53 protein-coding genes and 3 tRNA genes (2 of these 56 cut by a window edge) are annotated in these 57,671 nt (G+C 55.7%); 22 read left to right on the plus strand and 34 right to left on the minus strand.

The features are described 5' to 3' along the window. The 3 genes from ppa to ACMWLG_RS16040 all read left to right on the plus strand — a co-directional run. Positions 1-12 carry the end of an inorganic diphosphatase gene (gene ppa, locus ACMWLG_RS16030; protein ID WP_008501423.1) on the plus strand. It extends 519 nt beyond the left edge of the window, so only the last 12 of its 531 coding nucleotides appear in the window; its start codon lies beyond the left edge, outside the window; its stop codon occupies positions 10-12. A gap of 222 nt (positions 13-234) precedes the next feature. After that, complete coding sequence (locus ACMWLG_RS16035; protein WP_045402311.1) at positions 235-819, plus strand: hypothetical protein; 585 nt, start codon at positions 235-237, stop codon at positions 817-819. Continuing rightward, entirely contained in the window at positions 816-1,286 is a 471-nt protein-coding gene (locus ACMWLG_RS16040) for a hypothetical protein (RefSeq protein WP_045402308.1), read from the plus strand. The genes ACMWLG_RS16035 and ACMWLG_RS16040 overlap by 4 nt, the downstream gene beginning before the upstream one ends. Positions 1,287-1,601: 315 nt before the next feature. On the opposite strand, the gene ACMWLG_RS16045 is transcribed toward ACMWLG_RS16040, so the two are convergent. From ACMWLG_RS16045 to tamA, 3 genes are read right to left on the minus strand one after another with little or no spacing between them, the layout of a single operon-like run. Continuing rightward, complete coding sequence (locus ACMWLG_RS16045; RefSeq protein ID WP_014830431.1) at positions 1,602-1,946, minus strand: gamma-glutamylcyclotransferase; 345 nt, start codon at positions 1,944-1,946, stop codon at positions 1,602-1,604. A 2-nt stretch (positions 1,947-1,948) separates the two neighbouring features. Further along, positions 1,949-5,725 carry an autotransporter assembly complex protein TamB gene (gene tamB, locus ACMWLG_RS16050; RefSeq protein ID WP_045402305.1) on the minus strand — a complete coding sequence of 1,259 codons (3,777 nt, stop codon included), beginning with the start codon at positions 5,723-5,725 and terminating at the stop codon, positions 1,949-1,951. Beyond that, on the minus strand, positions 5,722-7,455 hold the full coding sequence (gene tamA, locus ACMWLG_RS16055; protein ID WP_045402302.1) for an autotransporter assembly complex protein TamA: 1,734 nt from the start codon (positions 7,453-7,455) through the stop codon (positions 5,722-5,724). Before tamA ends, tamB begins: the two co-directional genes overlap by 4 nt. A gap of 223 nt (positions 7,456-7,678) precedes the next feature. On the opposite strand from tamA, the gene msrA reads away from it, so the two are divergent. Together msrA and ACMWLG_RS16065 are read left to right on the plus strand one after the other, a co-directional pair. Next, positions 7,679-8,320, plus strand: coding sequence for a peptide-methionine (S)-S-oxide reductase MsrA (gene msrA, locus ACMWLG_RS16060; protein WP_023310171.1), 642 nt, complete (start codon positions 7,679-7,681; stop codon positions 8,318-8,320). A gap of 253 nt (positions 8,321-8,573) precedes the next feature. Next, positions 8,574-9,911: a hemolysin family protein gene (locus ACMWLG_RS16065; protein ID WP_023310162.1), complete on the plus strand. Its 1,338-nt coding sequence runs from the start codon at positions 8,574-8,576 to the stop codon at positions 9,909-9,911. A 70-nt stretch (positions 9,912-9,981) separates the two neighbouring features. Here ACMWLG_RS16065 and ACMWLG_RS16070 read toward each other — a convergent pair whose 3' ends face one another. Beyond that, positions 9,982-10,188: a DUF1107 domain-containing protein gene (locus ACMWLG_RS16070; protein WP_008501430.1), complete on the minus strand. Its 207-nt coding sequence runs from the start codon at positions 10,186-10,188 to the stop codon at positions 9,982-9,984. A 324-nt stretch (positions 10,189-10,512) separates the two neighbouring features. Between ACMWLG_RS16070 and ACMWLG_RS16075 the strand changes: the two genes are divergently transcribed. Beyond that, entirely contained in the window at positions 10,513-11,070 is a 558-nt protein-coding gene (locus tag ACMWLG_RS16075) for a YtfJ family protein (protein WP_023310161.1), read from the plus strand. Here ACMWLG_RS16075 and cysQ read toward each other — a convergent pair. Beyond that, positions 11,064-11,804: a 3'(2'),5'-bisphosphate nucleotidase CysQ gene (cysQ, locus tag ACMWLG_RS16080; protein WP_045402298.1), complete on the minus strand. Its 741-nt coding sequence runs from the start codon at positions 11,802-11,804 to the stop codon at positions 11,064-11,066. The genes ACMWLG_RS16075 and cysQ overlap by 7 nt on opposite strands. 190 nt (positions 11,805-11,994) lie before the next feature. Here cysQ and ACMWLG_RS16085 point away from each other — a divergent pair, with 190 nt between their 5' ends. Beyond that, on the plus strand, positions 11,995-13,938 hold the full coding sequence (locus ACMWLG_RS16085) for a bifunctional 2',3'-cyclic-nucleotide 2'-phosphodiesterase/3'-nucleotidase (protein WP_045402295.1): 1,944 nt from the start codon (positions 11,995-11,997) through the stop codon (positions 13,936-13,938). A 98-nt stretch (positions 13,939-14,036) separates the two neighbouring features. Here the strand turns inward: ACMWLG_RS16085 and ACMWLG_RS16090 are convergent, their stop codons facing one another. Then, entirely contained in the window at positions 14,037-14,423 is a 387-nt protein-coding gene (locus ACMWLG_RS16090; protein ID WP_045402291.1) for a winged helix-turn-helix transcriptional regulator, read from the minus strand. Between the two features lie 84 nt (positions 14,424-14,507). On the opposite strand from ACMWLG_RS16090, the gene ACMWLG_RS16095 reads away from it, so the two are divergent. Further along, complete coding sequence (locus ACMWLG_RS16095) at positions 14,508-15,356, plus strand: SDR family oxidoreductase (protein WP_045402288.1); 849 nt, start codon at positions 14,508-14,510, stop codon at positions 15,354-15,356. Positions 15,357-15,449: 93 nt separating this feature from the next. Here the strand turns inward: ACMWLG_RS16095 and ACMWLG_RS16100 are convergent, their stop codons facing one another. Then, the gene (locus ACMWLG_RS16100; protein ID WP_414763004.1) at positions 15,450-17,300 is read right to left on the minus strand and encodes a beta-ketoacyl synthase; all 1,851 of its coding nucleotides are present in this window, start codon (positions 17,298-17,300) and stop codon (positions 15,450-15,452) included. Positions 17,301-17,554: 254 nt separating this feature from the next. Here ACMWLG_RS16100 and ACMWLG_RS16105 point away from each other — a divergent pair, with 254 nt between their 5' ends. From ACMWLG_RS16105 to ACMWLG_RS16115, 3 genes are all read left to right on the plus strand, one after another. Continuing rightward, a complete protein-coding gene (locus ACMWLG_RS16105) occupies positions 17,555-18,598 on the plus strand; it encodes a GlxA family transcriptional regulator (RefSeq protein ID WP_047634512.1) in 1,044 nt (347 codons plus the stop codon). 48 nt (positions 18,599-18,646) lie between these two features. Continuing rightward, positions 18,647-19,471 (plus strand): AraC family transcriptional regulator, encoded by an 825-nt coding sequence (locus tag ACMWLG_RS16110; protein ID WP_045402280.1) that lies wholly within the window; start codon positions 18,647-18,649, stop codon positions 19,469-19,471. A gap of 75 nt (positions 19,472-19,546) precedes the next feature. Further along, positions 19,547-20,512 carry a DMT family transporter gene (locus tag ACMWLG_RS16115; protein ID WP_045402278.1) on the plus strand — a complete coding sequence of 322 codons (966 nt, stop codon included), beginning with the start codon at positions 19,547-19,549 and terminating at the stop codon, positions 20,510-20,512. Positions 20,513-20,591: 79 nt separating this feature from the next. On the opposite strand, the gene ACMWLG_RS16120 is transcribed toward ACMWLG_RS16115, so the two are convergent. After that, positions 20,592-22,241, minus strand: coding sequence for a methyl-accepting chemotaxis protein (locus ACMWLG_RS16120; RefSeq protein WP_045402276.1), 1,650 nt, complete (start codon positions 22,239-22,241; stop codon positions 20,592-20,594). 243 nt (positions 22,242-22,484) lie between these two features. Here ACMWLG_RS16120 and ytfE point away from each other — a divergent pair, with 243 nt between their 5' ends. Next, positions 22,485-23,147, plus strand: a complete 663-nt coding sequence (gene ytfE / locus ACMWLG_RS16125) for an iron-sulfur cluster repair protein YtfE (RefSeq protein ID WP_045402273.1) — start codon at positions 22,485-22,487, stop codon at positions 23,145-23,147. A 96-nt stretch (positions 23,148-23,243) separates the two neighbouring features. Here the strand turns inward: ytfE and cycA are convergent, their stop codons facing one another. After that, the gene (gene cycA, locus ACMWLG_RS16130; protein ID WP_045402271.1) at positions 23,244-24,653 is read right to left on the minus strand and encodes a D-serine/D-alanine/glycine transporter; all 1,410 of its coding nucleotides are present in this window, start codon (positions 24,651-24,653) and stop codon (positions 23,244-23,246) included. Positions 24,654-24,964: 311 nt separating this feature from the next. Continuing rightward, on the minus strand, positions 24,965-25,585 hold the full coding sequence (fklB, locus tag ACMWLG_RS16135; protein WP_008502892.1) for an FKBP-type peptidyl-prolyl cis-trans isomerase: 621 nt from the start codon (positions 25,583-25,585) through the stop codon (positions 24,965-24,967). A gap of 233 nt (positions 25,586-25,818) precedes the next feature. On the opposite strand from fklB, the gene ACMWLG_RS16140 reads away from it, so the two are divergent. Continuing rightward, positions 25,819-26,463, plus strand: coding sequence for an OapA family protein (locus tag ACMWLG_RS16140; RefSeq protein WP_045402269.1), 645 nt, complete (start codon positions 25,819-25,821; stop codon positions 26,461-26,463). Between the two features lie 67 nt (positions 26,464-26,530). Here the strand turns inward: ACMWLG_RS16140 and rplI are convergent, their stop codons facing one another. Genes rplI through rpsF form a run of 4 tightly spaced genes read right to left on the minus strand, consistent with a single transcriptional unit; the run spans position 26,531 to position 27,970 of the window. Next, on the minus strand, positions 26,531-26,980 hold the full coding sequence (gene rplI / locus ACMWLG_RS16145; protein ID WP_023310148.1) for a 50S ribosomal protein L9: 450 nt from the start codon (positions 26,978-26,980) through the stop codon (positions 26,531-26,533). 41 nt (positions 26,981-27,021) lie between these two features. After that, positions 27,022-27,249 carry a 30S ribosomal protein S18 gene (gene rpsR, locus ACMWLG_RS16150; protein WP_000135199.1) on the minus strand — a complete coding sequence of 76 codons (228 nt, stop codon included), beginning with the start codon at positions 27,247-27,249 and terminating at the stop codon, positions 27,022-27,024. Positions 27,250-27,253: 4 nt separating this feature from the next. Next, complete coding sequence (gene priB, locus ACMWLG_RS16155) at positions 27,254-27,568, minus strand: primosomal replication protein N (protein ID WP_008502895.1); 315 nt, start codon at positions 27,566-27,568, stop codon at positions 27,254-27,256. Between the two features lie 6 nt (positions 27,569-27,574). Next, positions 27,575-27,970: a 30S ribosomal protein S6 gene (gene rpsF / locus ACMWLG_RS16160; RefSeq protein ID WP_014068637.1), complete on the minus strand. Its 396-nt coding sequence runs from the start codon at positions 27,968-27,970 to the stop codon at positions 27,575-27,577. Between the two features lie 341 nt (positions 27,971-28,311). On the opposite strand from rpsF, the gene yjfY reads away from it, so the two are divergent. Then, positions 28,312-28,587, plus strand: a complete 276-nt coding sequence (gene yjfY, locus ACMWLG_RS16165) for a DUF1471 family protein YjfY (protein WP_029740378.1) — start codon at positions 28,312-28,314, stop codon at positions 28,585-28,587. A 169-nt stretch (positions 28,588-28,756) separates the two neighbouring features. Here the strand turns inward: yjfY and yjfP are convergent, their stop codons facing one another. After that, positions 28,757-29,479, minus strand: a complete 723-nt coding sequence (yjfP, locus tag ACMWLG_RS16170; RefSeq protein WP_045402266.1) for an esterase — start codon at positions 29,477-29,479, stop codon at positions 28,757-28,759. 137 nt (positions 29,480-29,616) lie between these two features. On the opposite strand from yjfP, the gene bsmA reads away from it, so the two are divergent. From bsmA to ACMWLG_RS16185, 3 genes are all read left to right on the plus strand, one after another. Next, positions 29,617-29,946 (plus strand): biofilm peroxide resistance protein BsmA, encoded by a 330-nt coding sequence (gene bsmA / locus ACMWLG_RS16175; RefSeq protein ID WP_029740376.1) that lies wholly within the window; start codon positions 29,617-29,619, stop codon positions 29,944-29,946. 136 nt (positions 29,947-30,082) lie between these two features. Continuing rightward, on the plus strand, positions 30,083-30,370 hold the full coding sequence (yjfN, locus tag ACMWLG_RS16180) for a DUF1471 family protease activator YjfN (RefSeq protein ID WP_032645202.1): 288 nt from the start codon (positions 30,083-30,085) through the stop codon (positions 30,368-30,370). Positions 30,371-30,542: 172 nt separating this feature from the next. Beyond that, positions 30,543-32,474 (plus strand): methyl-accepting chemotaxis protein, encoded by a 1,932-nt coding sequence (locus ACMWLG_RS16185; protein ID WP_414763005.1) that lies wholly within the window; start codon positions 30,543-30,545, stop codon positions 32,472-32,474. Here ACMWLG_RS16185 and ACMWLG_RS16190 read toward each other — a convergent pair. Next, on the minus strand, positions 32,471-34,093 hold the full coding sequence (locus ACMWLG_RS16190; RefSeq protein ID WP_045619971.1) for an isovaleryl-CoA dehydrogenase: 1,623 nt from the start codon (positions 34,091-34,093) through the stop codon (positions 32,471-32,473). The two genes, ACMWLG_RS16185 and ACMWLG_RS16190, sit on opposite strands and share 4 nt — an antisense overlap. Before the next feature lie 192 nt (positions 34,094-34,285). Here ACMWLG_RS16190 and ACMWLG_RS16195 point away from each other — a divergent pair, with 192 nt between their 5' ends. Then, complete coding sequence (locus ACMWLG_RS16195) at positions 34,286-35,560, plus strand: MFS transporter (RefSeq protein ID WP_045402258.1); 1,275 nt, start codon at positions 34,286-34,288, stop codon at positions 35,558-35,560. Positions 35,561-35,638: 78 nt separating this feature from the next. Here ACMWLG_RS16195 and rlmB read toward each other — a convergent pair whose 3' ends face one another. From rlmB to nnr, 14 genes are all read right to left on the minus strand, one after another. After that, on the minus strand, positions 35,639-36,373 hold the full coding sequence (gene rlmB / locus ACMWLG_RS16200) for a 23S rRNA (guanosine(2251)-2'-O)-methyltransferase RlmB (protein ID WP_028015258.1): 735 nt from the start codon (positions 36,371-36,373) through the stop codon (positions 35,639-35,641). 66 nt (positions 36,374-36,439) lie between these two features. Next, positions 36,440-38,884 carry a ribonuclease R gene (rnr, locus tag ACMWLG_RS16205; protein ID WP_023310140.1) on the minus strand — a complete coding sequence of 815 codons (2,445 nt, stop codon included), beginning with the start codon at positions 38,882-38,884 and terminating at the stop codon, positions 36,440-36,442. A gap of 38 nt (positions 38,885-38,922) precedes the next feature. Continuing rightward, positions 38,923-39,348, minus strand: a complete 426-nt coding sequence (gene nsrR, locus ACMWLG_RS16210) for a nitric oxide-sensing transcriptional repressor NsrR (RefSeq protein WP_023310139.1) — start codon at positions 39,346-39,348, stop codon at positions 38,923-38,925. A 192-nt stretch (positions 39,349-39,540) separates the two neighbouring features. Next, positions 39,541-40,839, minus strand: a complete 1,299-nt coding sequence (locus ACMWLG_RS16215) for an adenylosuccinate synthase (protein WP_006178975.1) — start codon at positions 40,837-40,839, stop codon at positions 39,541-39,543. A gap of 104 nt (positions 40,840-40,943) precedes the next feature. After that, the gene (locus ACMWLG_RS16220; RefSeq protein WP_003855996.1) at positions 40,944-41,141 is read right to left on the minus strand and encodes a DUF2065 domain-containing protein; all 198 of its coding nucleotides are present in this window, start codon (positions 41,139-41,141) and stop codon (positions 40,944-40,946) included. A 71-nt stretch (positions 41,142-41,212) separates the two neighbouring features. Beyond that, positions 41,213-42,217, minus strand: a complete 1,005-nt coding sequence (gene hflC / locus ACMWLG_RS16225; protein ID WP_023334250.1) for a protease modulator HflC — start codon at positions 42,215-42,217, stop codon at positions 41,213-41,215. A gap of 2 nt (positions 42,218-42,219) precedes the next feature. Continuing rightward, complete coding sequence (gene hflK / locus ACMWLG_RS16230) at positions 42,220-43,479, minus strand: FtsH protease activity modulator HflK (RefSeq protein WP_045402256.1); 1,260 nt, start codon at positions 43,477-43,479, stop codon at positions 42,220-42,222. A 56-nt stretch (positions 43,480-43,535) separates the two neighbouring features. Further along, a complete protein-coding gene (hflX, locus tag ACMWLG_RS16235) occupies positions 43,536-44,816 on the minus strand; it encodes a ribosome rescue GTPase HflX (RefSeq protein ID WP_023310136.1) in 1,281 nt (426 codons plus the stop codon). 74 nt (positions 44,817-44,890) lie between these two features. Beyond that, entirely contained in the window at positions 44,891-45,202 is a 312-nt protein-coding gene (hfq, locus tag ACMWLG_RS16240) for an RNA chaperone Hfq (RefSeq protein ID WP_008502919.1), read from the minus strand. Positions 45,203-45,287: 85 nt separating this feature from the next. Further along, positions 45,288-46,238: a tRNA (adenosine(37)-N6)-dimethylallyltransferase MiaA gene (gene miaA, locus ACMWLG_RS16245; protein ID WP_045402253.1), complete on the minus strand. Its 951-nt coding sequence runs from the start codon at positions 46,236-46,238 to the stop codon at positions 45,288-45,290. After that, a complete protein-coding gene (gene mutL / locus ACMWLG_RS16250; RefSeq protein ID WP_045402248.1) occupies positions 46,231-48,075 on the minus strand; it encodes a DNA mismatch repair endonuclease MutL in 1,845 nt (614 codons plus the stop codon). The genes miaA and mutL overlap by 8 nt, the downstream gene beginning before the upstream one ends. A gap of 9 nt (positions 48,076-48,084) precedes the next feature. Beyond that, positions 48,085-49,425, minus strand: a complete 1,341-nt coding sequence (amiB, locus tag ACMWLG_RS16255) for an N-acetylmuramoyl-L-alanine amidase AmiB (RefSeq protein ID WP_414763006.1) — start codon at positions 49,423-49,425, stop codon at positions 48,085-48,087. A gap of 16 nt (positions 49,426-49,441) precedes the next feature. Continuing rightward, positions 49,442-49,903 (minus strand): tRNA (adenosine(37)-N6)-threonylcarbamoyltransferase complex ATPase subunit type 1 TsaE, encoded by a 462-nt coding sequence (gene tsaE, locus ACMWLG_RS16260; RefSeq protein ID WP_013095283.1) that lies wholly within the window; start codon positions 49,901-49,903, stop codon positions 49,442-49,444. After that, entirely contained in the window at positions 49,896-51,419 is a 1,524-nt protein-coding gene (gene nnr / locus ACMWLG_RS16265) for a bifunctional ADP-dependent NAD(P)H-hydrate dehydratase/NAD(P)H-hydrate epimerase (protein ID WP_045402242.1), read from the minus strand. The genes tsaE and nnr overlap by 8 nt, the downstream gene beginning before the upstream one ends. On the opposite strand from nnr, the gene queG reads away from it, so the two are divergent. Further along, a complete protein-coding gene (gene queG / locus ACMWLG_RS16270; RefSeq protein WP_032662410.1) occupies positions 51,418-52,557 on the plus strand; it encodes a tRNA epoxyqueuosine(34) reductase QueG in 1,140 nt (379 codons plus the stop codon). The two genes, nnr and queG, sit on opposite strands and share 2 nt — an antisense overlap. A gap of 270 nt (positions 52,558-52,827) precedes the next feature. Here the strand turns inward: queG and ACMWLG_RS16275 are convergent. From ACMWLG_RS16275 to orn, 4 genes are all read right to left on the minus strand, one after another. Next, positions 52,828-52,903 (minus strand) — tRNA-Gly (locus ACMWLG_RS16275). Positions 52,904-52,939: 36 nt separating this feature from the next. Next, positions 52,940-53,015: transfer RNA gene (locus tag ACMWLG_RS16280), tRNA-Gly, on the minus strand. A 36-nt stretch (positions 53,016-53,051) separates the two neighbouring features. Further along, positions 53,052-53,127, minus strand: a tRNA-Gly gene (locus ACMWLG_RS16285). 196 nt (positions 53,128-53,323) lie between these two features. Then, positions 53,324-53,869, minus strand: coding sequence for an oligoribonuclease (gene orn, locus ACMWLG_RS16290; RefSeq protein ID WP_023310130.1), 546 nt, complete (start codon positions 53,867-53,869; stop codon positions 53,324-53,326). Positions 53,870-53,976: 107 nt separating this feature from the next. On the opposite strand from orn, the gene rsgA reads away from it, so the two are divergent. The 3 genes from rsgA to mscM form a co-directional block, all read left to right on the plus strand. Next, positions 53,977-55,017, plus strand: coding sequence for a small ribosomal subunit biogenesis GTPase RsgA (rsgA, locus tag ACMWLG_RS16295; protein WP_045619978.1), 1,041 nt, complete (start codon positions 53,977-53,979; stop codon positions 55,015-55,017). Positions 55,018-55,114: 97 nt separating this feature from the next. After that, complete coding sequence (gene asd / locus ACMWLG_RS16300) at positions 55,115-56,083, plus strand: archaetidylserine decarboxylase (RefSeq protein WP_045404817.1); 969 nt, start codon at positions 55,115-55,117, stop codon at positions 56,081-56,083. 19 nt (positions 56,084-56,102) lie between these two features. Continuing rightward, positions 56,103-57,671 carry the start of a miniconductance mechanosensitive channel MscM gene (mscM, locus tag ACMWLG_RS16305; RefSeq protein WP_039261016.1) on the plus strand. Its footprint extends 1,755 nt past the window's final position, so only the first 1,569 of its 3,324 coding nucleotides appear in the window; its start codon is at positions 56,103-56,105; its stop codon lies off the right edge, out of view.

The following is a 57,671-nucleotide window of genomic DNA, read 5'->3' on the forward strand; positions in this document are numbered from 1 at the left end:
GCTAAGAAGTAATTCTTACTGCTGTTAATGAAGGCCCCGCGAGTCGGGGCTTTTTTATTTCCCTGGTTAAAAGCAGTATAAACGGATTTTTTAAGAAGAATCCCATTCCTTTTGGTCAGGGTATTAAAAACAAAAAAGACACCCTATCATTTATGGTGGGAGTGGTTGAATAGCCTGGCTGTTAATAACATACTGTCATGATGAACATTAATCCCCATTCATTTTAGGATTCATATGTCATCCATTAACATTGATGTTGCCCGCCCAACTGGAATTTATTTTATCATTGAACGACTGTATTCCCGCGATGGCCTTATGCCTTCTGTTGGGGAAATCAGCCCCTCTTTGACACAGGTGCACCGTACCGTCATTCAGCTAAAACGCAAGCAAGATATGTTTATGGATGGTGTTAAGGTTATCCCTAAAGATATTACCCTTTGGCAACAGATAAAATATATTACAGGTTCAAAAGTAACGACCAAAGATACAGATGCGTTAGTGTATACGACCGATTTTATCGGCTCCCTTGTTGCCACAACGCCTTTGGGTAATATTGAGCATGAAAATATTCCTCGCTTCCTCACGACAGAGTCTATCCACTCTCTTCCGCAGGCGGTGAGTTATGGGCGTGATCCCATCCCACAAGTTCTTCTTTATGGTCGTAAGGATATTGTCTTCTTTATGGACAATGGTGGTAAAGGTACGCCAACTGCTATTGCAAAATATAATCACAACACTCGTGATCTTGCCATAATCAAAGATCAGCTAGAAGCCAGTAAAACGATGAAGGAACTGCTATCTAAGGGAGCAAAATTATGAGTAAGAAAAGACATATCGTGAGTCTATTCGTCCTTATTATTGCCGCCTTTATCTTTGGCAGAAGCACGTATAATGAATACCTCGCATGGTACTATGGAAGCGATAATTTAATATTCAGCGAAATAAATAGCTCCTTACTATCCAGTTTATTTAACGGACTTTACTTCGCTCTATCATCAAGCATTATTTATGCGTTACTCACTCTATTAAAAAGAATTCCCAGAAATATCGTCGTTTCTTGTCTGCTGCAGTTCTGTATTAACATCGGGCTATATACGCTTTTTGTTGCAGTAGATAGAGGATATAGTAAGTTGCATACGTTAGGCTCGGGTGCTACTGATATCACCCACGGCTATTTTTTAGGGGCGTTGCTGACGAGCACACTCCTGACCGTCGCGATCGTGAGCGTTATACATGCTAAGTTTCTTTCTTCAAAGCATAAAGATGGGCTACATAAAGGCGTTTGACTGTTACGGCAAAGACAGCAAATGGCAGTATCTCTGCATCATGACATTCCAGCTTGCCTGGTTTTTGTTTTACTTATGGATCCCTTATCGAAGCGATTATGTGATTCTGCTGTTTTTACTGTTTTTTCTGCCCGTCATTTCAAGCAATACACGGTGCATAAACTACTATGGCCGTTCACGAGCCTTGTGTTTTTTATGGCTTATTGCCCCGTACATCATGCTGTTCGTTCCTCTGTTTTTAACCCGACGCCGGGATACAGAAGAGAATTGAAAGAATAAAAAAACAACGCCACCTCACGGTGGCGTTGTTTTTTTTCAGTACTGGTCTCTGTCTAACCAGTTACCGCTTACAATCCGCGTTAACCCTTCGACCGGACGCTGGTAGACGTACATCCACGCACTTCCGTACGGCGTCTGGATCAACTGGCGTGCGTATTCACCGCCCCTGGTGCGCAAGGCATCAAGTTCGGCAAGCGTCGCGTTATCAATACGATAGACTTCACCCTGTACTGTTCCTTCGCCCGGAACCGCGCCTGGATAGTGGCCCAGGCTGTACAACTGGTAGTTCTCGATATTGTAATTCCCCAGCAGCAGGGCATTGGTCATCCAGTGACTGTTGCCTTGCTTGGTTCGTAAACTGCCGTAGACAAATATTCGCATTGCTAAAACTCAAACTGATAGAGCAGATCAAGTGCCTGGTCTACGCCGGACACTGCTTCCAGATATAGCTTGGGCATCAGGCGATAGCGTAACGTGAGAGTTGCCAGTGAGTCAAAGATCCCCACACCATATTTTACCTGCAGACCCGGCAGTACATAGCCGCTGACCACCACCTGCGAGGAGTCACCCACGCCCTGGGTGTCCAGCGCCAGATTGCTTACGCCGAACGTCTCGCCGATTTTACCCACAACCTGCCCACTTTGTGCAACCCCCAGACCCACTAACATCGAGGTCATCGCCGCACTGTCGCTTTGTCCGCTGTCCAGACCTTGTCCACGCAGCAGATAAGAGAGAGCTTCCTGCTGCGACATCGCCGGGTCAGAGAAGATCTCCGCCTTCGGCTCGTCGGCAGAACCGGTGACGCGAACGCCAGCAATGACGTCGTTTTCCGTCGCTTCCGGGTTACGAATCGCTTCGATGTTCAACAGGGGCTGATCCGGTGGACCGGAGAACAGCAGCTCGCCTTTGCGCACAATCAGATCCTGACCATAGGCGTGGAAACGCCCTTCAGGAATATTGATCTGCCCGTTCAGGCCAAGCCCCTGTTTATCCTGCGCCACTTTCAGATCGCCCGTGAGCCTCGCCTTCAGCCCAAACGCATCCAACCGCACGTTATTCCCCACGTGCACGATAAGGTTGCTATTAATCGGTATGCCCGCGCTCTTCTGTTCTATAGGTCTCAGATTTTCATTGAGCATAACTTCATCACTTGAGACGCCGACCGCGCTTTCCGGCACGTCGTGAACCACGATGCGCGCCCACGGCACGTCGACGCGTCCGTCAAGCGTGAAGAGGCTTGGCGTGGCTTCAAAGACCACATCAGGCGAGACGTCCAGGCGCACCATCGGCGGTACGGTGATGCGCACCTTGCTGCCCTTCGCGGCAATACGGGCGCGCCAGTTGTCTAGCTGGCTCCAGTCCGCGTCGCCGCTCAGGTTGATTTGCCCTTGCTGCGTCAATACCGAGCCGCTCAGCGTCGAGCTCATGCCGTTGAAGTTCATCGCTATCTGGCTGGGCTGCATGTCAAACGGCATGAAGTTGCCGTCGATATCCACGCCGCTGAGCCGCATCTGACCGAACAGCTGCGGGTTTTGCACGTTACCGGCCAGCCGCAGGTTAGCGTTCAGCATACCCTCCGCTTTTTCCCCGCGCGCGAAAATCGGGTTCACCATCGCCAGGTTGAAGTTACGGACGTTGACGTTGCCGCCCAGATTACGTCGTCCCTGCGGATCGGTAATCTGGACCTGCCCGTCCAGCTGACCGTTGTTGGTCAGGCGGATCGTCCACCCCAGCTGTGCGCGATTGTTATGCAGATCGGCACTCAGGTTCAGGGTGTCGAAAGCCACCGGCAGCGGCGCGTCGTTGACCTCCTGCGTCACCTTCACGTTACGCCCTGACAGCGTGACGCTGCCCTGCGGCAGCCCCTCTTTGGTAGTGTCCCAGGCCACATCGGCTTTCCCGCTGAAGACGCCGCTGGCCTGGGTTGTGTCCGGCATAAACGGCTTCAGCATCGCCAGATCGAAGCGATTGAGGTTGATCTGCGCACGCCCTTCCGCACCCGCATCGATGGTCTGCGGCACGCACAGCTCCGCATTCGGGTTGGTCCAGCAGTGTGGCCCAATGCTGATCTTCTGCTCGGCATTGCGGTAGTCGAGGGCAATGGATCGCGAGAGCGCCAGCGGCCCGACCGGCGTATTGAAGCGGGTGTTGTCCAGCGTCCCTTTCCAGCGTTCTTCCTTGCGGTCGAAGCTGCCGGTGAGGTGAAGCTGGCCGGAGACCGGCTCGCCCTGCACGCGCAGCTGGAGGTCGTGCTGCTTCTCGTTCCCTTTGGCGTCCAGGGTGACCAGGCTAATGTTCACGTCCGGCTGAGAAATGCGCTCCACGCGCAGGTTCAGGCTACCGCCGATCTGATCGGTGGATTTCACATCCCCTTCCACGCGGACGCGGGCAACGCTCAGCTCCTGCCAGCGCAGGTTATTGGCGGTAATGTCCGCCAGCAGCTGCGGTGCCTCCACCGTACCGCGCACTTTCACGAGACCTTTCGCCGTGCCGCCCAGACCCGGCAGGGCGTTGTCGAGATTCGGCGCGTCGATGGTGGCGTCCAGGTTGAGATCCTTCACCCCCAGCTCGCCTTTGATATCCGCCGTGTTGCGGCCCAGCGCCACGTGCAGCCCCGGGATAACCCACTGCAGATAGCTGTTGCCTTTTACCGAGCCTTCAACGTTAACCTTGTTCTGCTTCACGTTCCCGGTGAGCTTGATTTCCGGCACGTCCATCTGCCACGTACCGCCGTACAGGCTGCCGCGGGTTTTAATCAGGCCATCCAGCTTCGACGGCCAGTCCGGCACCTCTTTGGCGGTGTTAATGCCCGTCAGCTTCAGCTCGCCGCGCCAGCTGATCGCCTGCTGCCAGTCAAGCAGCGCGGTCAGCTCGGTTTTACCTTCCAGCGCCGCGACGGTCAGCTTGTCGAGGTTGACCTGCTGTTCGTTGCCCTTCGCATCCAGCGCGATGTTCGCGGGCGGCACGCCCTGCCCCTTCACGGCGGTGCGGAACGAGAGCGTGTAGTCGGTCATCTTGCCGCTCAGCTTCAGCTTCAGGTCATCGGCCTGGAACTGCTTTTCGCCGGTGAAGGGCCAGTAAAGCTGCTTGCTGACAACCTCAAGATTGAGCGGCAGCCCGGCTTCCGCCAGCTGCGTTTGTGCGCGCAGGACCATGTCCACCGGGCCGGAGAGATTCACCCCGACGTCCAGCTTATCGCGCAGCGCCCCGCCCACTTTGACCTTCACCTTTTCGCCTTTCAGCGGATCGATGTTGAGGGCACTGTTAAGCGTAATGTCCACCGGCCAGTTGTCGCGCAGCAGGGCATTCCCCGACGCATTCACCGAGCCCTGATTGGTGTCGATATCCAGCGCGTCGAGCTTCATGTTGCCGTCAATGCTGCTGACTTTCAGCAGCATGTTATAGACCGTCAGATCGGTATCGCCGGTCAGGCGCAGCTGCTCGCCTTTGAACTCCTCGATGTTGAGATTTAGTGGCAGATGAACGTCGGTCATTTCCGGCAGCACAGGCTTCGAGAAGAGATCTTTCAGCGTTTCGCCCAGCGGCTTTTCTTCCGGCTGCGGATTCTGGATCTTCGGCTCGACGATCTCTTCCTGCGCCACGTCGGCCACCTTCGGCAGCGCGATCAGCAATCCCTGCAGGGACGTCGGCGTCAGGGTGAGGTTTTTCTCCTGCCAGCGCAGGCCGGAGGTGAAATCCATCACGGACACGGTAGTGTCGTCGATTTTGATATTGACGTTATCGAGCGCGACCCGATAGAGCGCGATCGGGTACGGCGTGGAGAGATTCAGCGGGCCGCTGTCCTCCTCCTCGACCGGCGCAGACTTCGGCATTTTTTTCGAATCTATCGCCACGTTGACGTCTTTTAGCGCCAGATCGTTGACGCAGAGCTTGCTGTCACGCAGGCAGCCCAGCTTCACCGCCAGGTGGAACTCCCCGGCGTTCACCGCCACGCCCGGCTGCTCGTAGCGGATGTTCTTCAGACGCAGATCGCGCCAGCCGCCCGTAACCTGGCCAATCTCCAGCCCCGGCACCCAGCGGTTCGCAGCGTTAAACAGCAGATGCAGCCCGGTCGTCGTTCCCACCAGAAACGCCACCGTACCGAGCAGCAGCACGATAAAAATCAGCACCCCGAGGCTTATTTTCTTCCATAAACTCATAATTCAGGCCCCAGACCGATGTAAAACTGTAATCCGTGTTCATCTTTGTCGCCGACAGGCACGGCGAAGTCGAGCTTGATGGGTCCGACTGGAGACTGCCAGCGTACGCCCACGCCCGCGCCGGTTTTAAAGTCGCTGCGGCGGATATCGTTCACCGCTTCACCGCCGTCAACAAACATGGCGCCCCACCACTTTCCGCTGACGTTGTACTGATACTCCAGCGATCCCGTCGCCAGTTTTGACGCACCGGTCAGCTGGCCCTTTTCGTTCTCAGGTGAGATCGATTTGTACTTATACCCACGAATGCTGCGGTCGCCCCCGGCGAAGAAGCGCAGATCCGGCGGAACGCGCTCGAAGTCTCCCGTTTCAATCCAGCCGAGATTGCCGCGCATCACAAAGCGGTGTTTGTCATACAGCGTGCGGATCCAGACGTTTTGCGCCTGCAGGACGGAGAAGTCCACGTCGGAGCCCCAGGCGGAGTTGGAATAATCGATCGAGTAGCGCTGTGAGTCGCCCCAGGTCGGCATCAGGCCCCCGCGCGAGCGGGTACGGCTGATCATCACGCCCGGATAAAGCAGCATGGTGGTATTGGTGACGTTGGCCTGGGTAAAGTGGTCCAGGCTCCAGCGCAGGTTAATGGCGCGCTGCCAGCCGCTGGAGAGATCCCAGAAGCGTGAGACCGCAAGCGTCGTAGAGTCCTGCTTGGTGTCGTTCAAGTCGGTGCGCTTAAAACCGCCCTGCAGAAGGTAATATTGCTCAAGCGGATTTTTCAGCAGCGGCATTTTGTAGCTGAAATCCAGCTGCTGCTCGGGCGCAGAGAGGCTCAGGCTGGTGGTCAGGCTGTGACCGTACGAGTTCATCCACGGTTTTTTCCACGAGGTTCTCACGCGTGGTCCAACATCCGTCGAGTAGCCAACACCGGTCTCAATGGTGTTCTCGGTGCGCGGCGAGACAACGCCATGCAGCGGCAACACCTTGGTTTTGCGAGACTTCTCAAATTCCGGTGCGACAACTACGGAGTTAAACCAGCCGGTAGCGGAGAGGCGTCGGTTCAGCTCTCCGAGATCGCTCGACTGGTAGTAATCCCCTTTTTTGAAAGGCACGAGGTTTTGCAGGTACTCTTCGCGAATTTGCGAACCTTCAAACGTCACGTCGCCAAAGCGGTAGCGCTCTCCACTGTCGTAGTCGATATCCCAGAAGGCCTGACGTCTCTCCAGCGCAATGCCCAGCTGGCTTTTATTGAACTGGCTGTCAAAGTAGCCCTTACGCAGGGAAACGTTCGTCAGCTCTTTTTTGAAATGGTCGTAGTCACCGTGGTTAAGCACGGTACCGATTTTCGGCCGCGTGCTGAGCAGGTCCAGATAATCCCGGTCGGTACGCGCCCCGCCGCGCAGGATGACGTTCGTACCGCCAATCAGTACCGGCTCACCCGGCGAAACGCGGGCAATAAGGACCTGGCGCCCCTTCTTTGGCGGCGGGCGGAGATCGAAATCAATGGTGGGTTCGTAATACCCCAGCGCTTTCAGCCCTTCACGGATGGCGTCATCCACGCGCGCGCGAAAACGCCGGTCCGGCGTCACCTCATCACTCTGGATGGTCGACAACTGCGCACGCACGTTTTTTTGTAGCGCCCCGGATAACCCCTCAACCTGCAAACGGACATTCGCCGCGCTGGCAATCCCGCTTGTCAGCAACACACTGACTAAACATAACTGGCGGATTTTTGTCACGTTTTCTCCTGAATATCCCTGTTTCCACCCTGGAAGCAAATGAAGTGCCGCTCCGCGGCAAAATACGGCCTGTGGCCAAAAACCCGAATCGCGGGTTGAAAATGGGTGTAACACCCAAATATTTCTTATGATTAAATCTAGACTGATTCAGCGCATTTATTGTGTTCAATTAAACGCTTCGTGACAACCTTAACTGAAACATCGCACCCCGGGAGGCCCCATCGTGAGTTTATTCGACAAAAAGCATCTGGTTTCACAAGCTGATGCATTACCGGGACGCAACACCCCTATGCCTGTGGCGACCTTACACGCCGTCAATAACCACTCCATGACCAACGTGCCGGAGGGAATGGAAATCGCCCTGTTCGCCATGGGCTGTTTCTGGGGCGTTGAGCGCCTCTTCTGGCAACTCCCCGGCGTTTACAGCACGGCGGCTGGCTACACGGGCGGTTACACGCCGAATCCTACCTATCGCGAAGTCTGCTCCGGCGAAACCGGGCATGCGGAAGCGGTGCGCGTGGTCTATGACCCTGCGGTAATCAGCTACGAACAGCTGCTGCAGGTCTTCTGGGAGAACCACGACCCGGCGCAGGGCATGCGTCAGGGCAACGACCACGGCACACAGTATCGCTCGGCCATTTATCCGCTCACGCCGGAGCAAGATGCCGCCGCGCGCGCCAGCCTTGAGCGTTTCCAGCAGGCCATGCGTGAAGCGGGCGACACGCGCGAGGTGACGACCGAAATCACCACCGCGAAACCGTTCTACTATGCCGAGGACGATCACCAGCAGTATCTGCATAAAAACCCGTACGGCTACTGCGGCATCGGAGGCATCGGCGTCTGCCTGCCGCCACAGCTGGCCTGATACCTACCCAGCGCCACGCGAGCCGCGTGGCGCTCAAAGAAGCGACAGCGTTGTCTCATAGCTTAACATCCATCCACCAGCCGCCCCCGCCAGCCATCTTCGCCAAATTGTGACCTCTGGCAGATTTACATCTCTTTACGCTATACTACCCGCTGAAATAATCGGCTCAACGCTACGAGCTGATTTTCAATGTGTTTTCACACAAATGGTATCAACTCCCCTTCTGAGGATCTGGCGATAAGCCGGATAAACTATGTTAAACAGTATTTTAGTAATACTTTGTCTGATTGCCGTCAGCGCGTTTTTCTCGATATCTGAGATCTCGCTGGCCGCGTCCCGTAAAATCAAACTGAAGCTGCTTGCCGATGAAGGCAACATCAATGCCACCCGCATCCTGAAAATGCAGGAAAACCCCGGGATGTTCTTCACCGTGGTGCAGATTGGCCTCAACGCGGTCGCCATTCTCGGCGGTATCGTGGGTGATGCGGCGTTTTCCCCGGCGTTTTATAGTCTGTTTGTTAAGTACATGTCCGTTGAACTGGCCGAACAGCTCAGCTTTATCCTCTCCTTCTCGCTGGTAACCGGCCTGTTCATCCTCTTTGCAGACCTGACTCCGAAACGCATCGGTATGATTGCGCCAGAAGCTGTGGCTTTGCGTATCATCAACCCGATGCGCTTCTGTCTGTACGTGTTTCGTCCGCTGGTGTGGTTCTTCAACGGCCTGGCGAACGTGATTTTCCGCATCTTTAAGCTGCCTATGGTGCGTAAAGACGACATCACCTCTGACGACATCTATGCGGTAGTAGAAGCCGGCGCGCTGGCCGGGGTGCTGCGCAAGCAGGAGCACGAGCTGATTGAGAACGTATTCGAACTGGAATCCCGTACCGTGCCGTCTTCCATGACGGGCCGTGAAAGCATTATCTGGTTCGATTTACATGAAGATGAGCAGAGCCTGAAGAACAAAGTGGCGCAGCATCCGCACTCTAAGTTCCTGGTCTGTAATGAGGATATTGACCACATCATCGGTTACGTCGACTCCAAAGACCTGCTGAACCGCGTGCTGGCAAACCAGAGCCTGGCGCTTAACAGCGGCGTGCAGATCCGTAACACCCTGATTGTGCCGGACACCCTGACGCTCTCAGAAGCGCTGGAAAGTTTCAAAACCGCTGGGGAAGACTTCGCGGTTATCATGAACGAATACGCGCTGGTGGTGGGTATTATCACCCTGAACGACGTGATGACCACGCTGATGGGCGACCTGGTTGGCCAGGGGCTGGAAGAGCAGATTGTTCAGCGTGACGATAATTCATGGCTGATTGATGGCGGCACGCCGATTGAAGACGTGATGCGCGTGCTGGATATCGACGAGTTCCCGCAGTCCGGTAACTACGAGACCATCGGCGGCTTTATGATGTTTATGCTGCGTAAGATCCCGAAACGTACCGACTCGGTGAAGTTCTCCGGCTACAAGTTTGAGGTGGTGGATATTGATAACTACCGCATCGACCAGCTGCTGGTGACGCGCATCGACAACAAACCGACCGTACTGGTGCCAAAGCTGCCGGACGCGGAAGAGAAGGTGTCGGCGTAAGATTCTGGCCCCACAAACATCAACGGCTCCCATTGGGAGCCGTTTTTTTAACTACTGCATAGCACGTTGGTTAAGCCATCTCAGTCTGCAGACGCATAACCTGACGGTTGACTTCGGACATCACAGACAGGTGCTGTTTGTCCTTCACTTTTGGGACAAGGATCTTGCCCTTATCAAACTCAAAAGCGCCAACATCCTTGATATACAACCGTCCACGGAACAGGATCTTCACGTACTTCGCCACCTGAAGCGGGTTGTAGCGTTGGAAAATTTTCATTCTTGTATCTCCTGCGAATCATACGCTCTTGCGGTGCCACAATCGGCCCGACTGTCCTGAGCGCAAATTTTAATGCCCAATGACTATAGACCAGAACTACGGTGTTACCCAGTGTGCATAAGTTTATTTACCGTTTGATTACAATTATTCAGAATAATCTTTGCAAAGCGTGACCGGGCGCAGTATAAGCCGTCGTTTTTTCATGGATATGTGCGTTCGCCCGCAAACTGGCATCCGGATTGCGGGAAAACCACATTGATCGCACTTATGATTAAAAGCGCAAGACCAAGTGGTCGGATCACCTGCAAACAATAAGGAAACGCCATGACCCTACGTAATATCCTTGCAGCAGCCTGTCTGCTGCTGCCCCTGTGGGCTTCCGCTCACAACATTGAAAAAGGACAACGTGTACCGCCAGTCGGCATTGCTGACCGGGGAGAATTGATTCTCGACAATGATAAGTTTAGCTACAAACCCTGGAATAGCGCGCAGCTCGCGGGCAAAGTGAGAGTTGTACAACATATTGCCGGTCGTACATCCGCAAAAGAGAAAAATGCCAACCTGGTGGAAGCGATCAAGGCCGCAAAATTCCCTCACGACCGCTACCAGACGACCACCATTGTTAACACCGACGACGCCATTCCGGGCTCCGGAATGTTTGTGCGCTCCAGTCTTGAGAGCAATAAAAAGCTCTACCCGTGGTCGCAGTTTATCGTCGACAGCAACGGCGTAACCCGTAAGGCCTGGCAGCTGGAGGAAGAGAGCTCCGCGATTATCGTGCTGGATAAAGAGGGCCGCGTACAGTGGGCGAAAGACGGCGCGTTAACCCAGGAAGAGGTGCAGCAGGTTGTCGACCTGCTGCATAAGCTGCTGGCTCAGTAGATAGAGACGCGGAAGCCGGGGTTGAGGAAGGATTCACGCGGGGTATAGTCAAGCGGCTTGCCCTGCCAGTCATGAACATGCGCCCCGGCGGCCGCGGCAACGGCATGACCTGCCGCGGTATCCCAGACGTTGGTTGGCCCAAAGCGAGGGTAGAGCTGCGCATGGCCTTCCGCCACCAGGCAGAATTTCAGCGATGAGCCAATCGAGGTGGTCTGGTGTTCACCCAGCTGCTGCAGGTACTCCTGCAGTTCGTTGTCGCTGTGCGAGCGGCTAATCACCACCAGCGGCGGACGCGCATCGCGCACCTGGATCTGCTTGCGCACGCCGCACTCTTCCTTCCACGCCTTCCCTTCTGCAGCGCTGTACATCACCTTCATTACCGGCGCGTAGACCACGCCCAGCACCGCTTTGCCCTTCTCAATCAGGGCGATATTGACGGTGAATTCACCGTTGCGCTTGATGAACTCTTTTGTCCCGTCCAGCGGATCGACCAGCCAGTAGCGCTGCCAGTGCTGGCGCTCGTCCCAGCTTTGCGGCGCTTCTTCTGACAGAACGGGGATGTCCGGCGTTAAGGCCTGTAACCCTTTCAGGATCACCTTATGCGCCGCGATATCCGCCGCCGTGACCGGAGAGTCGTCGGCTTTGCTGACCACCTCCATAGGTTTACTGCCGTCATACACCTGCATGATGGCATCTCCCGCATCCCGTGCGAGCTGACAAATTTTATCTAGCATTTTCCACCTCTTTGTTAACGCAGTGAGGTTAACTCTTTGTTTTAGTTATATCGTAATGTGAACAATTCCGCTATCTGTGAAGCAATTCCGGTTTCAGGCTACTTTTTTCTGTCAGGATTCACATTTCTGTAAGCAACAAGCTATAGATACATACTCTTTTGTGCTCTGCATCGAAAAAAGGACTCCTCTGATGATTAAGTTTAGTGCAACGCTTCTGGCGACGCTGATTGCAGCGAGCGCGCAGGCGGCGACGGTAGATCTGCGTATTCTGGAAACGACCGATCTGCACAGCAACATGATGGACTTCGACTACTACAAAGATACCCCGACGGAAAAATTCGGCCTGGTACGCACGGCAAGCCTGATCGATGCGGCGCGTGGCGAAGTGAAAAACAGCGTGCTGGTCGACAATGGCGATCTGATTCAGGGCAGTCCGCTCGGGGATTACATGGCGACCAGGGGGCTGAAAAAAGGCGAGATCCATCCTGTTTATAAAGCGATGAACACCCTGGACTATACCGTCGGCAACCTCGGTAACCACGAATTCAACTACGGTCTGACATACCTGCACGATGCGCTCGCTGGTGCGAAATTCCCGTACGTTAACGCCAATATCATCGACGTTAAGACCCAAAATCCGCTCTTTACCCCTTATCTGATTAAAGAGACAAACGTCGTCGACCAGGACGGTAAAAAACAGACGCTGAAAATCGGCTATATCGGCTTTGTGCCGCCGCAGATCATGACGTGGGATAAAGCCAACCTCGACGGCAAAGTGACCGTTAACGACATCACCGAAACCGCGCGAAAATACGTGCCGGAAATGCGCGAAAAAGGCGCCGATCTGGTAGTCGTTGTCGCCCACTCGGGTCTCTCCGCCGATCCGTATCAGGCCATGGCAGAAAATTCCGTTTACTATCTGAGTGAAGTTCCGGGCGTCGACGCGATCCTGTTCGGCCACGCCCACGCGGTCTTCCCGGGCAAAGATTTCGCCAGCATCAAAGGGGCGGACATTGAGAAAGGGACGCTCAACGGCGTGCCGTCGGTGATGCCGGGCATGTGGGGCGACCATCTTGGCGTGGTGGATCTGGTGCTGAATAACGACGGCGGCAGCTGGAAGGTGACGCAGTCAAAAGCCGAAGCGCGCCCGATTTACGACGCTTCGGCTAAAAAATCTCTGGCGGCGGAAGATAAAAAACTGGTCGACGTGCTAAAGCACGATCACGACGCCACGCGCGAATTCGTCAGCAAGCCGATCGGCAAATCCGCCGACAACATGTACAGCTTCCTGGCGCTGGTGCAGGATGACCCGACCGTTCAGGTCGTCAACATGGCGCAGAAAGCCTATGCCGAACACTTTGTGCAGGGCGATCCGGATCTGGCAAAACTGCCGGTTCTGTCAGCCGCTGCGCCATTCAAGGTGGGCGGACGTAAGAACGACCCGGCAAGCTATGTTGAAGTCGAAAAGGGCCAGCTGACCTTCCGTAACGCCGCCGATCTCTACCTCTACCCGAACACGCTGGTGGTGGTAAAAGCGACGGGCCAGGAGGTGAAAGAGTGGCTGGAGTGCTCTGCCGGACAGTTTAACCAGATTGACCCGCACAGCAGTAAGCCGCAGTCGCTGATTAACTGGGACGGCTTCCGTACCTATAACTTCGACGTGATCGACGGCGTGAACTACCAGATTGACGTCACCCAGCCGGCGAAATATGACGGCGAGTGTCAGGCGATCAACTCGCAGGCGGAGCGCATCAAAAACCTGACCTTCAACGGCAAGGCGATTGACCCGAATGCCACCTTCCTGGTCGTGACCAATAACTACCGCGCCTACGGCGGTAAGTTTGCTGGTACGGGAGATAGCCACATCGCCTTTGCCTCGCCGGACGAGAACCGCTCGGTGCTGGCGGCGTGGATCAGCGCGGAGTCGAAGAAGGCGGGCGAAATTCATCCGGCAGTGGACAACAACTGGCGTCTCGCGCCGATCCACAGCGATACGAAACTGGATATCCGCTTCGAAACGTCGCCATCCGATAAGGCAGCCGCGTTTATCAAGGATAAAGCCCAGTATCCGATGAAGAAGGTCGCAACGGATGATATTGGGTTCGCGATTTATCAGGTGGATTTGAGCAAGTAAAAACAAAACGGCGGCATGCGTTGCCGTTTTTCGTGTTTGTTCCCTCTCCCTGTGGGAGAGGGTCAGGGTGAGGGCATCAGGCCGCATATATCCGGCGTTTAAGCCGCACGATCGTCCCTGTTCGCCATCACCTTCGGCGTATTCACCTCAATCCAGTCCGCCAGCGCGGCGACTTTCTCGCTGACCTCAATCCCCAGCGGGGTCAGGCTATACTCTACGTGCGGCGGCACCACCGGATACGACATGCGATCGACAAACCCGTCCAGCTCCAGCGCCTGGAGTGACTGGGACAGCATCTTTTCGCTCACCCCGCCCATTTTACGGCGCAGATCGCTAAAGCGATGCGTACCCTGGCGCAGGGCCAGCAGAATCAGGACACCCCAGCGGCTGGTGACGTGTTTGAGCACTTCGCGTGAAGGGCACTGTTCCGCGAAAAGATTGCCATCGCGCACGAGTTCGCTGAGCGTCGGTATCGTTGTTTTCATACTTACCTTTTTGTACGTACTTACTAAAAGTTAGCTATGGTGCTAGTGTGCCACAACACCAGACAAACACGAAGGAGATTCATCATGATCGCGATTACCGGCGCTACCGGCCAGCTTGGCCATCTCGTTATCGAACAGCTGCTGAAAACCGTACCGGCCAGCCAGATTGTGGCCATCGTACGTAACCCGGCGAAAGCGCAGGCCTTAAGCCAGCAGGGAATTGTGGTTCGTCAGGCGGACTACACGGATGAAGCCGCATTCACCGCCGCGCTGAGCGGCGTGGATAAGCTGCTGCTGATCTCTTCCAGCGAAGTCGGCCAGCGCGCGACCCAGCACCAGAACGTCATTAACGCCGCCAAAACGGCTGGCGTGAAATTTATCGCCTACACCAGCCTGCTGCATGCGGACAACTCCCCACTGGGCCTGCACGTTGAACACGTTGCCACTGAAAAAGCGCTGGCGGCGTCCGGCATTCCTTATGCCCTGCTGCGCAACGGCTGGTATACCGAAAACTACCTGGCGAGCGCGCCGCCTGCGCTGGAACACGGCGTGTTTATTGGTGCGGCAGGCGAAGGCAAAATTGCCTCTGCCACCCGTGCAGACTATGCCGCGGCGGCAGCGAAAGTGATCGCAGAAGAGGGCCACGCGGGCAAGATCTATGAACTAGCGGGCGACCAAGGCTGGACGCTGAGCGAACTGGCGGCAGAACTCAGCAAACAGAGCGGGAAGCCGGTAGCCTATCAGAATCTCAGTGAAGCGGATTTTGCCGCCGCGCTGAAAAGCGTCGGCCTGCCTGCCGGGCTGGCAGATATGCTGGCGGACTCCGATGTGGGTGCGTCCAAAGGGGGACTCTTTGACGATAGCCATACGCTGAGCAAACTGATCGGGCGCGCAACGACGCCGCTGGCGCAGAGCATTAAAGCTATTCTGTAACTGCCTGAGCGTTTTTTCCTGCGGCCGGGTCATTCATCTTACCCGGCACGCTATGCTGCGCAAAAATAAGGTGCCTGAGAAAATACAGGCACCTTATTTTATTAATATTAAAAACAGAGATAACGAATAAAAGTCCGGGTATTGTTTATCCGTCGCGTACGTTATCGGCTTTTCAAATCCGGGAATGGTGATGCCATTCATATCAATCTTAATATCTTCCTCATTTATTCCCTGCTGTCCGAACAGATAAATGACATTGAGTTCACCCTGCGACGCCGCCTCGTCGTACGCGTTAGCCTGACGTCGCACCTGGCGGTTACTCTGCTGATATTCCGCAAACACAGCGTCCCCATAGCGTTTGCGCAACCATTGATGGGTAAGCTTTGGCGAGTAAACCACCCCCGTGGCATTATTACCGCCAAAGCCTTTTGAATTAATAAAGGCGATTTGTCCCTGGTCTTCCTCTAATTTGCAGTCCTGAAGAGGAATGGCTAAGCGCGCGTTGTTCACCTGCGGCGCGATGTGGGACACGCTTTTAATTCCCGGTAAAATGCCATAGCGGAAGACGCCGAGGCAGCTGATGAGCTGGTCGCCGCTGGCGGGTCCCAGGGAGTGACCGAGATACGATTTCACCGCCGTCACCGGCCAGTCGCGGATCGCAAAGGCTTGCGCAACGCGGTCAAAAATATCGGCCTCGGAGACGCAATTCTTCGGCGTGCTTGAACCGTGCGCCTGAATAAACGATCCCTTTTGCACCGCTTCCATTCCGACCATCGACACTGCCGAAGCCACGGCTTTCGCCATGGTGATGTAGTTCCCCGGTCCCGGTGAGGCAATAGAACGCTTAAAGCCGTCAGCGTTGATAAAGACATTCCCCACCGAACCATGGATCTCTGCCCCAAGCTGCAGCGCCAGCTCGTCGTCCATTAACACGACATACTGGCTGGATTCTGCGATCACAAAACCACAGCTGTCGCCAAAAGGACGGCTGCTGCTGCGCCAGCCGGGCGTTTCCGTTTCATCAATATGCTTAAGCTTGCTCTCCGTTGCCGGGGCGCCCATGGCGTCGAATCCTTCAATCACTTCGGAGGTGACCGGCGCTTCGGCACTGCCCACAACGGCCACGCGAATGCGCCCCGCTTTGATATCTTCGACTGCCGCATTGAGGTTATACAGAAACGTGGCGCACGCCCCCAGCGTGGCGCTGGTATGGCCAACGCTACCCAGCACATACGCATTGAGGAAATCAGCGCACATGCTGTTCAGGCCCAGCGGACACTGTTTGGCGCTGACGCGCTGGCCTTTCAGGCGCGACTGGAGCATACCGCCAAAGCCATAATCGTCGAGCTGTCCCATGATATTGCCCGAATAGACCCCGAGCTGATCCGGCGCGATCGCTGCCTGTATCTCGCGCCACGGGATCCCCAGAGCGTTGATGGCGTCCGATGCCCCGACAATCGCCATTTGTAACGCCCGCGGATGGAACTGCGAATTGTAATGGTCACCCGGCCGGAATCCCTGCGGCAGCAAACCTGCAGCCTGAACCTCCGTGCGCAACAACGCCTCAATTTTACAGTCCATCTCTCCCTGAACGGTAATACGCACGCGCCGATCCGCTAATTCCTCAACCTGCCATCCCGCCGGTAAGGGATGCGGTAACTGTCTGGCAGAGATATTAAAGCTGAATCCTTCTTCGCCAGAAACCATATTCAATTTTGCATGGCTGGTGATAGCATCGACATCAAAATAGTCGCGCGTAATTATTCTGATAAGGGTTCCTTCCAGCGTCTCGTCTTTTATCTTCGCGGCAGCCTGAGCGGGCGTAAATCTTTTACCTGAAATGTCGCAATACCCACCTTCATAATATTTAAGCACGCCCATCAGAATAGCTAACGATAATAACGTCTCCTGCCTTTCCTCTTCCGATAATGAATTAATAATCATTCGGCGAAATGCATGATGAAAAGAACTACGACCAGCTGGACTATAGCCGCCAAAATCCGTTATTACGGGTAATTTCACCATAATTCATCCTTTAGTGGTCGTGGATTTATATTGTGCAAATGCGATAATTTCAGATATTAGTTTACAAATTACCGACAAAAGCTAATATGAAAATCCAGCCAAAATGCTGACTTTTTTGGCCAGGGCAACGATGAGTCACCAAAAATAATAGTCAAAACAGGTATTAATCGAAAATGACAAATACACAAATTGGATTTGTGTTATGTGAACGCATGCTAAGTTCCGGTCTCAGTCTGCCGATTGAAATGTGGAAAGCCGCAGCCAGCAGCTATTTAGCCGAGCAAAAAACAACATCCCACGCAGACACGCACAAAACGGAGACATCTGCGTTCAGGCTCTGTCGTCCGGAGAATATACTGAAAGTTCATACTATTGGCATAAATAACGAGCCCATCCTGACGCAAAGTGGCTTTAGCATTACCGCCGATACTACGCTTGCCGCAGACAGGCACTATGACGTTATCTATCTTCCTGCCCTGTGGCGCAACCCTCGAGCAGTGGTCAGACAAAAGCCTGAACTTCTGAAATGGTTGACCGAGCAGGCTGTGCGAGGAACTCGTATCGCCGCTGTCGGAACGGGCTGCTGTTTTCTGGCGGAGTCGGGATTGCTCAACGGAAAGCCCGCCACCACCCACTGGCACTACTTCAAACAATTCTCGCGCGACTACCCCAGCGTAAAATTACAAACCAAACATTTTCTCACGCAGGCCGAAAATATTTACTGTGCCGCCAGCGTTAAGGCCCTGTCAGATCTGACGATTCATTTTATCGAAACGATATACGGGAAACGTGTGGCCACACATACACAACGGACATTTTTCCATGAAATTCGTAGTCAGTTTGATCGCCAGTGTTACAGTGAAGAAAACAAACCGCATCCGGATGAAGATATTGTTCAAATTCAAACCTGGATAAAAGCCAACTGCGCCTCGGATATATCCATGCAGAATCTTGCCGATATGGCTGGCATGAGTTTGCGCAACTTCAACCGTCGCTTTAAAAATGCCACCGACATATCCCCCCTGCAGTATTTATTAACCGCCAGAATTGAATCCGCCATGACAATGCTGCAATCCACCAATCTGTGCATTCAGGAGATCGCCAATGCGGTGGGATATCAGGATATTGCGCACTTTAATCGCCAGTTTAAGCATAAAACAACGGTTTCACCGGGGGATTACCGTAAGACCGTCCGGGCAAAGATGTTTAGTGCATAAACGCCGGTCATCTCTGATAATGAAAAGATGACCACGAGGAGGTTCAACGTGCAAGGCGTACCGGAACAGTTTAATGATGAAAGAGACAGCGCGCGCTTTCGCCATCTGGCGCAGCTGCCGGGCCTGGAGCTGTACCACGCGCACATTTCTGACTACGCCTTTGAGCCTCACACCCATGAAGCCTTCGGGATCGGCACGATTGAAACCGGTGCCGAACGCTTTCGCTATCGCGGTACCCAGCATCTCGCGGCGGAAAAATCCGTCGTTACCATGAACCCGGACGAGATCCACACCGGTGAATCCGCCACCGAGGGCGGCTGGCGCTACCGGATGGTCTATATCGAACCCGATCTGCTTGAAGAGGTGACCGGCCTCAGCCACTGGTGGTTTAGCGACGTGACCCGCCATGACCCGTTGCGCTCACACCAAATCGGCAGGCTGATTTACGGCCTGTGGCACACGGACGATCCGCTTGTGCAAAAAGGATTACTGCTGGATCTGATTGAGACCTTCCAGCCGCTGGCCCATCACGCGCCGGTGATTCAGGAGGGCGCGCACCGCTTCGAACGCGTACGCGAGTACCTGCACGACAACTACATGCACCCCCTGACGCTTGACGAGCTGGCCAGCGTCGTTTCGCTCAGCCCGTATCATTTTCAGCGCCAGTTCAAAGCCCATTTTCACGTGACGCCGCATCAGATGCTGATGGCCATTCGCCTCTGGCGCGCCAAAGCATTCCTCACGCACGGCATGCCCGCCGCAGAGGTCGCCGCCGCAACCGGGCTGACCGATCAGTCGCATCTCACCCGCGCGTTTACCCGCCGCTACGGCATTACGCCCGTGCGCTACCAGAAGCAAGTCATCCGGCGCTAATGCGCAATCTCATACAATACGCGCGTATTTTCCCCTCCTACACTGCATACAGCGTAAATACCTGTGGATGGAAAAATGATTAGTGGAGTGTTGTATGCCCTGCTGGCCGGGATGATGTGGGGTCTGATTTTCGTCGGCCCGCTGATCGTGCCCGAGTATCCGGCAATATTGCAGTCGACCGGACGTTATCTGGCGCTGGGGCTGATTGCCCTGCCTCTGGCGTGGCTGGGACGCGCGCGCTTGCGTCAGCTCAGCCGTCAGGACTGGGCCACCGCGCTGGCGCTGACCATGATGGGCAATCTTATCTATTACGTTTGCCTCGCGAGCGCCATTCAGCGTACCGGTGCGCCGGTATCGACCATGATTATCGGCACGCTGCCGGTCGTCATCCCCGTCTTTGCTAACCTGCTCTACAGCCAGCGCGATGGCAAACTGGCGTGGTCTAAAATGGCGCCGGCGCTGGTATGCACCGCCGTGGGGCTGGTATGCGTCAATATTGCCGAGCTGCGTCACGGGCAGGCGGATGTTGACCTGTGGCGTTACGGCTCTGGCATTGTGCTGGCGTTCATTTCCGTGGCGTGCTGGGCATGGTATGCCCTGCGCAACGCGCGCTGGCTGCGGGAGAACCCGGACAAGCATCCGATGATGTGGGCGACGGCGCAGGCGCTGGTCACGCTGCCCGTCTCGCTGGTGGGCTATGCCGGGGCGTGCATCTGGTTAGGCCATCAACTGCCAGACTTCGCCCAGCCCTTCGGGCCAAGACCCTGGGTGTTTATCGGTCTGATGGTTGCGATTGCGGTGCTGTGCTCATGGGTGGGCGCGCTGTGCTGGAACATTGCCAGCCAGAAGCTGCCAACGGTGATTTTAGGGCCGCTGATTGTCTTCGAAACCCTGGCCGGACTGCTTTATACCTTCCTGATGCGTCAGAGCGTGCCGCCGCTATTTACGGCCTGCGGGATCGCGCTGCTGGTGGTGGGAGTGGTGATGGCGGTAAGAGCGAAGCCGGAAAAACCGAGGGTCGTTCCGGCGTCGGAGGTGTAAGCATTGCCCAGCGGCGCTGCGCTTGCAGGGCCTACAAAATCGTAGGCCCGGTAAGGCGTAACCGCCACCGGGCAAGTCCTTAAAACGTTTCCCAGTTCCCTTCAGACGCCGCCGCTACGGGCTGCGCTTTGGGCACATAGGTTTTCACCGGCGCCGCTTTGACCGCCTGGTTGCGGGTGATTTTGAACACCGCCACCGCTTCGTTCAGGCGTGCAGCCTGATCTTCCAGCGCCGCCGCCGCGGCCGCAGACTCCTCCACCAGCGAGGCGTTCTGCTGGGTCACGCGGTCCATTTCGGCTACCGCCTGGCCCACCTGATCGATACCACGGCTCTGCTCGTCAGAGGCCGAGGCAATTTCACCCATGATGTCGGTGACGCGGGTGACCGCATTGACGATCTCCGCCATCGTCTCCCCGGCTTCGTTAACCAGCTGGGAGCCCGCGTTCACGCGCTCGCCGGAATCATCGATCAGCGCTTTGATCTCTTTCGCCGCCTGGGCGCTGCGCTGGGCGAGAGTGCGCACTTCCCCAGCCACAACCGCAAAACCACGGCCCTGCTCGCCCGCGCGCGCCGCTTCCACCGCCGCGTTCAGCGCCAGAATGTTAGTCTGGAAGGCAATACCGTCGATCACGTTAGTAATTTGCGCGATTTTACTGGAGCTGGTGGCGATTTCGTCCATTGTACGCACCACGCCTTCCACCACGTTACCGCCCTTCTTCGCCGTTGAGGAGGCGTCCAGCGCCAGACGGGACGCCTGACGCGCGTTATCGGCGTTCTGCTTCACGGTTGCCGTCAGCTGTTCCATGCTGGCTGCCGTCTCTTCCAGAGACGCGGCCTGCTGCTCGGTACGGGAAGAGAGATCGTTGCTGCCGGCAGAAATTTCACCGGCACCAGTGTAAATCGTATCTGCGCCTTCACGCACCACGCCCACGGTGTTCGCCAGCGAGGTCTGCATCTCCTGAACGTTGCGCGCCAGGATAGCCATTTCGTTCTTACCTTCAGCCTGAATCGGCTGGGTTAAATCCCCTGCCGCAATGGCGCGAATATGGTTAATCACCTCTTCCAGAGGCAGCAGCAGCACGCGGCGCATGGCTACCCAGCTGGAGATAATCACCACAATCACCAGTAGCATAACCGCAGAGAGGATCCACAGGATGCGCTTGTAGTCGCTTTCATTGTCCTGGATGCCTTTATCGGTAAGCGTTGCCTGCGCTTCACGCCATTCACGGTAAACCGCCTGCATCGCAGTCTGCTTTTGCTCCGCGTTCTGTTTGAACATGTCTTCCAGATTGCCCTGGCTCAGCAGGACGTTCATTTGCGTCAGCGTTGAGGAGTAAATGCGGTACTGCTCCTCCAGACGCTTGGCCAGGTTCTCGTCCAGGCCCGGCGTATTTGGCAGGGCATAGTATTTATCGTAATGGACCTGCGCATCGGCGAGCAGATTTTTCGCCGTGTTGACCAGCTCATTGAGCTGCCCACCGTTAATCTGAGAGGCCATGCTGCTTTGCAGACGCAGCATCCCGCGGTTCAGCGTCACGCGCGCCTGGTTCAGGCTGATCCACGCATCGGTAAACTCCGCCACGTTCTTGCTGGAGAGCTGCGACACGGTGAAATTGTCTTTATCGTTATTCAGCGCGTTGATAAAGATACCCGCGGAAATCACTTGCATGATGCCGAGCACAAGCAGCACCGAAATCAGAAGGGTAATGACTTTTATACGTTTAAACATGCGTTGCCTTTGTTATATGCAGGTTTGTCTGACGTGGATATATCGGCAGGCGCGGCGGGTTGTTTACTGTTTCTACACCTTTAAAAAGTTTCTAAACCACTTTCCTGAGCCCATTCAGAGAGTTAAACGGGGTATTTTTTTGTGATCTACATCTCACTTCCCCCTTCCCTCTAAAGGGTTATAGCGCTGGCTTAAAGATGCATTTAATATGCACCTTATATTATTGATGACGAGGTAACTGCTATGGCCTTTCGCGAACAACCCCTTGGTGAGCTGGCGCTCTCCATTCCTCGCGCTTCTGCGCTGTTTCGTAAATACGATATGGATTACTGCTGCGGCGGTAAGCAAACCCTGGCGCGTGCGGCCTCACGAAAAGAGCTGGACGTTGAGGTGATTGAATCAGAGCTGGCGCTGCTGGCCCAGCAGCCCGTCGACAAAGACTGGCGAGCCGCCCCACTCGCTGAAATCATCGACCATATCATCGTGCGTTACCATGACCGTCACCGTGAGCAGCTGCCGGAACTGATCCTGCAGGCAACCAAAGTTGAGCGCGTCCATGCCGACAAACCGTCCGTACCGCGCGGTCTGGCGAAATACCTGACCCTGCTGCACGAAGAGCTTTCCAGCCACATGATGAAAGAAGAGCAGATCCTCTTCCCGATGATTAAGCAGGGAATGGGAAGCCAGGCGATGGGGCCTATCAGCGTGATGGAAAGCGAGCATGATGATGCAGGCGAACTGCTGGAAGTGATCAAACACACCACCCACAACGTCACGCCGCCGCCAGAAGCGTGCACAACGTGGAAAGCGATGTACAACGGCATTAACGAGTTGATTGACGACCTGATGGAACACATCAGTCTTGAGAACAACGTTCTGTTCCCGCGGGCATTAGCTGGGGAATAAAAAAGGCCGCTGCGGCCTGATGCCCTCACCCCGCCCCTCTCCCACGGGGAGAAGGTGCAAAAACTAAAAACGGCAACCGAAGTTGCCGTTTTGCTTTTACCTTACGCCTGCCATACGTTTCTTACCGATAAACACCCAGCCCAGCCCCAGCGCGATAAACCATAGCGGCGTGACGATGAGTGCCTGACGGGTATCATCTTCCAGCGTCAGCAGAACCAGCACGAAGACGAAGAACGCCATGCACACCCAGCACATCAGCTTGCCCAGCGGCATCTTGTAGATCGACTTCTCATGCAGGTGCGGACGCTGTTTGCGATACACCAGATAGGAACAGAGGATAATGGTCCAGACGAACATAAACAGGATCGCCGAGACCGTGGTAATCATGGTGAACGCGCCAATCACGCTTGGGTTTACGTAGAGCATCACCACGCCGCCCAGCAGGCACATGCAGGAGAAGGTCAACCCTTTTGCCGGTACCGCGCGCTTCGACAGCTTGGCGAACGCGCTCGGCGCCACGCCTTCCTGTGCCAGGCCAAACAGCATACGGCTGGTGGAGAAAACGCCGCTGTTCGCGGAAGACGCCGCAGAGGTCAGCACCACGAAGTTAATCAGGCTCGCGGCGGCAGGCAGGCCTACCAGCACGAACAGCTCAACGAACGGGCTCTTGGTTGGCACCACGGAGCTCCACGGCGTCACGGACATAATGACGATCAGCGCGAAGACGTAGAACATGATGATACGCAGCGGAATAGAGTTAATCGCGCGCGGGAGAGACTTCTCGGGATCTTTGGTCTCCGCTGCCGTCGTGCCCACTAGCTCAATGCCCACGAACGCAAATACCGCGATCTGGAAGCCGGCAAAGAAGCCGCTAATGCCTTTCGGGAACCAGCCGCCGTCATTCCACAGATGGGTAAACGACGCCTGAACGCCCGTTGGTGACTGGAAGTGGGTGAGCACCATCACCAGACCCACGACGATAAGCCCGACAATCGCCACGATTTTGATCATCGCGAACCAGAACTCCATCTCACCGAACATTTTAACGGTGGCGAGGTTCAGACTCAGCAGCAGAACAATGACCACCAGCGAGGCGACCCAGTCCGACAGCCCCGGGAACCAGAACTGCGCGTAGGCGGTAATCGCCACGACGTCCGCCATACCGGTGACGACCCAGCAGAACCAGTAGGTCCAGCCGGTGAAATAGCCCGCCCACGGCCCGAGCAGGTCAGAAGCGAAGTCGCTAAAGGATTTGTATTCGAGGTTCGAGAGCAGCAGTTCACCCATTGCACGCATCACGAAGAAGAGCATAAAACCGATGATCATATAAACGAAGATGATCGACGGCCCGGCGAGACTGATGGTTTTGCCTGACCCCATAAACAACCCGGTACCGATGGCACCCCCAATCGCAATGAGCTGAATATGACGGTTTGTAAGATTGCGCCGTAGCGACTGTTCAGACGTCGCCTCTTCTGTAGCGGCGACTTTGACCTGATCTACCATGTAATTTTCCTGTTTATGCCTGTCTGTGTTGTTAAGGCTCTTCTGGCCTTTAAAAACGTCAAAAAAATGACGGTCCCTTTGTAAGGGTTTATCGATATTAGGTAAGAATCGGCGGGATGAATACTATGATTTAGATATTATGTTAATAATATGTTGAAAGTGAGTGTCATATCACTCATACAGCGCGAAACAGCTCACAAAAATACACGCAACAGTTTCGTTTGCAAGATAAAATGTTGATAACACCGTAACTATAGGTTTATGCACTATTTTCCTCTCCCCAAACGGGGAGAGGAAATAAGAAAATTCGATTACAGAATTTCCAGCAGCTCGACTTCAAAGACCAGGGTGCTGAATGGCGGAATGGACGCGCCAGCGCCGCGCTCGCCGTAGGCCAGGTTATGCGGGATAGTCAGTTCCCATTTGGAACCCACTGGCATCAGGGTCAGAGCTTCAATCCAGCCAGCGATCACGCCGTTAACCGGGAACTCAGCCGGTTCGCCGCGCGCCACGGAGCTGTCGAACACGGTACCGTCGATCAGTTTACCGGTGTAATGCACGCGAACGTGATCGGTACGCGCCGGGATTGCGCCGTCGCCCTGATTGATCACGCGGAACTGCAGACCGGATTCGGTGCTGTTCACGCCTTCACGCTCACGGTTCTCTTCCAGATATTTCACACCTTCGGCCGCCATCTCTTCGAAGCGCGCGCGACGCACGGCGTCAGCACGTTCGTGGATTTCACGCAGCGCACGGTGCACAACGTCTACCGGAACGGCAGGCTGTTTGCCTTCCAGCGCGTCAGCGATACCCGCCACCAGCGCTTCTGGTAACAGACCTTCCAGGCCGGATTCGCTCAGCTGCTGTCCTACCTGCAAGCCGATACCGTAACTTGCCTGCGCTTCGATAGTGTCAAAAGTCGGGGTGGTCATGGGTTTTCCTTCCATCACATTTAAAGTAGCGGGCAGCATATCAGCCATGCCCTTATGGGTAAAACTTTGTCTGAAGTTAAGGTGACAAACCGCGACGAAACAGAAACAATAGAGATAACCAGGATTAATCCCGAACTGATGTCACGGATGTCGGGTTTACTACGCCGTTCAGGCAGTTAGCAAACTATACTTCGGGGCACAGGATAAAAAATACGCGGAGCAGGAGGAGTGCCATGCCCGGGCGATTTGAACTGAAACCTACCCTGGCGAAAATCTGGCAGGCGCCGGACAATTTTCGCATCATGGACCCGCTGCCTCCTCTGCATCGCAGAGGGATCATCATTGGCGCGCTGATGGTGATCGTGGGCTTCCTGCTTCCTTCCGGGGGCGATGATGTCGATACCGCCCCCGTCACCCGCAATGCCCAACTGGACATTCAATCGCAGACGCGGCCGCAGCCTGACGCACAGCCGATGCAAACGCAGCTTGTGACCCCGTCTAACGATCCGGGTCAGGTCGCGCCGGTTGAGCCAGAACCCATTCAGGATGAACAGCCGCAGGATCAAGCTGCCGCCCCGTCTCAGCCTCAGACGCAACAGCCTACCGGCATTGAGCAACAGTGGCGTTCCTATCGCGTAGAGCCGGGCAAAACGCTGGCACAGCTGTTCCGCGACCACAACCTGCCGCCAACCGACGTGTATGCTATGGCGAAGGTGGAAGGTGCGGGTAAACCGCTCAGTAACCTGCAGAATGGACAGATGGTACAGGTTCGCCAGAATGCCAGCGGTGTGGTGACAGGATTAACAATTGATACGGGAAATGGACAACAGGTGCTGTTTACCCGCCAGCCAGACGGCAGTTTCATCAGGGCGCGTTAAGACCTGGATCTGTAAAAAGCAAAACGCCGGCACAAGGCCGGCGTTTCAACGTGAGCAGAGTAAAAAATTACTCAGCTACAACGTTAACAACCAGTTTAGCGAACACTTCGCTGTGAACCTGGAAGTCAACTTCGTGCTCACCAGTGGTACGCAGAACGCCGTTCGGCAGACGAACTTCGCTCTTAGCCACTTTCACGCCTGCTGCAGAAACTGCATCAGCGATATCGCGGGTACCGATGGAACCGAACAGTTTACCTTCGTCGCCTGATTTAGACGCGATGGTAACGGTGCCCAGTGCGTTGATTGCTTCAGCGCGAGCGTTAGCAGCAGCCAGAACGTCAGCCAGTTTGGCTTCCAGTTCAGCGCGACGTGCTTCGAAAAACTCTACGTTTTTCTTGGTAGCTGGAACAGCTTTACCCTGTGGAACCAGGAAGTTACGTGCGTAACCCGCTTTAACGTTAACCTGATCACCCAGGCTGCCCAGGTTTGCTACTTTATCAAGCAGAATAACTTGCATTACCTTATCCTCTTAAAGTCGTATTAATGGACCGTGCCCGATTACTGATGACGATCAGTGTACGGCAGCAGGGACAGGTAGCGAGCGCGTTTGATAGCGCGAGCCAGCTGACGCTGGTATTTTGCACGAGTACCGGTGATACGGCTTGGGACAATCTTACCGCTTTCGGTGATGTAGTTTTTCAGCGTTGCGATATCTTTATAGTCGATCTCTTGAACGCCTTCCGCGGTGAAACGGCAGAACTTGCGACGACGGAAATAACGTGCCATATGGCTAGTCTCCAGAATCTATCAAATCAATCTGCTCGGCATGCAGAACCATTTTGCTCAGGCCGTTCTTTGCCTTGTGGCAAGAGATGAACCCCTGAACGATTACTGCGCTACCGACCGTTAAACTGTGAGTAATGGCCTGGTTTTCGTGTCCGCTAATAATAACGGGCATTTGGCACCACGCCTGCCGGTGAAACCCGGCTTCCTCTTGCACAGAACGATGCTCAAGCACGAACTGGCAATGCGGAATTCCTGATGGACTGACCTTTCGAAGGGGAGCCCTGCATACGATGCCGGACAACGCCAGACGGTTGGTCATCAGAAATTACTCTTCAGAATCCCCAGCATCAGAATCATCTGCGGTTTCGTTTGCGAAATCATCGCGACGCTCACGGCGCTCGTCTTTCGCTTTAACCATCGGAGATGCTTCGGTAACTGCGTTTTTGGTACGCATAACCATGCTGCGGATAACGGCATCGTTGAAGCGGAAGGTAGTTTCCAGCTCATCGATCACTTCCTGCGGCGCTTCAACGTTCATCAGAACGTAGTGTGCTTTGTGCAGTTTGTTGATCGGGTAAGCCAGCTGACGGCGGCCCCAGTCTTCCAGACGGTGGATCGTACCTTCTGCACCAGTGATGGCAGCAGAGTAACGCTCGATCATACCCGGAACCTGTTCGCTCTGGTCAGGATGGACCATAAAAACGATTTCGTAATGACGCATCGAATTGCTCCTTACGGATTATTCAGCCTCCTGTCTGGGTCAGCCGAGGCCCGGGGAGGCAAGGAACGTGTTAAAGGTCGGCTGAAAAATTGACGCGTCATAATACTTGCGCGCCCCTGGAAACTCAAGCTGATTGCACAAATAATTCGCACAAAGCGCGAAGCGGGTCTAAGTGGGTGATTTAAAATTGGTCACACCCGGAAGCGTTGTTTTTTTGAACAACTGCATCAGAAATGGTCACGCATCCCCGCCGGATGAGTGATTACACTTTAATCAGAGATCGCCTGAATTAAAGAAGGAGCATCCCCCCTCTCGCAGCACGTAGTCGTGGAGCGCATATCATGAAAAAAATCGCATTAGCCATAATGGCGGCGCTTTTGCTCAGTGCAAACGCGATGGCAGCCATTAAGATAGACAGCCGACAGGCCAGAAACATGGATGATGTGCAAAGCTTGGGCGTAATTTACATCAATCATAATTTCGCCACGGAAAGTGAAGCAGATCAGGCATTAAACGCAGAAACCGATGCGCAGGGCGCAACCTATTACCACGTGATGTTAACCCGTGAGCCCGGCAGCAACGGCAACATGCACGCCAGTGCAGATATTTACCGATAACGCTTTAACGCTAGCACCAGGAAAGCCAACAACGAGAACATAGCCATAGATGACGTTGCCCCCTGCCCGGGGGCTTTTTTTTGTGAATGGCTCCGGAATACTACCGGTAAAATAACCCCTCAGAGATCCTCCATAAGCGGGAAGATATGGACATCAAAGTCCTGCGCGTTTACAGGTGCTGGCGGAAAAACGCCACCGTGGCGTCGAGCGCCGTTGGCGTGATGCGGTGGCGGACGCCCGGTTCCCACAGGCAGGTCAGATTACCGTCCAGCCCTTCATTCATTAACGCCTGCTGCAGACGGAAGGTTCCCTCAGGCGGGACCACATCATCCGCGTCACCGTGCCACAGCAACAGCGGGCGATCGGCCACGCGCGGCAATGCCCGGGTCACTTCCCACTTTGCCAGCGTCGCGGTCATTTCCGTTAAATCCTGAGGGGGAAAAAGGGTCTTCGCCAGCGACGTAAAATAGCCCGAGCCCATCAGACAGGCGACAGACTTCACTTCAGGATGATGCGTCATAATCCCCAGCGCCGTCATACCGCCCATCGACGCCCCGGCTACCGCCAGACGATTGTCGGCCACCAGCCCTGCCTCATAAAGCGCATCGCGCAGCCCGGAAAACTCGGTCAGACTCCCGTGCAGAATGTGCCAGAACTGCCCCAGCCGCGCCTGTTCATTACCCGTAAAGCGTGCGCCGTGGTCGGGTGCATCTGGCATCATCACGCGAAAACCCGCCTGCGCCAGCGCTACCGCAAAATAACTGTAAACCAGCTTCGATGAGGTAAACCCATGATAAAAAACCACAACAGGCAGCGGTTTATCACGTTTACCCGCTGGCATCGCGTGTAAAACTTCATGGTCGCCGAGGTGGCGTATTTCAATTTCAATCATTGTCGACCCTGTGCGAATCTATGATTCATAATGTTGAGAACTGGGTTACGCTTTCGCGTCATTTTCATTCGAAATATACGTCCCAGATAACACTTCGGGAACATTCCCCCAAAACTAAATTCACAGACAACTACACTATGGCTATCAGGAAACGAGATATGGTTATGCGCAGGTTTGCTGCTTTATTGCTGGTCTTTCTGCTGAGTGGCTGTAGCGCGCTGCAGGGAACGCCGCAACCCGCTCCACCGGTCGCCGATCATCCACAGGAGATTCGTCGTAATCAGACGGAAGGATTACAACGAATGGGCACCATCTCCGCGCTGGTTCGCGGCTCTCCGGATGACGCAGAATCGGCAATAAAAGCGCAGGCCGTCGCTGCCAAAGCAGATTATTACGTCATCATTATGATCGACGAAACCATCATAACGGGACAGTGGTATTCACAGGCTATTTTGTACCGTAAATAATGGTTTTCCTTTGAACGAGATTTACACTGCTTTGCGTCCATAGACATTTTCCTGTCCACAATAAACTCCACGCCCGCATCAATGGAAGGGAGTTTATTAGCGAAGGATTGCCCGGCGGATACCGGATATATGTGAAATGGAGCTGACGATGAAACGAACTCTTGCTTTGACCTCACTGTTGCTCTCAGCAGGCCTGCTGAGCACCACCGCGCAGTCAGCAGAATTCGCCAGTGCTGATTGTGTGACTGGCCTGAATGAAATTGGCCAGATCTCCGTGAATAATATCTCGGGGAGCCCGCAAGATGTTGAACGTGTCGTGGCATTAAAGGCCGATGAGCAGGGTGCTTCATGGTATCGCATCATCCAGATGCAGGAAGATAACCATATCGACCACTGGCGGGTACAGGCCATTCTCTACGTGTAAACTCCCTCCTGATAAAAGCCACTTACTTTTAGTGGCTTTTCGTTTTTGCAAATTTTTTATCTTGTATAAAACCAATAAAAAACAATTTAATAACATTTTGTTACATTAAAACAGTAAACGTAATCCCCGCTCTGCCGTTGAAGAACCATAACTTTTCAATGATGAGCAATTTATGATCAACTTTTTACGCCGTGCGGGCCTGGGGTCGAAACTCTCGCTGCTAACTGGCGTCAGTGTCGCCACGCTGTTTCTGCTATTCACTTTTCTGCTCAGCCAAAAAGCGAGCCAGCAGCTTGAAGCCCTTGCGGTCGAAGATCTGCATAATCAGTCCACCGGCATGGTCGACATGGTGCAGATGTTTAATACCAGCCTGAGTGAAAAGGTTGAGAGCTATACCCGTCTGTTTACCACCTTTTTACCGCAGCCCCTGAACATTGATAATTCCCAACCCCAGACGATTAACGGACTTAGCGTTCCGCTTCTGAAAGGCGGAGAAACCGGGCTGCATGAAAATAACACCCTTTCGGACGAGTTCCTGAACCGTACGGGAGCCATTTCGACGCTGTTTGTACGCAGCGGTAACGACTTTGTGCGCGTAGCCACTTCCCTGCGCAAAGAGAACGGCGATCGCGCTATGGGTACCGTTCTGGATAACGCCAGCCCGGCCTTTGCTGCCGTCAACAAAGGTGAAGTCTACCGCGGCCTGGCGCTGCTGTTTGGTAAACGCTACATCACCCAGTACCAGCCCGTTAAAAACGCCGAAGGGCAGGTCATTGCGATCGTCTTTGTCGGGGTGGACATCACCCACTCCTGGAACGTCATGCGCGAGAAAATCCTCAACCGCCGCCTGGGCGAGAGCGGTCACTTCTTCGTGCTGGATCGCAGCAACGGCAAAACGCGCGGGCAATACCTGTTCCATGCCGGCGAAGAGGGAAAACTGCCGAAGTGGGACGCAGCGACGCAGCAACAGCTTCTGAGTGACAAACCCGGCACGCTGGAGCGTACAAGCGACGACGGCCGGACGCTGAAAATGGCCTATACCCCGCTGCCGGGCTGGAACTGGACTATCGTGGGCGAAGTGGATAAATCGGTGCTGCTCTCAAGCGTTACCGCCATGCGCGATCGCTTCCTGCTGGCCGGCGTGGTCTTATCCATCCTTTTTGCTGGCCTGTTCGTGGTCATTATTCGCCGCGTGCTGACCCGACCGCTGCGCAGCGTGATCCATCTTGCCAGACAATATGCCGCAGGGGATCTCCGTTCCAGCCTGCCCGTGACGCGTCAGGACGAAGTCGGCCAGTTGATCGATGCTATCAACGGCATCGGCGGCGGCCTGCAAAAAATTGTGCTGCAGGTTCGTGAGGCCGCAGGCGAGATCCATTTGGGCACCAACGTGCTGGCCGCCGACACTGGCGAGATTTCAGAGCAGATCAACAAGCAGGCCAGCAGCGTGGAAGAGACGTCCGCCAGCATGGAGCAGCTGGCCGCCACCGTTCAGCAAAATGCCGCCAACATGGAGCAAACGCAGCAGCTGGTGGGTGAAACCTCGCTCGCGGTTCATCAGGGCGGTGAGACGGTCACCCACGCGGTGTCGACCATGGACGACATTCGCGAAGCGTCAAAACGCATCGAAGACATCACGCGCGTGATCGAATCCATCGCTTTCCAGACCAATATTCTGGCGCTGAATGCGGCAGTGGAAGCCGCCCGCGCAGGCGAGCACGGAAAAGGATTTGCGGTAGTCGCGCAGGAAGTTCGCGCGCTGGCGGGACGCAGCGCTAACGCGGTGAAGGAGATTGAACAGCTGATTGGCGATACGCTCAGAAAAGTGAGTGAGGGTCATGCGCTGTCTGAACAAACACGCCTGGCGATGGACGACATCATCATTCATATCGATAACATCAGCCAGCTGGTCACCGAGATTAACCATGCCTCACGCGAGCAGTCCGCCGGGATCGGCCAGGTGAACCTCGCCATGACCCATATTGGCGAAGCGTCGCATATCAATGCCGATCGCATCTCACGCAGCGAACAAACGGCCCAAACGCTGCGCGAGAAGGGTTCGCACCTGACTCAGCTGGTGAGCCTGTTCCAGCTAAAAGGCTAACCGACTCTGCCCGTCGCACGCAGCAGCAGGTCGCTTTGCACCTGCTCGCTCATCAGCGTGCCGCCACGGGTATCCAGCATCATGCGGCACCACGCCTGCGCCACCGGGGGCGATGCGTGCCGCAGCATCTGGCTTCCGGCACCCAGCAAGAAAAGCTGCTGTGCGATCTCCCGCGCCTGCGCCTCCTGCGGTTTACGCAGTTTTTGCTGAAGCTGTCGCCAGCTGCGGTCGAAGTGTCTGTCCTGCCCTTTCACCTGCGCAAACTCGTCGGCAAGCAGGTCGTGAATACCCGGCTGCTTCGCCAGCACGCGCAGCACGTCCAGACACATGATATTACCTGACCCTTCCCAGATGCTGTTCACCGGCATCTCGCGGTACAGGCGGGGAAGTTCACTCTCTTCGCAATATCCGATCCCGCCCATCACCTCCATCGCCTCCGCGACAAACGGGATGCCCGCTTTACAGACGCTAAATTTCGCCGCCGGGGTAAACAGCCGCGCCCAGGCGGCCTCTTGCGGATCGGCACGCTTGTCCCACGCGCGGGCCAGGCGGAACAGCAGCGCCGTTTGCCCCTCCAGCACCAGCGCCATCCGGCTTAATACCTCGCGCATTAAAGGCTGATCGATGAGGTTTTTGCCGAAGGTCTGACGCTGATGGGCATGGTACAGCGCCACCGAGAGCGCCCGACGCATCAGTCCGTGGCTGCCCAGCGCGCAGTCAAATCGCGTCAGACCGCCCATTTTGAGGATCTGCCGTACCCCTTCGCCCTCTTCCCCCAGCAGCCAGCCGGAGGCATCAAGAAACTCCACCTCGCTGCTGGCGTTGGAGCGGTTCCCGAGCTTGTCCTTGAGGCGCTCCAGCCGGACGGCGTTGCGCTGTCCGTCAGGCAAAAAGCGCGGCACAAAAAAGCAGGATAGCCCGCCCTTCGCCTGGGCCAGCACCAGATGCGCATCGCTTTGCGGGACGGAGAAAAACCATTTATGCCCCACCAGCCGGTAGCTGCCGTCGCTGCATTTTTCCGCTTTGGTGGTATTGCTGAGCACGTCCGAGCCGCCCTGCTTTTCCGTCATCCCCATACCGATCAGCAGGCCGCGCTTTTGCGCGCCGGGGGCCAGATGCGGATCGTAGCGATCGCTGAGCAGCGGTGTCAGCCAGTCGTGAAATATTTTGGGGAGCGCCTGCTGCAGCAGCGGCGTGGCGGCGAACGTCATGGTGACAGGGCACAGCGTGCCCGCCTCCACCTGCGCATGCAGCACAAAGCGCGCGGCCCGAGCGACAAACGACCCTTTACGCGCTTCCTCTTCCCACGCCAGGTTATGCACGCGGTTGGCGCAAAGCCCCTGCATCAGCAGATGCCAGGCCGGATGAAAACGCACGTCGTCCAGCCGCTCGCCCGTGGCGTCATAGCGTAACAGCTCGGGCGGATTAACGTTTGCCAGCCTGCCCAGCTCCAGTGATTCCGCCGTACCCAGCTGCTGGCCAATGCTGGCGAGGAGTTCGATATCCCACTCGGCGCCTTCACGCGTAACTGCATCGCGCAGGGCGCAGTCCGAGAGGAAAAGGTTACTGTTGGAAAGCGGTGCAGGTTGATTGAAAACGGTATGGGTCTGCCAGTGCATGCTGTCTCCCTCCTTCAGTGGCAATGACGATAAGTATGGACAGACCGCGCACGCGCTGCATGGGAGGGGAGTCACACGTTCACGATCCCGCTGATATCATTCGTGAAATAGCTCACAGAACATAAGAATAAACTATTTCATGACTCCGCTTTTGTTGAATAATTTATTCTCACACCTTAAGTGAGGATCGTTATGCAACGGGACGCGCACAAGCGTGCATTAATTGCAGGCTCCATTGGTAACTTTATCGAGTGGTATGAGTTTGCGGTCTACGGTTTTCTGGCGACCGTGATTGCGAAAAACTTCTTCCAGCTTGAAGGAGAGGCGGGGCTGACCAGCCTGATCCTCACCTACGCCTCGTTTGCCATCGCCTTCTTCTTCCGCCCGCTGGGTGCGGTGGTGTTTGGCCGCATCGGCGACCGGATTGGCCGTAAGCCGACGCTAATCATCGTGCTGGTACTGATGACGCTCGCTACCGCCGCCATCGGCATTGTCCCGGTCTACGCCAGCATCGGAATTGCCGCGCCGCTGATTATTACGCTGCTGCGCATCCTGCAGGGGCTGTTCGCGGGCGGCGAGTACGGCGGTGCGGTCTCGCTGATGACGGAGTTCGCCCCGCGCGGCAAGCGTGGGCTCTATGGCGCGTGGCAGTCCTTTACCGTGGCGCTGGGACTGTTAGCGGGCGCAGGCATCGTGGCGCTGCTCTCCGCCCTCCTCACGCCTGAAGCCCTGCACGAGTGGGGCTGGCGTATTCCGTTCTTCCTGGCGCTGCCCATGGGCGTTGTGGCGCTGTGGCTTCGCGTCAGCATGGAGGAGACGCCCAGCTTTGTGCAGCAGCAGGACAAACCGGCTGTTGCTCAGGCGGATACTGCCGCCACGCTCCGGGCCATCGTGATGGGAATTGGGCGAGTCATGGTCTGGTCTGCGGCGGGGTATACCTACCTGGTGATTATGCCGACCTATCTGCAGTCGGCGCTGCATACCGGGTTTAACCAGGCGCTGCTGATAGCGGTGATTTCGAATATTGGTTTTGCGCTGACCATCATTCCGTCGGGGATCCTTAGCGACCGGATCGGCCGCCGCACGGTGATGATTATCGCCACCGCGCTTCTGCTGATCCTCGCCCTGCCGCTGCTGAAAATCCTGCAGGCGGAGTCCAGCACGTTGGCGGTGAAGGCTGTTGTGGTGCTGATTGCGGGCGGTCTGGTGGGCATGCTGGCGGGTCCGGGCCCGGCGATGCTGTCTGAGATGTTCCCGACGCGCGTGCGCTATACGGGGCTGGGGCTGGCCTATTCGTTGTCGAACGCGATTTTCTCGGGATGCGCAGGGTTAATTATTACCGGGCTGATTAAGCAGACGGGCAACCTGGATATTCCGGCGTACTACGTTATGGCGACGGCGGTAGTGAGTATTTTCGCGCTGATGACGCTGAGGAAGGATGACCATTTGCGGTCGTTAGAGGAGTGAGGTTGTCAACGTCTGGTGCCCTCTCCCAGGGGGAGAGGGATAAAACACAAAAGGCCGTCCTGTGGACGGCCTTGCTGTTTATTCTCCGCGCTGACGCACCGCTTCAAACAGGCAGATGCCCGTTGCAACGGAAACGTTCAGGGACGACACGCTGCCCGCCATCGGTATGCTGATCAGCTCGTCGCAGTGCTCGCGGGTCAGACGACGCATGCCTTCGCCTTCCGCCCCCATCACCAGCGCCAGACGGCCGGTCATTTTGCTCTGGTACAGAGTATGATCCGCTTCACCGGCGGTACCAACGATCCAGATGTTCTCTTCCTGCAGCAGACGCATGGTGCGCGCGAGGTTGGTCACGCGGATCAGCGGAACGTTTTCCGCCGCGCCGCAGGCCACCTTCTTCGCCGTCGCGTTCAGCTGCGCGGAGCGATCTTTCGGCACGATCACCGCGTGCACGCCCGCCGCATCGGCGCTGCGCAGACACGCGCCGAGGTTGTGCGGATCGGTTACGCCGTCGAGGATCAGGAAGAACGGATTCTCCAGCTCGGCGATCAGATCCGGCAGATCGTTTTCCTGATACTGACGACCCGGCTTCACGCGGGCAATGATCCCCTGGTGGACCGCGCCTTCGCTTTTCTCATCCAGGAACTGGCGATTCGCCAGCTGAATCACCACGCCCTGCGCTTCCAGCGCGTGGATCAGCGGCATCAGACGCTTATCTTCACGCCCTTTCAGAATAAACACTTCCTGAAAACGCTCCGGTGCGCGCTCGAGAAGGGCCTGCACCGCGTGGATGCCGTAAATCATTTCACTCATTGATGGTTCTCGTAATAAGTATTTCCCCTCCCCCCGTTGGGGAGAGGGTCAGGTTGAGGGGAGAATTTACTCCGCCTGCTTTTTCTTGGCCGCGCGCTTCGCTTTGGTGGCGGCAGCGATTTTCTGCGTTTTCGCGGAAGGCTTTTTCGCTGAGCGGGCTTCTTTCTTCGCCGCCTTCGGCTTCTGTTTCTTCTCGCCGCGGAACGCGCTGTCCGGCTCGAAGTTTACCTTCTTGCCCGCCTGACGACGTTTACCGCCGCCCGGTTTACCGTTACCGGTTTTTTTCGCCCTTTCACGCTCGGTTTTACCGACGTTACGCGGCGCGCGCTCGCTGGAGATCAGGCTGAAGTCGATCTTACGGTCGTCCATATTCACGGCTTCGACCTTCACTTCCACACGGTCGCCCAGACGATACGTCTGGCCGCCAGATTCGCCAATCAGGCGCTGGCCGACCTGGTCGAAGCGGTAGTAGTCGTTATCCAGGCTGGAGACGTGCACCAGACCGTCGATGAACAGCTCGTCCAGACGAACGAAGAAACCAAAGCCGGTCACGCTGGCAATCACGCCTTTGAAGACGTTACCGACCTGATCGAGCATAAAGTCACACTTCAGCCAGTCCGCCACGTCGCGTGTTGCTTCATCGGCACGACGTTCGGCCATGGAGCAGTGCTGACCCAGCTGCAGCATCTCTTCCATCGAATAGTGGTAGCCACCGGTTTCGGTGGTGTTCCCTTTATGGCCCTGCTCCTGCGCCAGCAGATACTTGATCGCACGGTGTAGAGAGAGGTCAGGATAACGACGGATCGGCGAGGTGAAGTGGGCGTAAGACTGCAGCGCCAGGCCGAAGTGTCCGCGGTTTTCCGGATCGTAAATCGCCTGCTTCATGGAGCGCAGCAGCATCGTCTGCAGCATTTCTGCGTCAGGACGGTCGCCAATGGACTCCAGCAGCTCGGCGTAATCGCGCGGCTCTGGCTTGTTGCCTCCAGGCAGTTCCAGACCCAGTTCAGCCAGCACGGAGCGGAACGATGTAATGGCTTCCGTGGTCGGCTTATCGTGAATACGGAACAGCGCTGGCTCTTTGGCTTTCTCGACGAAACGTGCCGCCGAGATATTCGCCAGGATCATACACTCTTCGATCAGCTTGTGCGCGTCGTTACGCTGGGTCTGCTCGATACGCTCAATGCGGCGTTCGGCGTTGAAGATGAATTTCGCCTCTTCACTCTCAAACGAGATCCCGCCGCGCTCTTCGCGCGCCTGATCCAGCGTTTTGTAGAGGTTATGCAGCTCTTCGATATGTTTGACCAGCGGCGCATATTGTTCGCGCAGATCCTGGTCGCCCTGCAGCATATGCCAGACCTTGGTATAGGTCAGACGCGCGTGCGAGCTCATCACCGCTTCGTAGAATTTGTAGCCGGTTAAGCGCCCTTTGGTGGAGATGGTCATCTCGCAAACCATACAGAGGCGGTCAACCTGCGGGTTCAGGGAGCACAGGCCGTTAGACAGCACTTCCGGCAGCATCGGCACGACCTGGGACGGGAAGTAGACCGACGTACCGCGGCTGCGGGCTTCGTTATCCAGCGGGGTGTGCGGACGGACGTAATAGCTTACGTCTGCAATAGCGACCCACAGGCGCCAGCCACCGCCGCGTTTTTTCTCACAGTATACGGCGTCATCAAAGTCGCGGGCGTCTTCGCCATCAATAGTGACCAGCGGCAGGGAGCGCAGATCCACGCGGCCCACTTTGGACTCTTCCGGCACTTCTTCGCGCAGGCTTTCGATCTGATCTTCAACCGCTTTCGGCCAGATGTACGGAATTTCATGGGTGCGCAATGCCATATCAACGGCCATCGTGGTGCCCATGTTATCGCCCAGCACTTCGACGATTTTACCTACCGCTTTGGTGCGACGGGTTGGGCGCTGGGTGAGTTCCACCACCACCACAAAGCCCATGCGGGCTCCCATCACCTCTTCAGGTGGGATCAGAATGTCGAAGCTCAGACGGCTGTCGTCCGGCACCACGAAGCCCACGCCGGCGTCGGTAAAGTAGCGGCCGACGATCTGGCTGGTTTTTGGCACCAGAACGCGTACCACGCGCGCTTCGCGGCGACCTTTACGGTCAGCGCCCAGCGGCTGCGCCAGGATCTGGTCGCCGTGGATACACATCTTCATCTGCTCAGATGAGAGGTACAGATCGTCTTTACGGCCTTCCACGCGCAGGAAGCCGAAGCCATCGCGGTGACCAATGACGGTCCCTTTCAGCAGATCGAGACGTTCTGGCAGCGCGTAGCACTGGCGGCGGGTAAAGACCAGTTGCCCGTCACGCTCCATTGCGCGCAGGCGGCGGCGAAGGGCTTCAATTTGCTCTTCACCTTCAATGTTTAATTCAACGGCAAGTTCTTCACGATTGGCGGGTTTTTCGCGTTTTGTTAAGTGTTCAATGATGAACTCGCGGCTGGGAATAGGATTCGCGTATTTTTCGGCTTCGCGTTCCTGGAAAGGATCATGTGACATGTCGGTTCCTCCGTTGTCAGCTCCGGTGGAAATTTTCTTCATTCCACCAGCAATAATTTATAAAGCGGTTGATTCTCTTCAACCAAATCGGCCAGCGTGTAGTTATCCAGTTCCATGAGAAAACTTTGCACGGCCTTTGAAAGCGCCTTTTTCAGGCGGCAAGCGGGCGTGATGTGGCAGAACTCGCTGCTGCAGTTCACCAGAGACAGCGGCTCCAGTTCACGTACCACATCGCCAACACGAATACTCTGTGCCGGTTTACCGAGACGGATCCCACCATTCTTCCCGCGGACGGCAGCAACGTATCCGGCACGACTAAGTTGATTGATTATTTTGACCATATGATTACGGGATACGCCGTAGACCTCTGTAACTTCAGAGATACTGGTCATCTTCCCATCGGGTAACGACGCCATGTAAATCAGCGCACGTAAGCCGTAATCGGTGAAACTTGTTAACTGCACATCAACCTCAGGAAAAAGGGAAAACGCGGTTAAACCGCAGAGATATTCATTAATGATGATAAACCAGCCAGATAGTGAGCGGCTAATTTATTTGACAGACGGGGCGAAAAAGCGGAGATCCAGGAGCGGTCGCCGGATGGCGCTACGCTTATCCGGCCTGCGGGTCTCCCCGCAGGCCAGCAGTCACGAAGATTATGCGTCGAACGGGTCGCGCAGGATCATCGTTTCAGTACGATCCGGGCCGGTAGAAATAATATCGATCGGCACTTCGGTCAGTTCTTCAATACGCTTGATGTAATCCAGCGCCGCCTGCGGCAGGCCGCTACGCTCTTTCACACCGAAAGTGGTCTCAGACCAGCCCGGCATGGTTTCGTAGATTGGCTCAATGCCTTCCCAGTCGTCAGCAGCCAGCGGAGTGGTGGTCACTTCGCGGCCATCTGGCATACGGTAGCCTACGCAGATTTTCACTTCTTTCAGGCCGTCCAGTACGTCCAGCTTGGTCAGGCAGAAGCCAGACAGGGAGTTGATCTGCACTGCACGACGCACGGCAACCGCATCCAGCCAGCCGGTACGACGACGGCGACCGGTGGTCGCGCCAAACTCGTTACCCTGCTTGCACAGGAACTCGCCGGTTTCATCAAACAGTTCGGTCGGGAATGGACCCGCACCCACGCGAGTGGAGTACGCTTTGATGATGCCCAGCACGTAATCCACATAACGTGGACCCAGGCCAGAGCCGGTCGCCACGCCACCTGCCGTGGTGTTAGAGGAGGTGACGTACGGATAGGTACCGTGGTCGATGTCCAGCAGCGTACCCTGCGCACCTTCGAACATGACGAAATCGCCACGCTTGCGCGCCTGGTCCAGCAGATCGGACACATCAACAACCATACCGGTCAGAATGTCAGCGATCGCCATGACGTCATCCAGCACTTTCTGGTAGTCAACAGCGTCAGCTTTGTAGAAGTTCACCAGCTGGAAGTTGTGATATTCCATCACTTCTTTCAGTTTTTCAGCGAAGGTTGCTTTGTCGAAGAGGTCGCCCACGCGCAGACCGCGACGTGCAACTTTATCTTCGTAAGCCGGGCCGATACCACGACCGGTGGTGCCGATCGCTTTCGCGCCGCGCGCTTTCTCACGCGCTACGTCCAGCGCCACGTGATAGTCCAGAATCAGCGGGCAGGCTTCGGAGAGCAGCAGACGCTCACGAACAGGGATACCACGGTCTTCCAGACCTTTCATCTCTTTCATCAGCGCAGCAGGAGACAGCACAACGCCGTTACCGATGATGCTGGTGACGTTTTCGCGAAGAATGCCTGATGGAATAAGATGGAGGACGGTTTTTTCACCGTTGATTACGAGAGTATGGCCTGCGTTGTGACCGCCCTGGTAGCGTACAACATATTTAGCCCGTTCAGTCAGAAGATCAACAATCTTCCCTTTACCTTCGTCACCCCATTGGGTGCCCAGTACGACGACGTTGTTACCCATTTTTTTCAAAATCACCGTTTGCTTAAAAATGGATTCTACCATCGCTTTTTCAGATATACAGCACTTTTTGACCTCAAAATACGCCAATTGTGCCTATTTTTTGATCAGCCAATCGTTTTCCTCAACATGTAGTAGATCACGATGCCCGCAACCACAAGACCGCCGCCAAAACGACGCAAAATATTATCCGGCAGCTGGCTCATAGTGGCGATCATTCGGCGCCAGGCACGCGGATAAAGCATCGGTCCAAGACCTTCCAGCACCAGGACCAGGGCCAGTGCGAGCCAGATCGTTGAATTCATTTTTATTCCTTATAAAAGAAAACCACCGCTCCGTTGAGAGCGGTGGTTTGAATACTCAAACGAGCCTGAGTTTATCGCGTTGCGTTAGTCGGCGTCTTCATATAACGGAAGAAATCGCTGTCCGGGCTGAGAACCATCACGTCCTGGTTGCTCTGGAAGCTATTCTCGTAAGCGCGCAGGCTACGGATAAAGGCGTAGAAGTCAGGATCCTGGCTGAAGGCATCAGCAAACAGCTTCGCCGCTTCGGCATCGCCTTCACCGCGCAGGATACGGCCCTGACGCTCAGATTCCGCCAGCGTCTTGGTGACTTCATAGTCCGCTGCTGCACGCAGCTTCTCAGCCTCTTCCTGGCCCTGTGAACGGTGACGACGGGCTACCGCTTCACGCTCGGCGCGCATACGGTTGTAAATCGCCTCGGACACTTCCACCGGCAGGTTGATCTGCTTGATACGCACGTCAACCACTTCGATACCCAGCGCAGCCATACTGTTCGGGTTGATCACCGGCACTTTACCATTGGTCTCCGCCTGAACGCGTTCAGCCGCTTTGGCAATCGCATCATCTGCTGCCGGCGTTGAAACTTCATCTTCAGTGCCCGCTGTACCGGAGTTCAGCGCATCGCGAACTTCCAGGGTCAGACGACCACGGGAGTCGGTCACGATGTCTTTCACATCCAGACGACCAATCTCGGAACGCAGACGGTCAGAGAACTTACGTTTCAGCAGCACTTCTGCCTGAGAAACGTCGCCGCCGCCCGTTGCCAGGAAGTAACGGCTGAAATCGCTGATGCGCCATTTGATATAGGAATCAACGATCAGGTCTTTCTTCTCTTTGGTCACGAAACGGTCGGCCTGGTTATCCATGGTCTGGATACGTGCATCCAGCGTTTTCACGGACTGAATGAACGGCACCTTGAAGTGCAGACCCGGCTCGTAAATCACCGGGCGTTTGTCGCCATCACGCACGACGCTGCTGAACTGGAACTTAATCCCACGCTCGCCTTCTTTCACCACAAAAATCGAGGTATAAAGCGCGACCAGTACGATGACGATGATCGCAATAACTGACTTACGCATCCTTATTCCCCCTGACGCTGGTAGTCGTTACGCTGCGCGTTAGCACGGCGTTGGTCCATAATGTCACCATCGTTCGAAGAAGGCGTTGTGTTCGTGCTGGCGCTGCCTGTTGAGGCTGGCGGCAAACGCAGCAGATTGTTCGCGCCGCTGGTGTCGCCTTTCGCTGCTGGTGCAGAACCGCCTTTCAGCATCTGATCCAGCGGCAGAACCATCAGGTTTCCGCCTTTGTTGTCGTTAACCAACACTTTGCGGGTGTGGCTCAGCACTTTTTCCATGGTCTCGATATAGAGACGCTCACGGGTAATTTCCGGTGCCGCTTTATATTCCGGCAGGATCTTCGCGAAGCGGGCCACTTCACCCTGAGCTTCCAGGATGGTCTGCGTTTTATACGCGCGCGCTTCTTCCAGAATACGCTGCGCCTGACCGTTAGCGCGTGGCTGAACTTCGTTGGTGTACGCTTCTGCTTCACGGATGTACTGCTGTTCGTTTTCACGGGCAGCAATCGCATCGTCAAATGCGGCTTTCACCTCTTCCGGCGGACGCGCAGCCTGGAAGTTGACGTCCAGCAGGGTAATCCCCATGTTGTACGGACGAATGGTCTCTTCCAGCTCGCGCTGGGTATCGCTACGAATAACGGTACGACCTTCGGTCAGGATACGGTCCATGGTGTATTTTCCGATGACACCACGCAGGGCGCTGTCAGTCGCCTGACGCAGGCTGTCATCGGCGCTGGTCACGCTAAACAGGTAACGCTCAGGATCGGTCACGCGGTACTGCACGTTCATCTCAACGCGCACCACGTTTTCGTCAGAGGTCAGCATCACGCCGGAGGCGGCCAGTTCACGGACCGATTCCACGTTTACCGCGGTCACGTCATCAATGAAGGTTGGCTTCCAGTTCAGACCCGGCTCAACCAGATGGCTGAACTTACCGAAACGGGTGACTACGCCGCGTTCTGCTTCTTTAATGGTGTAGAACCCGCTGGCTGCCCAGATGATGACTACCGCAGCGGCCACGATGCCCACTACGCGGCCACCCATTGGCGGGCGCGAACTCTGAGTGGAGTTGCCACCCGAGCCAGAACCTTTTCCTCCGCCAAGGCCACCAAGCTTCTTGCTCAGTTTGCGGAAGATATCATCCAGATCCGGCGGCCCCTGCTCGCGACCACCTTTGTTGCCATTTCCCTCAGAGTTGCCGCCAGGTTTGCTGCTTCCCCACGGGTCGCGGTCTTGTCCGTTATTACCGGGCTGATTCCACGCCATGTATATGCTCCATATTTGTTATGCAAGGGCGAATTATTCAGGCATCCCCTTTCTGATCAGACGATATAGTCGACCAGCGCAGGTTCTTGTTTACAGAGGCGACGCCAGTCAACGATCGGCATACGCACCTGCATCCCCACGCTGCCGTCATCCTCCATCCACTCTTTTTCTATCGCCTGAAGCTGATAAAACCGGCTGCGCAGCCTGCCTTCCTGTGGCGGCAGTCGCAGCGTGTGCTGAGCTACCTCACCGGAAAGACGTTCTGTCAAAGCCTGGAAAAGCAGTGGCACACCAATACCGGTCTGGGCAGAAAGCCAGACCCGAATCGGTTTGTTTTCTTCATCTCTGTCGATACGCGGTTCGAAATCGTCCAGCATATCGATCTTATTCATGACCAACAGCGTTGGGATCTCGTGGGCGTCGATCTCTTCGAGCACCACGTTCACCGCGTCGATGTTCTCCTGCACGCGCACGTCTGCCGCATCAATCACGTGCAGCAGCAGAGTCGCCTGTCGCGTCTCCTGCAGGGTGGCTTTAAACGCCGCCACCAGGTCATGCGGCAGGTGGCGGATAAACCCTACGGTATCCGCCAGCACCGTTTCACCAACGTCTGCAACGTCAATACGGCGCAGCGTAGGGTCCAGGGTCGCAAACAGCTGGTCTGCGGCATAAACCTGGGCCTCGGTTATCTGGTTAAACAGGGTGGATTTACCGGCGTTGGTATAGCCCACCAGCGACACCGTCGGGATGTCGGCTTTGGTTCGCGCCCGGCGCCCCTGTTCGCGCTGTTTCTCTACACGTTCCAGACGTGAAAGGATCTGGGTAATTCGGCCACGCAGCAAACGACGGTCGGTTTCGAGCTGGGTTTCACCCGGGCCGCGCAAACCAATCCCGCCTTTTTGTCTTTCAAGGTGTGTCCAGCCACGCACCAGACGCGTTGCCAGATGGCGCAGCTGCGCCAGCTCAACCTGCAGTTTCCCTTCGTGGGTACGTGCACGCTGAGCAAAAATATCTAAAATCAAACCCGTGCGATCGATAACACGGCATTCGCAAAGGGCTTCCAGGTTGCGCTCCTGGGCTGGAGACAGCGCATGATCAAACAACACGACTGACGCGCCGGTTGCTTTTACGGCATCCGCAATTTCGACTGCTTTACCTTCACCAACAAAATACTTTGGGTGCGGCGCTTTACGGCTACCGGTAATCACCTGCATTGCTTCGACACCGGCGGAAGAGACCAGAGATTCAAACTCCTGGAGGTCTTCCATATCTTTGTCTTGCGAAAAATAGATGTGTACCAGCACCGCCTGCTCACCGGCATCATAACGGTCAAACAAGCGTAAACCTCTCTAAAAAGATCAGCGGGGAACGCAGGATCCCTGGCTCCCCGTGTGGATAACAGTGCGAAACCTTATTCGGTCTCGTCGCTGTCCTGCGCCGGCGTTGAAGAACCCTGCGCGTTGCTGCCATGATGGTAGTTACTACCAGTGCCGCCGCCAGCGTTATTGCTGTGATGAGATACCGGACGGGACGGAACAACAGTAGAAATAGCGTGCTTGTAGACCATCTGACTGACCGTGTTTTTCAACAGAATCACAAACTGATCGAAAGACTCAATCTGACCTTGCAGCTTAATACCATTCACCAAATAAATAGAAACTGGAACACGTTCCCGACGCAATGCGTTCAGGAACGGATCTTGTAAAGATTGCCCCTTAGCCATTCTATCTTTTCCTTATATGCTTGTTTTGTACTTAGAACCTTGCGATTCTGAAAAATTGCGCACGATACGTCTCAATTGTACACATTCAGTGAGCGATATCACCAACAACCTCAATCACTTCGTTTAACGCCTGTTGCGGTTTTTCACTGTCTAACCAGTGAACACCCTCCCAACCGCGCAACCAGGTGATCTGGCGCTTCGCTAACTGTCTCGTGGCGCAAACACCTCTATAAACCATTTCATCGTATGAAATCTCACCTTCAAGATACGACCACATCTGGCGGTATCCCACACAACGAATGGAAGGCATGTCCGTATGCAAATCTCCACGGGCAAATAGCGCCCGCACTTCTGCTTCAAAATCTGAAGCTAACATCTGATGAAAACGCTGCTCAATTCGCTGATGGAGCAGTTCACGGCTCGCCGGGGCGATGGCGAACTGATGCACCTGATACGGCAGAGCGTCTCCTGACGTTTGCGTCAGTTCCGTTAAAGTTTTACCCGAAATGAAAAAAACTTCCAGTGCCCGGGAAAGCCTTTGCGGATCATTTGGATGGATCCGTGCTGCTGCAACCGGGTCAATCTCCGCCAGTTGCTGATGCAAAACGTCCCAACCCTGCTCTGCCGCCTGCTGCTCAATTTTCGCTCTTATTTCCGGATCCGCGGATGGCAGAGGTGACAACCCCTCCAGCAACGCCTTGAAATAGAGCATGGTTCCGCCAACCAACAGCGGTATACGTCCCGCCGCCGTTATCTCGGCCATCTCGGCTAAGGCATCCCGGCGGAAATCCGCTGCGGAATAGGCCTGAGACGGGTCAAGAATATCCAGCAAACGGTGCGGTGCCGCACGCAGCTCTTCTGCGTCAGGCTTCGCCGTGCCGATGTCCATCCCTCGGTAGATGAGGGCGGAGTCGACGCTAATCAACTCTACAGGCAAAACTTTACGCAACTCAATGGCTAGCGCCGTTTTGCCGGAGGCCGTTGGGCCCATTAAAAAAATTGCCTTAGGCAGGCTCGCCTTACTTGCGTCAATCATGTTTCAGGGCGTTCATCGCCGTTTGTAAATCAACAGGTTGTAATAACCCACCCGGCGGCGTTTTCACCAGATGCGGACAGAGGCGTTCAACCTCAGCCAGCACGCTGATGGCCTGTGCCATGCTCCACGGCGCGTGTTCGCTTGCCAGATGGCGGGCGATCCACTGCGCGGTGTTGGCGGCATCAAACGATGTTTGCTGCGCCAGGTAGCCTATCAGTTCAGGAATCAAGTTTTGTAAATTTTGTTGGCGTAAGGGTAAAGGCACTGCACGAATTGTCACATGTTGTGGTTCGAGCACAGTTTCAATACCCATTTGCGCCAGCTGCGGCTCTGCGCGCTGCAATACCCTCGTTTCATCAGGGGATATTTTCAGGCGAACCGGAATTAAGAGCGGCTGCGCGCAGGCTGCATTTTCGCCTGGCGTAAGCTGCACCTGCTTGAGCCAGCGTTCGGCGACCGGCAGGGCCAGAAGCATCAGTTTGCCGTCACGCTCAAGCAGCGCCATATCCGGTGCGATAATCGTCAGCACCCGACCAAAACTCTGGCTATGGCCGTCCAGAGAAGGCTGAGCGGCGGGAATGTGCTCTTTACGCTCCACGGCGGGCGTTTCCAGCAGCTTGCGGTACAACGCGCCCTGCTGCTTCTGATAGCCCGGGTGGGCATTCGGGTAGTTCGCGCCCGTTGGACGCGGTGCGCTCCCTGCCGGGGAGAAACGCGGGGCCTCCGGTTCACGCGCGACGGCAGGCTCAGCAAAATGATTGCGGCCCGCCGCTACACGGTTTTCCGGCAGCGGACGCGGTGCAGGAGTGTCGTTTTCCAGAGGCAGCGTTGGCGCTGCCTGCTGCTGCAACACGGCGGCCACGCCCTGATAAATGAAGTCGTGAACCAGACGCGACTGGTGAAACCGCACCTCATGCTTGGCAGGATGAACGTTCACATCCACCTGATGGGGATCGATTTCCAGATAAAGGACGAAAGCAGGCTGCTGATCGGCCCCGAGTTTGTCTTCGCAGGCCTGGCGAATCGCGTGATTGATGAGACGGTCGCGCATCATGCGGCCGTTCACGTAGCAATACTGAATTTCAGAGAACGCAGCACTGCTCGCGTTTGGATCGGCAACCCAGCCGCGTAAAGCCAGATCGCCGTGCTGCCACTCAATGGCCAGAGCCTGTTCCAGGAACGGCGTACCGCAGATCGCCCCCAAACGACGCTCTTTCTGTCCGCCTTCAGCCACCGCACGGTACTGGCGCATCACCTTACCGTTATGGCTGAGGTTGATGGTGACATCGAAACGGGCGAGCGCAATACGGCGAATGATCTCGTCGATATGACCGAACTCGGTCTTCTCGGTACGCATAAACTTGCGTCGGGCGGGGGTGTTGTAGAACAGATCCAGGACTTCCAGCGTCGTGCCGACAGGGTGCGCCGCGGGTTTGACCGTCACATCCATATCGCGCCCTTCGGCGTAAGCCTGCCAGGCTTCCTGCTGTTCAGCGGTACGGGAGGTCAACGTTAAGCGCGAAACGGAGCTGATACTGGCCAGCGCTTCGCCCCGAAAACCGAGGCTAATAATCGCTTCCAGATCGTCCAGAGAGGCGATTTTACTGGTGGCGTGACGAGCCAGCGCCAGCGCCAGCTCCTCTTTTTTAATGCCACAGCCGTTGTCGCGAATGCGGATAAGCTTCGCGCCACCGCGTTCGATATCAATATCGATGCGGGTTGCGCCCGCATCGAGGCTGTTTTCCACCAGCTCCTTCACCACCGACGCAGGGCGTTCCACCACCTCACCGGCGGCGATTTGGTTCGCGAGCTGCGGCGGTAGAACCTGAATCGGCATGAATTCTCCTTAGTTGGTCGCGGTCATCTCACCCGGCAGCGCTGCGCTGGCCGTCTGGGCAGAGCCGCTCTGTGGCGCAGACTGCAGAGGATGCGCCTCAAAATATTTGCGTAACCCCTTATAAATCGCTTCGGCAATTTGCTGCTGATAGCTGTCGCTTCCCAACAGACGCTCTTCACCGTTGTTACTGATGAAGCCCGTCTCCACAAGGATGGACGGGATATCTGGCGAGCGCAGAACGCCGAGGCTGGCATGTTCCGGACGGCGTTTATGCAGCACGCCAACGCTTTGCAGCTGGTTCAATACGTTAGTGGCGACATCATACCCGACGCGCTGAGAATGACCGAACTGTAAATCCAGCACCGCCTGGCTGAGGTATGGATCGGACTGGCTGTTCGCCAGCACGTCGCCCGCGCCGCCTAACAGTTCAGACTGCTTCTCATGCTCTTCCAGCCAGTTGGCCATTTCGCTGTTAGCGCGACGGTTCGACAGCACCCAAACCGAGGCGCCGGTCGCGCTACGATTCGGTGCGGCGTCCGCATGAATGGAGACCAGGAAGTTCGCGTTTTGCTTACGCGCCACGTCCGAGCGTCCCATTACGGAGATAAAGTAGTCCCCGTCGCGGGTCAACACGCCTTTAAACATAGGGTCGTCATTGAGCAGCGAACGCAGTTTACGCGCGATAGCGATAGTCACGTTTTTTTCTCGCGTGCCGCCAGGGCTAATCGCCCCCGGATCTTCCCCGCCGTGACCCGCATCAATGGCGATAATAACTTTGTCACCGCTGACCGTCGCGCGTCGCGCGCTGGCCGCCGGACGCGTCACCGTATTGCTGCTGGTTGCCGCGGTAATGCGATCGTTCTGCGATTTAAACGGATTACGTGCAGGTTCAGAAGGACGCGGCGTATATACCGGTTCTTCCACGCGCTTCGCTACGACCGGCGGCGGTGGAGGCGGCGGCGGCGCGTCGGCATTGATGGTAAACACCACCGTATAGTTCGCCCCGTTTTGCTGCTTCACCGCCTTCGTTTTGCCCTTTTCGGTCAGATCAACCACCAGGCGTAACGACTGGCTATCCTGCGGCGTTCCCGAACGAATACTTTTCACCAGGTTGTTACCGCTGAACCGCAGCGGTAGCCCCTGGATCACGCCTGTTTGTTTGATATCCAGCGCCACGCTGTGGCTGTCTGGCTGTGAAAACGCATATTCAGGATCGCCCATAAAGCTGAACGTGATCCGGGCCTGGCTTTCGCCGTTTGATACCTGAATATCTGAGAGGTTTGCCGCCCCGGCCTGCGCGCACAGCAGCACGGTGGCAGCCAACAACCAACCTTTAACGCGATTTATCATCCCGTCATCCCTACGCTTAACCGGCCAGTCGCGCCAGTAAGGAACTGCCTGATGAGGAAACAGCACTGATGCGTGCCTCACGCCCTTGTGCCTGGTAATCTAAGTGAATTTCGACATCCGGGTCAGGCAGCACACCCGCACCTTGTTGCGGCCACTCCACCAGGCAAATGGCGTCGTTGGCAAAATAATCACGGATCCCCATAAATTCCAGCTCCTCAGGATCCGCAAGGCGGTATAAATCGAAGTGGTACACCATGAGATTTTCAAGGGTGTACGGTTCAACCAGCGTGTAGGTTGGGCTTTTCACATTCCCGTTATGCCCTAACGCCTGCAAAAAACCCCGGCTGAAGGTGGTTTTACCCGCACCTAAATCACCATACAGATAAATGACGGTTGCCCCCTGACAGGCCTGCGCCACGCGCTTGCCGAGTTCTAAAGTGGCTTGTTCATCAGGTAAAGGAATCGCTCGATTAGTCATTTTCTACGTCAATCACATCCGGGTTAACAACACGCCGCAGCGTGCAAAAAAGATCGGTGGCCAGCATGCCGCGTGTACCGTAACGCGCGGCCAGTTTATCCGCCGCGACACCGTGGGCCACGCAGCCCGCGCAGGCTGCATCATAAAGGGGAAGTTTCTGTCCAAGCAATGCGCCAATGATGCCGGAAAGCACATCGCCCATGCCGCCGCTTGCCATGCCCGCATTTCCGGCATCAATAATGCCCTGCGTCTCGTCACTGGCGACAACGGTTCCTGCCCCTTTCAAAACAGCAACACCTCCGTAACGTTTTACCAGACGCTGAGCAGAAAGTAAGCGATCGCTTTCAATTTCTGCCACGCTGCAGTTAAGCAGTCGCGCGGCTTCGCCGGGGTGTGGCGTCAGAATGCGATTGTGACGCTTATCGGGGTTTATTGCCAGAAGGTTAAGCGCGTCGGCATCCCACAGCATCGGTTTACGAAAATTCTCGACCTTTTGCAGGGCCTGTTTGCCCCATGCCTGCTGCCCAAGGCCGGGGCCGATCGCCACCACGTCCGCCCATTCCAGGCTTTCTTCAAGCGACTGAGGCGTAAGCTCATGGACCATCAGCTCCGGTCGGGCTGTAACGATCGGCGCTATATTCTCAATGCGAGTGAGTACTCGCACTAATCCGGCACCGCAGCGCAGAGCCGCTTCGCCGGTCATGCGAATCGCACCTGCTGTACCACGATCGCCGCCAATAATCACCAGCCTGCCGTGATCGCCCTTATGGGACGTTGGCCGGCGCGGCGGGAGCCACGCCGCAAGCTGGGATGCATCAAAACGCGCGAGGTGCGTTTCCTGCCCGGCCAGCCAGCTCTCCAGCCCCAGCGCATGGTGGTGCAACATGCCGACCACATCCCGCGCTTTACCGGTCAGTAGCCCCGGCTTGAGGGCGATGAAGGTCACCGTATGTGCAGCCTCAATGACCGCTCCCGGCGTCGCGCCGGTTTGTGCAATCAGGCCTGAGGGAATATCCAGGGCGACGACCGGCGCGGAATGTCTGTTAGCGTGTTCAATAAGCGCGGCAATGTTCTCGCGAGGCGCACTGCGTAGCCCGGTACCCAGCAGACCGTCAACAATCAGATCCACCTCTTCCGGCCAGACGATATCAGGCGCATGAATCACACCGCCTGCGTTAAGCCACGCCTCCCGCGCCGCGCTGGCCTCTTCCGGCAGCGGTTTATCACTCTCCAGGGCCAGCAACGTCACGCGGATACCTGCCGCAACCGCAAGACGGGCAACGACGTAGCCATCGCCGCCGTTATTGCCGTGACCGCACAGAATCAGCCAGTGGGCGGCATGAGGGTACGCGCTGCGGGCAACGTTAAACGCCGCCTCACCCGCACGCAGCATCAGTTCATAAAGGGTAATCCCGAGGCTGTCTGCGGCCTCTTTTTCGGCGCGCCGGAGGTCATCCGCATGCCAGATGGAATGTGGTATACTTGCGGGGTTTTTCTTCACCGTATGGTCCGTCATGTCACAGCCCCTCGATCTCAATGAATTAGCGCAAAAAATAAAACAGTGGGGTGCTGAGCTTGGCTTCCAGAAGGTGGGCATTACCGATACCGACCTCTCCGCCAGCGAGCCAAAACTGCAGGCATGGCTGGACAAACAATACCACGGCGAAATGGAGTGGATGGCGCGTCATGGCATGATGCGCGCCCGCCCTCACGAGCTTTTGCCGGGCACATTACGCGTCATCAGCGTGCGCATGAACTATCTGCCTGCCAACGCGGCCTTTGCGCGCACGCTAAAAAATCCCTCTCTGGGTTACGTCAGCCGGTACGCCCTGGGACGTGATTACCATAAGCTCTTGCGTAACCGTTTAAAAAAACTCGGGGAAACTATTCAGCAGCACTGTGTTTCGCTGAATTTTAGACCCTTTGTCGATTCTGCGCCTATTCTTGAGCGCCCGATCGCCGAAAAAGCCGGGCTTGGCTGGACAGGTAAGCACTCACTTATCCTCAGCCGCGACGCCGGTTCGTTCTTCTTCCTGGGTGAACTGCTGATTGATTTACCGCTGCCGGTAGACGGCCCGGTAGAGGAAGGCTGCGGACGCTGCGTGGCCTGCATGACCATCTGTCCGACGGGTGCCATCGTCGAGCCTTACACCGTTGATGCGCGCCGCTGCATCTCCTACCTCACTATCGAACTGGAAGGAGCCATTCCAGAGGAATTTCGACCGCTTATTGGCAACCGCATCTACGGCTGCGACGACTGCCAGCTGATCTGCCCGTGGAACCGCTATTCGCAGCTCACGGACGAAGAGGATTTCAGCCCGCGTAAGGCGCTGCATGCGCCTCAGCTCGTTGAGCTATTCGCCTGGACCGAAGCCTGGTTCCTGAAAGTGACGGAAGGTTCGGCCATTCGCCGTATCGGTCATCTGCGCTGGCTGCGTAATGTTGCCGTCGCGCTGGGTAATGCCCCGTGGGATGAAGCCAATATACGGGCGCTTGAAAGCCGTAGAGGTGAGCACCCACTTCTTGATGAGCACATAGAATGGGCGATTGCGCAGCAAATAGAGAAGCGTAATGCCTGCGCGATCGAGGTGCAGCTACCGAAGAAACAGCGTCTGGTGCGGGTGATTGAAAAAGGGCTTCCGCGGGATGCCTGAACTATTCACAGCCTGTGAATAAAATTACAAACTCAAGCGCCATCTGGGTTGGAGAAGAGGTCAAGTGATCTCAATAACATTTTGAAATGAAAATTTATTCACTAAATACAGCACGTTACAAAGATATTATTCACCCTGCTAAGCTTTAACCCTGTTACGGTTAAGCGTAGTTTCTGTGGATAACTCTGTTCACAATAGTATTTCAGAGACAATAGAAAACGTCCCCAACGACTCTTTTCGCTGTGGATATTTTAGAGATTAAGAAGAATTTGGAGCGGGAAACGAGACTCGAACTCGCGACCCCGACCTTGGCAAGGTCGTGCTCTACCAACTGAGCTATTCCCGCTTGGGTGGTCCGTGCTTTAGAAGCACTTTCAAATTTTGGAGCGGGAAACGAGACTCGAACTCGCGACCCCGACCTTGGCAAGGTCGTGCTCTACCAACTGAGCTATTCCCGCTTGGGTGGTCCGTGCTTTGGAAGCACTTTCAAATTTTGGAGCGGGAAACGAGACTCGAACTCGCGACCCCGACCTTGGCAAGGTCGTGCTCTACCAACTGAGCTATTCCCGCAAATCTGCACTGCTTTTGTTGCTGTCGTAACGTGTAATTCTCTGTCGTTACGGGAGGCGCATTATACGAGAAATCCTTTTAGCTGCAACCCCCCTTAAAGCGATTTTTTCGAAATTAAGTTCAAATGCTTAATTAATCGGCAAGCTGAACAATTTAACGACAAAAACCCGGCCACGCAAGGCACCGGATCGCAAAATCACAGCTTAATAAAGTTTTCGCGGTAGTAGGAAAGCTCCGCCACGGACTCACGGATATCGTCCATCGCCTGGTGAGTCCCCTGCTTTTTAAAGCCATCGAGGATTTCAGGCTTCCAGCGACGCGCCAGCTCTTTCAGGGTGCTGACATCCAGATAGCGGTAGTGGAAATATGACTCCAGCTCCGGCATGTACTTAAACAGGAAACGGCGATCCTGGCCGATGCTATTCCCACAGATAGGCGATTTGCCTGCCGGAACCCACTGTTTCAGGAACTCAAGCGTCGCCAGCTCCGCCTCGCGATCGCCGAACGTGCTCGCCTTCACGCGCTCCACCAGGCCACTGCCGGTGTGGGTGCGCACGTTCCATTCATCCATCAAAGCCAGCTGGTCGTCGGACTGGTGCACCGCAATCGTTGGCCCTTCAGCCAGGATATTCAGGTTAGCGTCCGTCACCAGCGTTGCAATTTCAATGATGCGATCGCGCTCGGGATCCAGCCCGGTCATTTCGAGATCGATCCAAATCAGGTTGTTTTCATCCGCGCTCATGTTATTTTCCACCCTTCTCGCATAACCGGCAGTAGCAGGTTAACTAGTATTAATTAGAGTGTATCATAGAGGTTTTGCCCCTTACGGGCGACCAGGAGCCAGCGCGATTGAGTAAAAATAAACTCTCCAAAGGGCAGCAGCGCCGCGTAAACGCCAACCACCAGCGCCGTCTTAAAACCACTTCGGAGAAGCCGGATTATGACGACAACCTGTTTGGTGAAGCGACAGAAGGCGTAGTCATCAGCCGTTTCGGTATGCATGCCGATGTCGAATCCGCCGACGGGGATATCCACCGTTGTAATATCCGTCGCACCATCCGTTCACTGGTTACCGGCGATCGCGTGGTCTGGCGACCGGGTAAAGGCGTTACGGTAAAAGGTATCGTTGAAGCGGTTCATGAGCGCACGTCCGTGTTAACCCGCCCCGATTTCTACGACGGGGTCAAACCCATTGCCGCTAACATTAACCAGATCGTCATTGTTTCGGCGATTTTACCTGAGCTTTCTCTCAACATTATCGACCGATACCTCGTCGCCTGCGAAACGCTGCAGGTTGAACCGATTATCGTGTTGAACAAAATCGATCTGCTGGATGACGACGGCATGGCCTTCGTGAATGAGCAGATGGATATCTACCGCAAGATTGGTTACCGCGTGCTGATGGTCTCCAGCCACACCAAAGATGGCCTTAAACCGCTGGAAGAGGCGCTGACCGACCGCATCAGCATCTTTGCTGGCCAGTCCGGCGTAGGTAAATCGAGCCTGCTGAACAACCTGCTTGGCCTCCAGCAAGAGATCCTGACCAACGATGTGTCCAACGTCTCTGGCCTGGGCCAGCACACCACCACCGCCTCACGTCTGTATCATTTCCCGCACGGCGGCGACGTGATCGACTCCCCGGGCGTGCGTGAGTTCGGTTTGTGGCACCTTGAGCCGGAACAAATCTTTAACGGATTTGTCGAATTCCATGATTATTTAGGCGCTTGTAAATACCGCGACTGTAAACACGATAACGACCCTGGCTGCGCTATCCGTGAAGCGGTTGAGAAAGGCGAGATCGCGAAAACCCGCTTCGAGAATTACCACCGTATTCTTGAGAGCATGGAAGACGTAAAAACGCGTAAAAACTTTTCTGATTCTGATAACTGACAACTAAGCTAAGCATCGCTAAAATCGTCCCCTTTTTTCAGGTTCCGGCGGCTTGACGCCGGATCAGGAACGACAAAACAATGGCCTGGAGGCTACCTTGTTAAACGCATTTAAACTTTCGCTTCAATACATTCTGCCAAAACTGTGGCTCACTCGCCTGGCGGGCTGGGGCGCAAGCAAACGCGCGGGCTGGCTGACCAAACTGGTCATCGACCTTTTCGTAAAATATTACAAGGTCGATATGAAAGAGGCGCAAAAGCCGGATACCGCCAGCTATCGCACCTTCAACGAGTTCTTCGTACGCCCATTGCGTGACGAAGTGCGCCCGCTGAACACCGATCCTAACGTCCTGGTGATGCCGGCAGACGGCGTGATCAGCCAGTTGGGTAACATTGAAGACGACAAAATCCTGCAGGCGAAGGGCCATAATTACAGTCTGGAAGCGCTGCTGGCGGGTAACTACCTGATGGCGGAGCTGTTCCGTAACGGTACGTTTGCCACCACCTATCTGTCACCGCGCGACTACCATCGCGTGCATATGCCGTGTAACGGTATCCTGCGTGAAATGATTTACGTCCCGGGCGACCTGTTCTCCGTAAACCACCTGACCGCGCAGAACGTGCCGAACCTGTTTGCCCGTAACGAGCGCGTCATCTGTCTGTTCGATACTGAATTTGGCCCTATGGCGCAGATTCTGGTCGGTGCGACCATCGTAGGCAGCATCGAAACCGTCTGGGCCGGCACCATCACCCCACCGCGCGAAGGCGTGATCAAACGCTGGACCTGGCCTGCCGGTGAAGCGGAAGGCTCGGTGGCCCTGCTGAAAGGTCAGGAGATGGGTCGCTTCAAGCTGGGCTCTACCGTAATCAACCTGTTTGCGCCGGGCAAAGTGAAGCTGGCTGAACAGCTCGAAAGCCTGTCGGTCACCAAACTGGGCCAGCCGCTGGCGGTCTCTACTGAAACCTTCGTGACGCCGGATGCAGAACCTGCTCCTCTGTCACAGGAAGAGATTAACGCCGAGCACGACGCCAGCCCGCTGGTTGACGACAAAAAAGACGAAGGCTAACAACAGAAGGATCGCTGACGTGCGCCCGATTATCGTTCTACTGATGGCCTGGTGCCTCAGCATGGGGGCGTACGCAGCGACAGCCCCCGACGCCAAACAGATAACCCAGGAACTGGAGCAGGCAAAAGCGGCCAAACCCGCTCAGCCAGAGACCGTCGAGTCGCTCCAGGCTGCCCTGAACGCGCTTGAGGAGCGGAAAGGCTCTCTTGAGCGCGCTCAGCAGTATCAGCAGGTTATCGATAACTTCCCCAAACTCTCGCAGACGCTGCGCGCGCAGCTCAATAATCTGCGTGACGAACCGCGCGACGTGCCCGCAGGCATGACCTCCGACGCCCTGAACCAGGAGATCCTGCAGGTCAGCAGCCAGCTTCTGGAAAAGAGCCGCCTTGCCCAGCAGGAGCAGGAGCGAGCGCGTGAAATCGCCGACTCCCTCAGCCAGCTTCCGCAACAGCAAACCGATGCCCGCCGCCAGCTTAATGAAGTTGAGCGTCGCGTGGGTACGCAAAGCGGCAATACGCCACAGGCTCAGGCTCAAAATCTGGGCCTGCAGGCAGAATCGGCTCGCCTGAAGGCCCTTGTCGATGAGCTGGAGCTGGCGCAGCTTTCCGCCAATAACCGCCAGGAGCTGTCGCGGATGCGCTCTGAACTCGCTCAGAAGCAGAGCGAGCAGCTGGATGCGTATCTCCAGGCCCTGCGCAATCAGCTCAACAGCCAGCGCCAGCGTGAAGCGGAGCGCGCGTTGGAAAGCACCGAACTGCTGGCGGAAAACAGCGAAAACCTGCCTGCCGGTATCAACGAACAATTCAGGGTCAACCGCGAGCTTTCTGCCGCGCTGAACCAGCAGGCGCAGCGTATGGATCTGGTTGCCTCGCAGCAGCGTCAGGCGACCAATCAAACCCTTCAGGTTCGCCAGGCGCTCAACACCCTGCGCGAGCAGTCCCAGTGGCTCGGATCATCAAACCTGCTGGGCGAAGCGTTACGCGCCCAGGTCGCGCGCCTGCCGGAAATGCCGAAGCCGCAGCAGCTGGATACCGAGATGGCCCAGCTGCGCGTTCAGCGACTGCACTTTGAAGATCTTCTCAATAAACAGCCGCAAATCCGCCAGATCCGTCAGGCTGACGGCCAGCCCCTGACCAGCGAGCAAAACCGCATTCTGGAAGCCCAGCTGCGTACCCAGCGTGAACTGCTAAACTCTCTGCTCCAGGGCGGGGATACGCTGATTCTGGAGCTGACCAAGCTAAAAGTCTCCAACAGCCAGCTGGAAGATGCGCTGAAAGAGGTGAACGAGGCTACGCACCGTTATCTCTTCTGGACGTCCGACGTGCGTCCGATGACATTCTCGTGGCCGATTGAGATTGTCCAGGACCTGCGCCGCCTGATTTCGCTGGACACCGTCAGCCAGCTGGGACAGGCCAGCGTGATGATGTTTACCAGCAAAGAGACCATTTTCCCGCTGCTCGGGGCGTTGATTCTGGTGGGCTTCAGCATTTACTCGCGCAGACATTTCACCCGCTTCCTGGAGCGTTCCAGCTCCAGGGTCGGGAAAGTCACCCAGGATCACTTCTGGCTGACGTTGCGCACCGTATTC

Source organism: Enterobacter sp. 01-M-02-SI-ECC, assembly GCF_047530595.1.
In the GTDB taxonomy this organism is placed as follows: Bacteria; Pseudomonadota; Gammaproteobacteria; order Enterobacterales; family Enterobacteriaceae; genus Enterobacter; species Enterobacter cloacae_M.

Coding starts and splice junctions, on each gene's coding strand:
- ACMWLG_RS16035 (WP_045402311.1), top strand. CDS start 235: ATGTCATCCATTAACATTGATGTTGCCCGCCCAACTGGAATTTATTTT.
- ACMWLG_RS16040 (WP_045402308.1), top strand. CDS start 816: ATGAGTAAGAAAAGACATATCGTGAGTCTATTCGTCCTTATTATTGCC.
- ACMWLG_RS16045 (WP_014830431.1), bottom strand. CDS start 1,946: ATGCGAATATTTGTCTACGGCAGTTTACGAACCAAGCAAGGCAACAGT.
- tamB (WP_045402305.1), bottom strand. CDS start 5,725: ATGAGTTTATGGAAGAAAATAAGCCTCGGGGTGCTGATTTTTATCGTG.
- ACMWLG_RS16065 (WP_023310162.1), top strand. CDS start 8,574: ATGTTAAACAGTATTTTAGTAATACTTTGTCTGATTGCCGTCAGCGCG.
- ACMWLG_RS16070 (WP_008501430.1), bottom strand. CDS start 10,188: ATGAAAATTTTCCAACGCTACAACCCGCTTCAGGTGGCGAAGTACGTG.
- ACMWLG_RS16075 (WP_023310161.1), top strand. CDS start 10,513: ATGACCCTACGTAATATCCTTGCAGCAGCCTGTCTGCTGCTGCCCCTG.
- cysQ (WP_045402298.1), bottom strand. CDS start 11,804: ATGCTAGATAAAATTTGTCAGCTCGCACGGGATGCGGGAGATGCCATC.
- ACMWLG_RS16085 (WP_045402295.1), top strand. CDS start 11,995: ATGATTAAGTTTAGTGCAACGCTTCTGGCGACGCTGATTGCAGCGAGC.
- ACMWLG_RS16090 (WP_045402291.1), bottom strand. CDS start 14,423: ATGAAAACAACGATACCGACGCTCAGCGAACTCGTGCGCGATGGCAAT.
- ACMWLG_RS16095 (WP_045402288.1), top strand. CDS start 14,508: ATGATCGCGATTACCGGCGCTACCGGCCAGCTTGGCCATCTCGTTATC.
- ACMWLG_RS16100 (WP_414763004.1), bottom strand. CDS start 17,300: ATGATTATTAATTCATTATCGGAAGAGGAAAGGCAGGAGACGTTATTA.
- ACMWLG_RS16105 (WP_047634512.1), top strand. CDS start 17,555: ATGACAAATACACAAATTGGATTTGTGTTATGTGAACGCATGCTAAGT.
- ACMWLG_RS16115 (WP_045402278.1), top strand. CDS start 19,547: ATGATTAGTGGAGTGTTGTATGCCCTGCTGGCCGGGATGATGTGGGGT.
- ACMWLG_RS16120 (WP_045402276.1), bottom strand. CDS start 22,241: ATGTTTAAACGTATAAAAGTCATTACCCTTCTGATTTCGGTGCTGCTT.
- ytfE (WP_045402273.1), top strand. CDS start 22,485: ATGGCCTTTCGCGAACAACCCCTTGGTGAGCTGGCGCTCTCCATTCCT.
- cycA (WP_045402271.1), bottom strand. CDS start 24,653: ATGGTAGATCAGGTCAAAGTCGCCGCTACAGAAGAGGCGACGTCTGAA.
- fklB (WP_008502892.1), bottom strand. CDS start 25,585: ATGACCACCCCGACTTTTGACACTATCGAAGCGCAGGCAAGTTACGGT.
- ACMWLG_RS16140 (WP_045402269.1), top strand. CDS start 25,819: ATGCCCGGGCGATTTGAACTGAAACCTACCCTGGCGAAAATCTGGCAG.
- rplI (WP_023310148.1), bottom strand. CDS start 26,980: ATGCAAGTTATTCTGCTTGATAAAGTAGCAAACCTGGGCAGCCTGGGT.
- rpsR (WP_000135199.1), bottom strand. CDS start 27,249: ATGGCACGTTATTTCCGTCGTCGCAAGTTCTGCCGTTTCACCGCGGAA.
- priB (WP_008502895.1), bottom strand. CDS start 27,568: ATGACCAACCGTCTGGCGTTGTCCGGCATCGTATGCAGGGCTCCCCTT.
- rpsF (WP_014068637.1), bottom strand. CDS start 27,970: ATGCGTCATTACGAAATCGTTTTTATGGTCCATCCTGACCAGAGCGAA.
- yjfY (WP_029740378.1), top strand. CDS start 28,312: ATGAAAAAAATCGCATTAGCCATAATGGCGGCGCTTTTGCTCAGTGCA.
- yjfP (WP_045402266.1), bottom strand. CDS start 29,479: ATGATTGAAATTGAAATACGCCACCTCGGCGACCATGAAGTTTTACAC.
- bsmA (WP_029740376.1), top strand. CDS start 29,617: ATGGCTATCAGGAAACGAGATATGGTTATGCGCAGGTTTGCTGCTTTA.
- yjfN (WP_032645202.1), top strand. CDS start 30,083: ATGGAGCTGACGATGAAACGAACTCTTGCTTTGACCTCACTGTTGCTC.
- ACMWLG_RS16185 (WP_414763005.1), top strand. CDS start 30,543: ATGATCAACTTTTTACGCCGTGCGGGCCTGGGGTCGAAACTCTCGCTG.
- ACMWLG_RS16190 (WP_045619971.1), bottom strand. CDS start 34,093: ATGCACTGGCAGACCCATACCGTTTTCAATCAACCTGCACCGCTTTCC.
- ACMWLG_RS16195 (WP_045402258.1), top strand. CDS start 34,286: ATGCAACGGGACGCGCACAAGCGTGCATTAATTGCAGGCTCCATTGGT.
- rlmB (WP_028015258.1), bottom strand. CDS start 36,373: ATGAGTGAAATGATTTACGGCATCCACGCGGTGCAGGCCCTTCTCGAG.
- rnr (WP_023310140.1), bottom strand. CDS start 38,884: ATGTCACATGATCCTTTCCAGGAACGCGAAGCCGAAAAATACGCGAAT.
- ACMWLG_RS16215 (WP_006178975.1), bottom strand. CDS start 40,839: ATGGGTAACAACGTCGTCGTACTGGGCACCCAATGGGGTGACGAAGGT.
- ACMWLG_RS16220 (WP_003855996.1), bottom strand. CDS start 41,141: ATGAATTCAACGATCTGGCTCGCACTGGCCCTGGTCCTGGTGCTGGAA.
- hflC (WP_023334250.1), bottom strand. CDS start 42,217: ATGCGTAAGTCAGTTATTGCGATCATCGTCATCGTACTGGTCGCGCTT.
- hflK (WP_045402256.1), bottom strand. CDS start 43,479: ATGGCGTGGAATCAGCCCGGTAATAACGGACAAGACCGCGACCCGTGG.
- hfq (WP_008502919.1), bottom strand. CDS start 45,202: ATGGCTAAGGGGCAATCTTTACAAGATCCGTTCCTGAACGCATTGCGT.
- miaA (WP_045402253.1), bottom strand. CDS start 46,238: ATGATTGACGCAAGTAAGGCGAGCCTGCCTAAGGCAATTTTTTTAATG.
- mutL (WP_045402248.1), bottom strand. CDS start 48,075: ATGCCGATTCAGGTTCTACCGCCGCAGCTCGCGAACCAAATCGCCGCC.
- amiB (WP_414763006.1), bottom strand. CDS start 49,425: ATGATAAATCGCGTTAAAGGTTGGTTGTTGGCTGCCACCGTGCTGCTG.
- tsaE (WP_013095283.1), bottom strand. CDS start 49,903: ATGACTAATCGAGCGATTCCTTTACCTGATGAACAAGCCACTTTAGAA.
- queG (WP_032662410.1), top strand. CDS start 51,418: ATGTCACAGCCCCTCGATCTCAATGAATTAGCGCAAAAAATAAAACAG.
- nnr (WP_045402242.1), bottom strand. CDS start 51,419: ATGACGGACCATACGGTGAAGAAAAACCCCGCAAGTATACCACATTCC.
- orn (WP_023310130.1), bottom strand. CDS start 53,869: ATGAGCGCGGATGAAAACAACCTGATTTGGATCGATCTCGAAATGACC.